The sequence below is a fragment of the Micromonospora sp. DSM 43699 genome (assembly GCF_055517075.1).
In genome coordinates this window covers 1-46,885 of sequence record NZ_JBTMMT010000052.1, presented here as the reverse complement: position 1 = coordinate 46,885, position 46,885 = coordinate 1, and the positions used below count along the sequence as shown (strand labels likewise).

The 46,885-nt window shown below is 72.7% G+C and carries 46 protein-coding genes; 22 read left to right on the top strand and 24 right to left on the bottom strand.

Going from position 1 to position 46,885, the window contains the following annotated elements; all coding sequences use genetic code 11:
• Nucleotides 1–9 precede the first annotated feature (9 nt).
• Complete coding sequence (gene dapE, locus AC0AIB_RS22580) at nucleotides 10–1,083, bottom strand: succinyl-diaminopimelate desuccinylase (RefSeq protein ID WP_328343158.1); 1,074 nt, start codon at nucleotides 1,081–1,083, stop codon at nucleotides 10–12.
• Between the two features lie 82 nt (nucleotides 1,084–1,165).
• Between dapE and dapD the strand changes: the two genes are divergently transcribed.
• Nucleotides 1,166–2,122 carry a 2,3,4,5-tetrahydropyridine-2,6-dicarboxylate N-succinyltransferase gene (dapD, locus tag AC0AIB_RS22575; protein ID WP_328343156.1) on the top strand — a complete coding sequence of 319 codons (957 nt, stop codon included), beginning with the start codon at nucleotides 1,166–1,168 and terminating at the stop codon, nucleotides 2,120–2,122.
• 52 nt (nucleotides 2,123–2,174) lie between these two features.
• Here dapD and AC0AIB_RS22570 read toward each other — a convergent pair whose 3' ends face one another.
• Nucleotides 2,175–5,591, bottom strand: a complete 3,417-nt coding sequence (locus AC0AIB_RS22570; protein ID WP_465097436.1) for a S8 family serine peptidase — start codon at nucleotides 5,589–5,591, stop codon at nucleotides 2,175–2,177.
• Between the two features lie 168 nt (nucleotides 5,592–5,759).
• Here AC0AIB_RS22570 and AC0AIB_RS22565 point away from each other — a divergent pair, with 168 nt between their 5' ends.
• Nucleotides 5,760–6,317 carry a sugar O-acetyltransferase gene (locus tag AC0AIB_RS22565; RefSeq protein WP_328343152.1) on the top strand — a complete coding sequence of 186 codons (558 nt, stop codon included), beginning with the start codon at nucleotides 5,760–5,762 and terminating at the stop codon, nucleotides 6,315–6,317.
• A gap of 92 nt (nucleotides 6,318–6,409) precedes the next feature.
• Nucleotides 6,410–8,974, top strand: coding sequence for a hypothetical protein (locus tag AC0AIB_RS22560; RefSeq protein WP_328343151.1), 2,565 nt, complete (start codon nucleotides 6,410–6,412; stop codon nucleotides 8,972–8,974).
• On the opposite strand, the gene AC0AIB_RS22555 is transcribed toward AC0AIB_RS22560, so the two are convergent.
• The 5 genes from AC0AIB_RS22555 to fdxA all read right to left on the bottom strand — a co-directional run bounded on the left by AC0AIB_RS22555 (nucleotide 8,957) and on the right by fdxA (nucleotide 12,805).
• Nucleotides 8,957–9,598: a nucleoside/nucleotide kinase family protein gene (locus AC0AIB_RS22555; RefSeq protein WP_328343149.1), complete on the bottom strand. Its 642-nt coding sequence runs from the start codon at nucleotides 9,596–9,598 to the stop codon at nucleotides 8,957–8,959. The genes AC0AIB_RS22560 and AC0AIB_RS22555 overlap by 18 nt on opposite strands.
• Nucleotides 9,598–10,236 (bottom strand): SIMPL domain-containing protein, encoded by a 639-nt coding sequence (locus AC0AIB_RS22550; RefSeq protein WP_465097435.1) that lies wholly within the window; start codon nucleotides 10,234–10,236, stop codon nucleotides 9,598–9,600. Before AC0AIB_RS22550 ends, AC0AIB_RS22555 begins: the two co-directional genes overlap by 1 nt.
• A gap of 47 nt (nucleotides 10,237–10,283) precedes the next feature.
• The gene (locus AC0AIB_RS22545; RefSeq protein ID WP_328343146.1) at nucleotides 10,284–11,300 is read right to left on the bottom strand and encodes a prephenate dehydrogenase; all 1,017 of its coding nucleotides are present in this window, start codon (nucleotides 11,298–11,300) and stop codon (nucleotides 10,284–10,286) included.
• A gap of 12 nt (nucleotides 11,301–11,312) precedes the next feature.
• Nucleotides 11,313–12,398, bottom strand: a complete 1,086-nt coding sequence (dapC, locus tag AC0AIB_RS22540; RefSeq protein WP_465097434.1) for a succinyldiaminopimelate transaminase — start codon at nucleotides 12,396–12,398, stop codon at nucleotides 11,313–11,315.
• A gap of 80 nt (nucleotides 12,399–12,478) precedes the next feature.
• Entirely contained in the window at nucleotides 12,479–12,805 is a 327-nt protein-coding gene (gene fdxA, locus AC0AIB_RS22535) for a ferredoxin (RefSeq protein ID WP_328343144.1), read from the bottom strand.
• A gap of 79 nt (nucleotides 12,806–12,884) precedes the next feature.
• Between fdxA and AC0AIB_RS22530 the strand changes: the two genes are divergently transcribed.
• Complete coding sequence (locus AC0AIB_RS22530; protein WP_465097433.1) at nucleotides 12,885–13,925, top strand: GNAT family N-acetyltransferase; 1,041 nt, start codon at nucleotides 12,885–12,887, stop codon at nucleotides 13,923–13,925.
• A 7-nt stretch (nucleotides 13,926–13,932) separates the two neighbouring features.
• On the opposite strand, the gene AC0AIB_RS22525 is transcribed toward AC0AIB_RS22530, so the two are convergent.
• From AC0AIB_RS22525 to mshB, 3 genes are all read right to left on the bottom strand, one after another.
• Entirely contained in the window at nucleotides 13,933–14,397 is a 465-nt protein-coding gene (locus AC0AIB_RS22525; protein ID WP_328343142.1) for a hypothetical protein, read from the bottom strand.
• A gap of 81 nt (nucleotides 14,398–14,478) precedes the next feature.
• Nucleotides 14,479–14,922 carry a hypothetical protein gene (locus AC0AIB_RS22520; RefSeq protein ID WP_328349044.1) on the bottom strand — a complete coding sequence of 148 codons (444 nt, stop codon included), beginning with the start codon at nucleotides 14,920–14,922 and terminating at the stop codon, nucleotides 14,479–14,481.
• Nucleotides 14,923–14,939: 17 nt separating this feature from the next.
• Nucleotides 14,940–15,863 carry an N-acetyl-1-D-myo-inositol-2-amino-2-deoxy-alpha-D-glucopyranoside deacetylase gene (mshB, locus tag AC0AIB_RS22515; protein ID WP_328343141.1) on the bottom strand — a complete coding sequence of 308 codons (924 nt, stop codon included), beginning with the start codon at nucleotides 15,861–15,863 and terminating at the stop codon, nucleotides 14,940–14,942.
• A gap of 86 nt (nucleotides 15,864–15,949) precedes the next feature.
• On the opposite strand from mshB, the gene AC0AIB_RS22510 reads away from it, so the two are divergent.
• Nucleotides 15,950–18,094 carry a S9 family peptidase gene (locus tag AC0AIB_RS22510; RefSeq protein WP_465097432.1) on the top strand — a complete coding sequence of 715 codons (2,145 nt, stop codon included), beginning with the start codon at nucleotides 15,950–15,952 and terminating at the stop codon, nucleotides 18,092–18,094.
• Between the two features lie 43 nt (nucleotides 18,095–18,137).
• Here AC0AIB_RS22510 and AC0AIB_RS22505 read toward each other — a convergent pair whose 3' ends face one another.
• The gene (locus tag AC0AIB_RS22505) at nucleotides 18,138–18,506 is read right to left on the bottom strand and encodes a hypothetical protein (protein ID WP_328343139.1); all 369 of its coding nucleotides are present in this window, start codon (nucleotides 18,504–18,506) and stop codon (nucleotides 18,138–18,140) included.
• Nucleotides 18,507–18,754: 248 nt separating this feature from the next.
• Here AC0AIB_RS22505 and AC0AIB_RS22500 point away from each other — a divergent pair, with 248 nt between their 5' ends.
• Nucleotides 18,755–19,228, top strand: a complete 474-nt coding sequence (locus AC0AIB_RS22500; RefSeq protein WP_465097431.1) for a hypothetical protein — start codon at nucleotides 18,755–18,757, stop codon at nucleotides 19,226–19,228.
• Between the two features lie 114 nt (nucleotides 19,229–19,342).
• Here AC0AIB_RS22500 and AC0AIB_RS22495 read toward each other — a convergent pair whose 3' ends face one another.
• Nucleotides 19,343–19,801: a hypothetical protein gene (locus AC0AIB_RS22495; protein WP_465097430.1), complete on the bottom strand. Its 459-nt coding sequence runs from the start codon at nucleotides 19,799–19,801 to the stop codon at nucleotides 19,343–19,345.
• A gap of 278 nt (nucleotides 19,802–20,079) precedes the next feature.
• On the opposite strand from AC0AIB_RS22495, the gene AC0AIB_RS22490 reads away from it, so the two are divergent.
• Nucleotides 20,080–20,823, top strand: coding sequence for a helix-turn-helix domain-containing protein (locus AC0AIB_RS22490; protein ID WP_465097429.1), 744 nt, complete (start codon nucleotides 20,080–20,082; stop codon nucleotides 20,821–20,823).
• 275 nt (nucleotides 20,824–21,098) lie between these two features.
• Here AC0AIB_RS22490 and AC0AIB_RS22485 read toward each other — a convergent pair whose 3' ends face one another.
• The 5 genes from AC0AIB_RS22485 to AC0AIB_RS22465 form a co-directional block, all read right to left on the bottom strand.
• Nucleotides 21,099–22,841 carry an ABC transporter substrate-binding protein gene (locus tag AC0AIB_RS22485; protein ID WP_465097428.1) on the bottom strand — a complete coding sequence of 581 codons (1,743 nt, stop codon included), beginning with the start codon at nucleotides 22,839–22,841 and terminating at the stop codon, nucleotides 21,099–21,101.
• Nucleotides 22,842–22,997: 156 nt separating this feature from the next.
• Complete coding sequence (locus AC0AIB_RS22480) at nucleotides 22,998–23,984, bottom strand: ABC transporter permease (protein ID WP_328343131.1); 987 nt, start codon at nucleotides 23,982–23,984, stop codon at nucleotides 22,998–23,000.
• Nucleotides 23,985–23,996: 12 nt separating this feature from the next.
• Entirely contained in the window at nucleotides 23,997–25,007 is a 1,011-nt protein-coding gene (locus AC0AIB_RS22475) for an ABC transporter permease (protein WP_465097427.1), read from the bottom strand.
• Nucleotides 25,004–26,041, bottom strand: coding sequence for an ABC transporter ATP-binding protein (locus AC0AIB_RS22470; protein WP_465097426.1), 1,038 nt, complete (start codon nucleotides 26,039–26,041; stop codon nucleotides 25,004–25,006). Before AC0AIB_RS22470 ends, AC0AIB_RS22475 begins: the two co-directional genes overlap by 4 nt.
• A 55-nt stretch (nucleotides 26,042–26,096) precedes the next feature.
• Nucleotides 26,097–27,224 (bottom strand): ABC transporter ATP-binding protein, encoded by a 1,128-nt coding sequence (locus AC0AIB_RS22465; RefSeq protein ID WP_465097425.1) that lies wholly within the window; start codon nucleotides 27,222–27,224, stop codon nucleotides 26,097–26,099.
• A gap of 267 nt (nucleotides 27,225–27,491) precedes the next feature.
• Between AC0AIB_RS22465 and AC0AIB_RS22460 the strand changes: the two genes are divergently transcribed.
• The 6 genes from AC0AIB_RS22460 (at nucleotide 27,492) to AC0AIB_RS22435 (ending at nucleotide 35,176) form a co-directional block, all read left to right on the top strand.
• Nucleotides 27,492–28,040 (top strand): Uma2 family endonuclease, encoded by a 549-nt coding sequence (locus AC0AIB_RS22460; protein ID WP_328343126.1) that lies wholly within the window; start codon nucleotides 27,492–27,494, stop codon nucleotides 28,038–28,040.
• A gap of 32 nt (nucleotides 28,041–28,072) precedes the next feature.
• Complete coding sequence (locus tag AC0AIB_RS22455; protein WP_465097424.1) at nucleotides 28,073–29,509, top strand: TldD/PmbA family protein; 1,437 nt, start codon at nucleotides 28,073–28,075, stop codon at nucleotides 29,507–29,509.
• Complete coding sequence (locus AC0AIB_RS22450; RefSeq protein ID WP_328343122.1) at nucleotides 29,506–30,960, top strand: TldD/PmbA family protein; 1,455 nt, start codon at nucleotides 29,506–29,508, stop codon at nucleotides 30,958–30,960. Before AC0AIB_RS22455 ends, AC0AIB_RS22450 begins: the two co-directional genes overlap by 4 nt.
• A 376-nt stretch (nucleotides 30,961–31,336) precedes the next feature.
• On the top strand, nucleotides 31,337–32,143 hold the full coding sequence (locus AC0AIB_RS22445; RefSeq protein WP_328343120.1) for a hypothetical protein: 807 nt from the start codon (nucleotides 31,337–31,339) through the stop codon (nucleotides 32,141–32,143).
• A 13-nt stretch (nucleotides 32,144–32,156) separates the two neighbouring features.
• A complete protein-coding gene (locus tag AC0AIB_RS22440; RefSeq protein ID WP_328343118.1) occupies nucleotides 32,157–34,088 on the top strand; it encodes a fumarate reductase/succinate dehydrogenase flavoprotein subunit in 1,932 nt (643 codons plus the stop codon).
• On the top strand, nucleotides 34,088–35,176 hold the full coding sequence (locus tag AC0AIB_RS22435) for a succinate dehydrogenase/fumarate reductase iron-sulfur subunit (protein WP_328343116.1): 1,089 nt from the start codon (nucleotides 34,088–34,090) through the stop codon (nucleotides 35,174–35,176). The genes AC0AIB_RS22440 and AC0AIB_RS22435 overlap by 1 nt, the downstream gene beginning before the upstream one ends.
• A gap of 114 nt (nucleotides 35,177–35,290) precedes the next feature.
• On the opposite strand, the gene AC0AIB_RS22430 is transcribed toward AC0AIB_RS22435, so the two are convergent.
• Nucleotides 35,291–35,731 carry a (deoxy)nucleoside triphosphate pyrophosphohydrolase gene (locus tag AC0AIB_RS22430; protein WP_328343114.1) on the bottom strand — a complete coding sequence of 147 codons (441 nt, stop codon included), beginning with the start codon at nucleotides 35,729–35,731 and terminating at the stop codon, nucleotides 35,291–35,293.
• A gap of 182 nt (nucleotides 35,732–35,913) precedes the next feature.
• Between AC0AIB_RS22430 and AC0AIB_RS22425 the strand changes: the two genes are divergently transcribed.
• Nucleotides 35,914–36,222 carry a 4a-hydroxytetrahydrobiopterin dehydratase gene (locus tag AC0AIB_RS22425; protein WP_328343112.1) on the top strand — a complete coding sequence of 103 codons (309 nt, stop codon included), beginning with the start codon at nucleotides 35,914–35,916 and terminating at the stop codon, nucleotides 36,220–36,222.
• 8 nt (nucleotides 36,223–36,230) lie between these two features.
• Here the strand turns inward: AC0AIB_RS22425 and AC0AIB_RS22420 are convergent, their stop codons facing one another.
• Complete coding sequence (locus AC0AIB_RS22420; protein WP_465097423.1) at nucleotides 36,231–37,409, bottom strand: DUF4190 domain-containing protein; 1,179 nt, start codon at nucleotides 37,407–37,409, stop codon at nucleotides 36,231–36,233.
• A gap of 111 nt (nucleotides 37,410–37,520) precedes the next feature.
• Between AC0AIB_RS22420 and AC0AIB_RS22415 the strand changes: the two genes are divergently transcribed.
• Nucleotides 37,521–37,883, top strand: a complete 363-nt coding sequence (locus AC0AIB_RS22415; protein ID WP_091241571.1) for a PH domain-containing protein — start codon at nucleotides 37,521–37,523, stop codon at nucleotides 37,881–37,883.
• Here the strand turns inward: AC0AIB_RS22415 and AC0AIB_RS22410 are convergent.
• The gene (locus tag AC0AIB_RS22410) at nucleotides 37,871–38,290 is read right to left on the bottom strand and encodes a MerR family transcriptional regulator (protein ID WP_328343108.1); all 420 of its coding nucleotides are present in this window, start codon (nucleotides 38,288–38,290) and stop codon (nucleotides 37,871–37,873) included. The genes AC0AIB_RS22415 and AC0AIB_RS22410 overlap by 13 nt on opposite strands.
• 59 nt (nucleotides 38,291–38,349) lie before the next feature.
• Between AC0AIB_RS22410 and AC0AIB_RS22405 the strand changes: the two genes are divergently transcribed.
• From AC0AIB_RS22405 to AC0AIB_RS22395, 3 genes are all read left to right on the top strand, one after another.
• Entirely contained in the window at nucleotides 38,350–39,243 is an 894-nt protein-coding gene (locus AC0AIB_RS22405; protein ID WP_328343106.1) for an NAD(P)-dependent oxidoreductase, read from the top strand.
• A gap of 79 nt (nucleotides 39,244–39,322) precedes the next feature.
• Nucleotides 39,323–39,844: a GNAT family N-acetyltransferase gene (locus AC0AIB_RS22400; RefSeq protein ID WP_465097422.1), complete on the top strand. Its 522-nt coding sequence runs from the start codon at nucleotides 39,323–39,325 to the stop codon at nucleotides 39,842–39,844.
• A 196-nt stretch (nucleotides 39,845–40,040) separates the two neighbouring features.
• A complete protein-coding gene (locus AC0AIB_RS22395; protein ID WP_465097421.1) occupies nucleotides 40,041–40,769 on the top strand; it encodes a class I SAM-dependent methyltransferase in 729 nt (242 codons plus the stop codon).
• Between the two features lie 87 nt (nucleotides 40,770–40,856).
• Here AC0AIB_RS22395 and AC0AIB_RS22390 read toward each other — a convergent pair whose 3' ends face one another.
• Nucleotides 40,857–41,327: a GNAT family N-acetyltransferase gene (locus AC0AIB_RS22390; protein WP_328343099.1), complete on the bottom strand. Its 471-nt coding sequence runs from the start codon at nucleotides 41,325–41,327 to the stop codon at nucleotides 40,857–40,859.
• A 122-nt stretch (nucleotides 41,328–41,449) separates the two neighbouring features.
• Between AC0AIB_RS22390 and AC0AIB_RS22385 the strand changes: the two genes are divergently transcribed.
• Nucleotides 41,450–42,061: a nucleotidyltransferase domain-containing protein gene (locus AC0AIB_RS22385; protein WP_328343097.1), complete on the top strand. Its 612-nt coding sequence runs from the start codon at nucleotides 41,450–41,452 to the stop codon at nucleotides 42,059–42,061.
• A gap of 63 nt (nucleotides 42,062–42,124) precedes the next feature.
• Here the strand turns inward: AC0AIB_RS22385 and ychF are convergent, their stop codons facing one another.
• The 3 genes from ychF to AC0AIB_RS22370 form a co-directional block, all read right to left on the bottom strand.
• Nucleotides 42,125–43,210, bottom strand: coding sequence for a redox-regulated ATPase YchF (ychF, locus tag AC0AIB_RS22380; protein ID WP_328343095.1), 1,086 nt, complete (start codon nucleotides 43,208–43,210; stop codon nucleotides 42,125–42,127).
• Nucleotides 43,211–43,278: 68 nt separating this feature from the next.
• The gene (locus AC0AIB_RS22375) at nucleotides 43,279–44,013 is read right to left on the bottom strand and encodes a Type 1 glutamine amidotransferase-like domain-containing protein (RefSeq protein ID WP_328343093.1); all 735 of its coding nucleotides are present in this window, start codon (nucleotides 44,011–44,013) and stop codon (nucleotides 43,279–43,281) included.
• A 62-nt stretch (nucleotides 44,014–44,075) separates the two neighbouring features.
• Nucleotides 44,076–44,537, bottom strand: a complete 462-nt coding sequence (locus tag AC0AIB_RS22370; RefSeq protein WP_328343091.1) for a hypothetical protein — start codon at nucleotides 44,535–44,537, stop codon at nucleotides 44,076–44,078.
• Between the two features lie 142 nt (nucleotides 44,538–44,679).
• Between AC0AIB_RS22370 and AC0AIB_RS22365 the strand changes: the two genes are divergently transcribed.
• From AC0AIB_RS22365 to AC0AIB_RS22355, 3 genes are all read left to right on the top strand, one after another.
• On the top strand, nucleotides 44,680–45,189 hold the full coding sequence (locus AC0AIB_RS22365) for a SigE family RNA polymerase sigma factor (protein ID WP_328343089.1): 510 nt from the start codon (nucleotides 44,680–44,682) through the stop codon (nucleotides 45,187–45,189).
• Entirely contained in the window at nucleotides 45,186–45,725 is a 540-nt protein-coding gene (locus AC0AIB_RS22360) for a hypothetical protein (protein WP_328343088.1), read from the top strand. The genes AC0AIB_RS22365 and AC0AIB_RS22360 overlap by 4 nt, the downstream gene beginning before the upstream one ends.
• Before the next feature lie 122 nt (nucleotides 45,726–45,847).
• On the top strand, nucleotides 45,848–46,885 hold a 1,038-nt coding region (locus AC0AIB_RS22355), incomplete at its 3' end, for a bifunctional transcriptional activator/DNA repair enzyme AdaA (RefSeq protein WP_465097437.1).

The following is a 46,885-nucleotide window of genomic DNA, read 5'->3' as shown; positions in this document are numbered from 1 at the left end:
GGTGGGGGGTCAGGCGGGGGTGAGCCAGCGGTGGAGGGTGGCGGCGCCGTCGCGGATCTTGGTGAGTTCGACGTGTTCGTCCTTGTGGTGGGCCAGGTTGGGGTCGCCCGGGCCGAAGTTCAGCGCCGGGATGCCCATCGCCGCGAACCGGGCCACGTCGGTCCAGCCCAGCTTGCCGATCGGGGCCGCACCCACCGCCGCCAGGAACTCCTGGGCCGCCGGCGAGTCGAGTCCGGGAGGCGCGCCAGCGGCCGCGTCGGTGACCGTCAGCTCGAATCCGTCGAGCACCTCCCGCAGGTGCGCCTCGGCCGCCGCCGGGTCACGATCGGGCGCGTACCGGTAGTTGATCTCGATCTCGCAGCGGTCGGGTACGACGTTGCCGGCCACCCCGCCGTGGATCCGTACCGCGTTCAGGCCCTCGCGGTAGTCGCAACCGTCGATGGTGACCCGCCGGGCCTGGTAGGTCGAGAGCCGGCGCAGCACCTCCCCCGCGCCGTGGATGGCGTTGACCCCGCGCCAGGACCGGGCCGCGTGGGCCCGCTCGCCGTGGGTGGTGACGACCGCCCGCATGGTGCCCTGGCAACCGGCCTCGACGATGCCGTACGTCGGTTCCAGCAGCACCGCGAAGTCGGCCTGGAGCCATTCCGGGTGGGCCTGGGAGACCAGGGTGAGCCCGTTGTACCGGGACTCGATCTCCTCGGCCTCGTAGAAGAAGTACGTCACGTCGTACCGGGGGTCGGGCAGGGTCACCGCCAGGTGCAGCGCGAACGCCACCCCGGACTTCATGTCGGAGGTGCCGCAGCCGTACATCAGGTCGCCGCGCATTGTCGACGGGAAGTTGTCGTTGAGCGGCACCGTGTCCAGGTGCCCGGCGAGCACCACCCGGGAGGCCCGGCCGAGGTCCGTCCGCGCCATCACCGTGTTGCCGTGCCGGAAGGTGCTCAGGTGCGGCACCCGGCGCAGGACCTCCTCGACGCAGTCGGCGATGGCCTTCTCGTCGAGGGAGACGGATTCGATGTCGACCAGGGCACGGGTCAGCGCCACCGGATCGGCCAGGACCTCGGGGGTAAGCGGGTTCTCCATGGTTCGCACGGTACCGTCCTGAACGGTGGGCGCGAGGGGTGAGCCCGCGCGGGCCCGCAGCCGCGAACGAGAGGGTAGAACAGTGACGTCCCAATCCGCCTGGGGTATCGGCCTGGCCACCGTGACCGCCGCCGAGCAGGTGCTCGACACCTGGTACCCGACCGGCAAGCTGGGGCTGGGCGAGTTGCCGCTGGTCCCCGGCGAGGACCAGGCCGACGTGCTCGACCTGCCGCCCGGCGCGATCGGCGAGCGGGCCCTGCCCGGCCTGCGTACGGTGCAGGTGGTCACCGTGATCGGCGCGCTGGACGAGCCGATCAAGGACGCCGCCGACGCGTACCTGCGGCTGCACCTGCTCTCCCACCGCCTGGTGCGGCCCAACGAGCTGAACCTCGACGGCATCTTCGCCCAACTGGCGAACGTCGCCTGGACGTCGGCCGGGCCGTGCCCGCCGGAGCGGGTGGACGAGTTGCGGGTGATCGAGCGGGCCGCCGGCCGCCACCTGGCCGTGTACGGGGTGGACAAGTTCCCCCGGATGACCGACTACGTGGTGCCTGGCGGGGTGCGGATCGCCGACGCGGACCGGGTCCGGCTCGGCGCCCACCTGGCCAGCGGCACCACCGTGATGCACGAGGGCTTCGTCAACTTCAACGCCGGCACGCTGGGCACCTCGATGGTCGAGGGCCGGATCGTGCAGGGCGTGGTGGTCGGCGACGGCTCCGACATCGGCGGCGGCGCGTCGATCATGGGCACCCTCTCCGGCGGCGGCACCGACCGGGTCCGGATCGGCGAGCGGAGTCTGGTCGGCGCGAACGCCGGGGTCGGCATCTCGCTGGGCGACGACTGCGTGGTGGAGGCCGGCTGCTATCTCACCGCCGCCTCGAAGATCACCCTGCCGGACGGCCGGGTGGTCAAGGCCCGCGAACTGTCCGGCGTCGACGGGCTGCTGTTCTGGCGCAACTCGGTCACCGGGGCGCTGGAGGCGAAGCCGCGCACCGGTCGGGGCATCGAGCTGAACGCCGCCCTGCACGCCAACGACTGACGACCGAGCGGTCCGGGCCCGCGACGAGACCGTCGTGGGCCCGGACCTCGGTTCACTTCAGGCGGTACGCCTGGATGATCCGGGTGCTCGCGGTGTTGCCGTCGGTGTCCCGGGCGGTCGCCCGCAGGGACACGTACCCGGCACCGGCCGGGTGGTTGACCAGCGCCACGGTGCCCTGGCCCGGCACCTTCACCACGGTCGCCCGTCGCCAGGTCTTCCCGCCGTCGTACGAGACGTCGACGCTCAGCTTGGCCACCTTGGCGGTGCCGGCACCCGCCTGCCGCCGCACCTGGACCGGAACGGCGAAGACCCGCCCGGCCGGTGCGGTGTTGTCGGCGCTCAACCGCGGGGTGAACCGGATCTCCGACAGCGGCAGCCGCTTGGGCGTGTCACCCGCCACGTGCCCGGACCGGAAGGTCCAGCTCGCCTCGACCTCGGTGCTGAGATCGGTCAGGCTCCGCTTGGCCCCGGCGGTCAGCTTGTAGTCGCCGGCCTCCTTCGGCACGGTGAACTCGCCGTACCCCGACTCGTCGTTCTCCGCCACCAGCTTGCCGTTGCGCCACAGCGCGGTACGGGAGCTGTCGTTCAGCGACACCCCGATGTGTCCGGCCGCGTCGCTGTGCAGTGGCACGCTCACCCAGATGGTGTCCCCGATCCGGGTGACGTCCTCCTCCGGCCAGCGCGGGGTGGGCAGGGTCGGCCCGAGGGGCGCGGACCCCCAGGTCTCGGTGACCTTCCGACCGGCCTGGTAGGCGGCGGACCGGCCCAGGAGGAGCGCCTTGAGGTCCAGCCAGCCTTCCTCGGTCCGGGTGCCGAAGTCCAGTTCGGAGTCCCAGCGCATGCCCTTGGTGTTGTAGTACTCGGTGCGCTGGCCGGGCACGGTGGTGGGGACGTTCACCGCCCAGCCGCCGGTGTTGTAACCGTTGTCCGGGAAGACCAACCGCTCGGCCTCGAGCTCCGGGTACGCGTCGTGGAACTTGTGCACCACGGTGGCCAGGTCACGCGGTCGGTAGTCGCGGGTGAACCCGGTGGGCAGCCTGCCCGGTACGACCTCGCTCAGCGCGTACAGGTAGGGGCTGTGCGCGACGTCGAGGTCGGCCCACTGGCTGCTGAAGGAGGAGATGAACCGCTTGTCCGTCACCGTGCCGCCAAGCTGCCCGGTGCGCACCCCGCCGAAGGTGTCGGAGCCCACGCCGAAGCTGTAGCTACCGCCGTCGTCGGTGAAGAAGTTGGCGGCGACATCGACCAGGACGACCTTCGCGTCGGCCTGCGGGACGGTCATCCGGACCGGCCCGGTCCGACGCGCGTCGATGGTGAGCGCCGTGTCGCCGTCGACCACCAACTCCGGCTGGCTGAGCAGGGCCAGCCCGCTGGACTCGCCCTCCGGTGCCTCCTCGAACAGGACGCTGCTCAGCCCGTACCGGCCCTTGGGGATCCGGACCTCGGCGACACCGTCGGCGCCGAAGACGTCCCGCACGTCGAAGTCGGCGAGGCCGACCAGGGTGGTCGCGTAGTCGGCGGCGGGCTTGCCGTTCCGGTCGAGGTGGGTGAGCGTGACGGTGTAGCTCTCCACCTCCCGGTGCACCGCCAGCGGGGTGACCGCCACGGTGCTGCCCGAGCGGGCCACCATCCGGCCGGTCCAGTAGCCGTCGACCCCGAGCCGGGTGTCCGCGGTGACGGTGGTCTCGGCCCGGCCGCCCGCCGGGACGGTGATCCGGTTGACGCCGAGGGCGAACATGCCGGCCGGCGCGGCTTTCCCGCCCGGGCCCTTCACCTCAAGGGTGAGGTCGAGGGTGACCGGGGCGGAGCCGCCGTTCTGCCAGGCGACGGTCCGGGTGATCGGGGCGTCGTCACCGTGCGGCCAGAGGGCCCGACCGAACGAGACGCTTACCGGGTCGGTGGTGACCTGCTCGGTGATCGCCCGGGTCAGGTCCACCCGGCCGGCGCCCTGCTCGTAGGCGGTCTGCGTGGGGTGCGGCTTGGCGGCGGCCATCAGGGTCGCCTTGAGCTGCCCGGCCTTCCAGCCCGGGTGCTGTTGGGCGAGCAGCGCCACCGAGCCGGCGACGTGCGGGGTGGCCATCGAGGTGCCGGAGAGCGCGACGTACTGCGTCCCCACCGGATCGCCGATCTGGCCGTTGGCGGAGCGGGCGGCCACGATGTCGACGCCCGGGGCGGTGATGTCGGGCTTGAGCGCGTCGTCGCCGACCCGGGGGCCCCGGCTGGAGAACTCGGCCAGCTCGTCGTCCCGGTCGACCGCGCCGACGGTGAGCGCGGCGTCGGCGGTGCCCGGTGAGCCGACCGAGCCGTCCGAGCCGTCGTTGCCGGCGGCGATGACGAAGAGGCTGCCGGTCTGGGCGGTGAGCGTCTGGACGGCCTCTTCCAGCGGGTCGAGCTCCGGGGTGTCCCGGCCGCCGAGGCTCAGGTTGACCACGGTGGCCTTCTTGTCGACGGTGGCCCACTGCATGCCGGCCAGGATCGACGACTCGGCGCAGCCGAAGTCCTCGCAGACCTTGCCGTCGAGCAGCTTCGCGTCCGGCGCGACACCCTTGTACTTGCCACCGGAGGCGGCACCGGTGCCGGCGATGGTGGACGCGACGTGGGTGCCGTGGCCGACGGTGTCCTTCTGGTCCGGCGTGTCGCTGAAGTTGCGTGCCTCGGTCACCTTGCCGGCCAGGTCCGGGTGGGTGGCGTCGATGCCGGTGTCCAGCACCGCGACGGTCACCCCCTTGCCGGTGTAGCCGGCCGCCCAGGCGGTGGGTGCGCCGATCTGGGGCACGCTGTGGTCGAGCGAGACCGCGCGGCGGCCGTCCAACCAGATCCGCTCGACGCCCCCTGCCGCGTCGAGCCGGGCACCGCCGGCCCCGCCGGCCCTGTCGGCACCGCCGGCCCCGCCGGCCCTGTCGGCACCGCCGGCCCCGCCGGCCCTGTCGGCACCGCCGGCCCCGCCGGTGAGCGTCGACCAGACCGCGCCGGCCGAGGACTTGCCCGCGGTCAGGGCAGCGCCCCGGATGGCCGGCAGGTCGCGGGTCACCCGGGTGCCGGGCAGTCCGGCCGCACCGCGCCGGGCCTGCCCCGAGCGGTACGACACCAGCAGCGGCAGGCTGTCGCGGTGGGCGTCGTCGTAGCGGGCGTCGATCAGCGCGGTGACGTCGAACAGTCGCCTGTCGACCTGCCCCGAGCGGAGCAGCGGCAGCGCGTCCCGGGGCACCACGGAGAGGTGACCGCGTTCGCGGCTCACCACGAACTGCTGGTGCTTGCGGCCGGCGCCGGGGCGCACGGCGGCGCCGCCGGTGCGGGTGACGGTGACCTGGTCCCCGGTGATCAGGGTGACCGTGATGGAGCCCACGGCTGGCGCGGCGGGTCGGGGCGTGGCCTGAGCTGCGGGCGCGGCGCCCGCACTCGTCGCCGGTAGACCGAGGGCCAGGGCGAGCACCAGCCCACCGGCCGCGGTTCTTCTGGTTCCGTGCAACGGATCCCTCCTTCTGGGGCGTCTTCCATGACGGGAGTCATATCGACGCCTCAGAATTACATACTCAGTATGTAAAAAGAAGTCCGGATGATGACCTTCCGGCCACATTGCCGAGACACGGCCCCTCGGTTACCGGCGTCCGGCCGGTCGATCAGCCACGATCACCTGGTGACGTCCATGAGGGAACGCATGCTCGCCGGCGAGCCGTACATCGCGAACGAACCTGAGATCATCGCCGACCTGGACCGCGCCGCGCGGCTCACCGAACGCTTCAACCGCAGCTCCGCCGACGACCCCGAGGGCCGGCTCGCCGCCCTGCGCGAGCTGCTCGGCACCGTCGGCGAGGACGCCTGGGTACGCCCACCGCTGTACTGCGACTACGGCTGGCAGACCCACCTCGGCGCACGCAGCTTCGTGAACTTCAACGCCGTCCTGCTCGACGTCGCGCGGATCACCATCGGCGCGGACGTCCAGATCGGACCGAACGTGCAGCTGCTCACCGCCACCCACCCGGTCGAGCCGGGACCACGCCGGGCCCGGTGGGAGGCCGCCCAACCGATCACCATCGGCGACAACGTCTGGCTCGGCGGCGGGGTGATCGTTCTCGCCGGGGTGACCGTCGGGGAGAACACGGTGGTCGGCGCCGGCGCGGTGGTCACCCGCGACCTACCACCCAACGTGGTTGCCGTGGGTAACCCCGCACGGGTGATACGTACCCTGGAATGACAGCCTGAGCTGCGAAAACCTTTGCCGGATCGGTGGGCGAATCGTGAATTCCGATGCACTCTGGGTAGTGACGACGTCACCAGGGAGCACCGATGGCCGAACGGGTACTCGAACTTCGGGTGCACGGCGTGTCCAACACCCCACCCGACCAGATCCTCGGACTGCCCACCGACCCGACCGGTGCCGGCCCGCAGCCCCGGCTCGTCTCCGGCGGTGACGTCACCGGCTTCTACCGCGCCAGCACGTCCGCCCCCGACGACCCCCTCGTCGTCGAGGCGTACAGCTGGGGGCAGTTGACCTCGGGGGCGCGGACCAGGCGGGACGTCGAACGGGCCCTGTGGACGTTGCTGCTGCCGTTCACCCTGGCCAACGTCGCCCTGTACGCCCGGCCCGGCATCCCGTCCGATCCGGACACCGAACGCTGGGGCAGCCGCTCCGGCATCACCGCCTGGTTGATCCGGCTGTTCTGCCTCAGCCTCACCGGCACCCTGGTGCTCGCCACCACCGGCATCGGGGTCGACCTGATCGCCTGGCAGTGCGTCGACCAGGAGTGCCTGCGGCAACTGCCTGGCCCGTGGGAGTTCCTCGGCCGGGGCTGGTGGCACGCCGACGCCCACGCGCTCGCCGTCGGCCTGCTGCTGCCGCTGGCCATGCTGCTGGTGCTCGGCATCGTCGCCTGGCGCACCTACCAGTACGAGGCCGAGATGCCCGCCGAACCCCGCCCGCACCCGCCGGCAGCGGACGACGGGGAGGTGAAACCCCTGGCCAACCCGTTGCAGGACCCCACCTTCTGGTGCGGGGAGGGCCAGCTACGCCGCGCCGCCGTCCTGCACCTGTGCGTCGGCGCGGTGCTCGCCGCCGCGGTGCCCGTCGGCGCGGTGCTGGTGATGGACCCGCCCCGGGGTGTCCGGGCCCTGGTCGCCACCCCGACCGTCGTCGCCCAGGTCGCGGTCGTGGCGATCGCGGTCGTGGCGGTGGGCCGCCCCTGGCTGACCCGCCGCAGTGGGGCCACCCCGCTCGGTCGGTGGAGTCTCGCCGTCGGGGTGCTCACCGGCCTCGCGCTGGCCGGCGCCTTCGCCCTCCTGCTGTTGCCGGACGGCCCCGCCGGCACCCCGCTGGCACAGTTCCGCCCGCCGGCTGGCTGCACAGGGGACCCGGGCCTCGCCGGTTGCCTCACCGACCACTCCCTGCCCGGGTACGACGGCACCATCGCCTGGTTCGCCACCTACCAGGTGCTGCTGCTGATCGCCATCGGCACGGTCGCCCGGTCGGGACGACGCGCCCTGCTCGCCCCCGCCGCGGCCGGCGTGCTGCTCCCCCTCGGGATGGCCTGGCTCGACGGCCGGCTGCCCGGCCTCCCCGCCACCCCCGACGGGCTGCGGATCTGGATGCTCACCGCGCCGGCCATCGCGGTCGCCGCGATCGGGCTGCTGCTGCCCCGCACCGACAGCGCTGCCGACCAGCAGCCGCTCGGCGCGCACGCCGCCGTGGCCTGGGGCGGCCGGGGGGCCGCGGTGATCGCCGGCTTCGGCTGGATGATGGCCATCGCCTACTGCGCCGGCCTGCACTACTGGGTCACCGACCGGCTCAACGGCCCGGCCTCACCCAGCGGCTTCTCGCCTGTCGTGCCGCCGCTGCCGGCGATCTGGGCCGGGCTGGCCTTCACCGTCGCCACGGCCGCCCTGATCGGCACGCTGATCCGCGCCGGGGTGCTCTTCCAGCGGCTGCGCCGCGTCGAGTACGCCCAGCTCACCAGCGGCGGACAGGCCGTCTCCGCGCACGACCTGCGGCGCTGCCGGGACGTCGGCACGTACCGCGCGCTGCACCGGCTGGTCGGCGAGCACGCGGTACGGCTGATCGGCTGCTACGCCACAGTCGCGGCGGTGCTGGTGGCCCTCTCCTGCGTGGCCACGCTCACCCGGACCCGGCCTGCACCGGCGGGGGCGTCGGGCTGGGCGGGCCTGGTGCACACCGCCGCCAACCTCGGCGACACCATGCTGGGCTGGCTCCCCCTGGTGGTCGCCGGCCTGGGCATGCTCGTCTACCGCAACGACACCGTCCGGCGCAGCGTCGGGGTGCTCTGGGACGTCGGCACCTTCTGGCCCCGCGCCGCGCATCCGCTCGCCCCGCCGAGCTATGCGGAACGGGCCGTCCCCGAGTTGCAGACCCGGGTCGCCGGGATACTGGCGCTGACCGAGCACGACCCGCGCCGGGTGGACGGGGTGATCCTCTCCGGGCACAGCCAGGGCACGGTGATCTGCGCGGCGATGCTGCTCCAGCTGCCCGCCCGGTGGCGGCGACGGATCTGGTTCCTGTCGTACGGCTGCCAGCTCACCCGGCTCTACGGACGGGTCTTCCCCGCCTATTTCGGACCGGACCGGCTCCGGGTGCTCGCCGACAGCCTGACCTGGCCCTCCGGCTACGTCGCGTGGACCAATTTCTGGCGCGGGACCGACCCGCTCGGCTGGCAGGTCGACGCCGGGGAACGGAACGTGCCGGTGACCGACCCGGAGGCGCTGCACCCCAGCGGGGGCGAGGTCGCCGACCCGCCGATCCGCAACCACAGCGGCTACCCGGAGGCGCTGGAGTTCCACCGGGAACGTGCCCTGGTGGCCCGGCTCCTGCGGCGGACCGTCCCGTCACCCCGGGTCGGTTGACCGGATCACCAGGTCGGCCCGGCCGGCGGTGCCCACCACCACCGCGGTGTTCACCTCGTCGCTGCCGTACGCCCAGGCCGTCGCCGTCTCCGGGGACCGCCCGTACGCCAGGTGCCGCGCCACCAACCGGCGCAACCGCAGCTCGGCGTCCAGGTCGAGGAACCACGCCTCGTGCAACAGCGAGCGCACCTCGTCCCAGGGTGGCTCGTCGAGCAGCAGATAGTTGCCCTCGGTCACCACCAGCCGGACCGAGGGCGGCACCTCCACCGCCCCGGCCACCGGCTCCTCCAGATCGCGGCGGAACACCGGCGCGTACACGGCGGTCGGCTCCAACCGGCGCAACCGACGCAGCAACGAGACGTAACCGTTGGCGTCGAAGGTGTCCACCGCGCCCTTGCGGTCGGCCCGGCCCAGCCGGACCAGCTCCGCCTGGGCGAGGTGGAAGCCGTCCATCGGCACCAGCCGGGCGGTCGGGCCGACCGCCGCGACGAGCCGTTCGGCCAGGGTGGACTTGCCCGCGCCGGGTGCCCCGGCGATGCCCAGCAGCTGGCGGGGGCCGGCGTCGGCAAGCGACCGGGCCCGGGCCACCAGGTCGTCGAGGGAGAACGCACGGGCCCCGGGCATCAGGTCAGGACCGGCTCGCTGATGGTGAACCGGGCCCGCACCACCGCGTGCACCGACTGCGGGCGGGGGTCGAGCTCCAGCTCCGGCGGACCGCCCTGCCGGGCCTGCCGGGCGTACATCGCCCCGCCCCCGCCGAACCCCTCGTCGGTGTCGGCCAGCTCCAGCAGGGCGGTCACCCGGGCACCGAGCGCCTCGGCGTACTCCCGGGCCCGGCGCAACGCGTCGGCGATCGCCGCGTGCCGGGCCTCCCGGTGGACCGGGCTGTCCGGGCGCAGCGACCACCAGGGGCCGGCCACCTCGACGTGGTCCAGCTCGGCCAGCCGCAGCATCAACTCGGCGAGGGAGCCGAAGTCGGTGACGGTGACGGTGGTCGAGACGCTGCCCAGATAGCCGACGACCCGCTCACCGGACCGGTTCGTCTCGGGACGTACCCGCAGCTCCCCGGCCTCCCGCCGGTCCACCGCCGGCTCGTGCTCGTCGAGCAGCACCCGGACGGCGGCGGCCCGCTCGGCGAGCCGGGTCAGGGCGGCCTGGCGGTCGCGTTCCCGGGCCGTCGCGGTCACCTCGAAGCGGGCCAGCTCGGGAGCCACCTCCCGGTACGCCTCACCGCGTACCGCCACCACCGGTCCGTCCGCCACGCACCCACCCTAACGGCGCAGCCGGCGCACCGCCGGTTTCCGCGCGGTCAGGCCGGGGCGTCGGCGGGCCGCAGCCCGGTGTACGTCACCGTCCCCCCCGCCACCGTGCAGCCGGTGAGATGCCCACCGGCCTCGCCGACCGACCGGACGAACGCCAACTCCTCGGCGGGGTCGCCGTCGAGGTCGAACTTCCGGCGGACGGGTCGCGCGCGGTCCGGCCCGGCCAGGCGTACCGTCCGGGCCCGCTCGTACCGGGCCACCAGCGTGGGCAGGTCGTCGGCGCGGACCGCCTCGGCCAGCCCGTCGAGCGCGGCCCGCACCTCGGCCAACTGCCGGAGCACCTGCTCCCGGTTGGCCAGCAGCATGTCGGCGGTGCGCCGCGCCGGGGTCGTCGCGACCCGGGTCCCGTCGCGGAAGCTGCCCGCCGCGAGCCTGACCACCGCGTCACGCACCACCGAGTCGGCGGCGGCCCCGGCCAGACTGCCGGCCAACAGGTGCGGTACGTGCGAGGAGAGCGCGACGACCGAGTCGTGCACCCCCGGCGACATCGGTACGACGTGCGCGTGGAAGACGTCGACGACGAGCCCGACCAGTGACCGGAACGGGCCCAACCCGTCGACGCTCGGGCAGAGCACCCAGGCGGCGTCGACGAAGAGCCCGGCCAGCGCGGCGGTGAGACCGGCCCGCTCGGTGCCGGCCATCGGGTGCCCGGGGACGAACCGGCCGGTCAACCCGTGCGCCCCGGCGAACTCGGCGACGGCAGCCTTGGTGCTGCCCACGTCGGTGACGACACACCTGTCGTCGGTCAGCCCCGCCACGGTGAGCAGGGTCGCCGGCAGGCTGGTCAGCGGTCCACCGAGGAAGACCACGTCCCGGTCCCGCACCGCGTCGGCCAACTCGTCGGGGAAGGTCAGACCCCGACGGCGGCCCTCGGCCCGGGTCGCCGGGTCCGGGTCCCAACCGACCACCCGCGTGCCGGCCTCGTGCAGCCGCAGCAGGATCGAACCGCCGATCAGGCCGGTGCCCACCACGGCGATCCGGGGCCGGCCGACGTCGTCACCCACCCGACCCGCCCCCTACGGCTGGGCGAGCCGCTGCGCGACCGCCCCGACGTGCGCGTCGGAACCGGTCAGCGCCACCCGGACGTGTCGCTGCCCGGCCGGACCGTAGAAGGCCCCGGCGGCCACCAGGATGCCCCGCCGGGCCAACCAGTCGACGGTGTCCCAGCAGTCCTCGTCGCGGGTGAGCCAGAGGTAGAGGCCCGCCTCGGAGTGCTCGACCGTGAACCCCGCGCCGGTGAACGCGGCGAGCAGCGCCCCCCGCCGGGCCCGGTAGCGTTCCCGCTGCTCGTCGGCGTGCGCCTGGTCGCCGAGCGCGGCCACCATCGCCGCCTGCACCGGGGCCGGGACGATCATGCCGGCGTGCTTGCGGATCTTCAGCAGCTCGGCCACCAGCGCCGGGTCGCCGGCGACGAACCCGGCCCGGTAGCCGGCCAGGTTGGACCGCTTGGACAGCGAGTGCACCGCCAACACCGAGTCGTACGACCCGCCGCAGACCTCCGGCGCGAGCACCGACACCGGCGCGGCGTCGGCCGTCCAGCCCAGCGGCAGGTAGCACTCGTCGCTGGCCACCACGGTGCCGCGCTCCCGGGCCCAGTCGACCACCTTGCGCAGGTGGGTGGCGGGCAGCACCCGACCGGTCGGGTTCCCGGGCGAGTTGACCCAGACCAGGCGTACCCGGGAGGTGGGGCCGACCGCGGTCAGCGAGTCGGCGCGGACGACCGTGGCACCGGCCAGCCGGGCCCCGTCCTCATATGTCGGATAGGCGACCGACGGCACCACGACCACGTCGCCGGGGCCGATCCCGAGCAGGGTGGGCAGCCAGGCGACCAGTTCCTTGGAACCGATCGTCGGCAGCACCCCGAGCCCGTCGACGCCGGCACCGCAGGCGCGGGCGACCCAACCGGCGATGGCCTCCCGCAACGCCGGGGTACCCGCGGTCAGCGGATATCCCGGCGCGTCGGACGCGTCAGCCAGTGCCTGCCGGATCACCGGGGGCACCGGGTCGACAGGCGTACCCATGGAGAGGTTGATCAGGCCGTCCGGGTGCGCCGCGGCCAGCGTGGCCGCGGCGTCCAGGGCGTCCCAGGTGAACTCGGGCAACCGGGCCGACACCGCAACGGGCCGGGCCGGGACCGGCGCAGGCCCGGCCGGCGACCCCGGTGCCACGGCGGCGGGCCGGTTCAGCTGCCCTCGCCGCGCGGCGGCTGGCCGACGACGAACGTGGCGTCCTTCTCCACCTTGCCGATCTTCGACGCGCCACCCGGAGAGCCCAGGTCCTCGAAGAACTCGTAGTTGGCCCCGGTGTAGTCCTTCCACTGCTCCGGGACGTCGTCCTCGTAGAAGATCGCCTCGACCGGGCAGACCGGCTCACAGGCACCACAGTCGACGCACTCGTCGGGGTGGATGTAGAGCATCCGATTGCCCTCGTAGATGCAGTCGACCGGGCATTCCTCGATGCATGCCTTGTCGAGCACATCCACGCACGGCTCGGCGATGATGTAGGTCACCGGTCTTCTCCTCCGCAAGACTCGCCGCGATCACCCGCGACGCTAAGAGCCTAGTATCTCGCCGGGGAGGAGGTCGATCGTGCTCCGACAGCAGGATGTGGGACACCGGATCGTGGTTCGCCGCATTGTGGGGATTCGTGAGGGCCGGCCCCTCTTCTCGGACGCCCTCGGCGAGCTCGTCGAGCTGAACGAGACCCATCTCACCATCGCCACCGCCCAGGGCCGGCTCCGGGTGCCGGTGGCCGAGGTGCACCGGGCCAAGCGGGTGCCGCCCACCCGGCGACCCACCGCCACCGCCGTGGTGGAGCTGGAACTCGCCGCGGACGAGGCCTGGCCCGCCCCGGTACGCGGGCGGCTCGGCGACTGGCTGCTGCGCTCCGCCGACGGCTGGACCGGCCGGGCCAACTCGGCGCTACCGGTCGGCGACCCGGACCGGCCCCTGCCGGCCGCCGTGGACGCGATCGAACGCTGGTACGCCGCGCACGGTCAGCCCGCGATGGTCAACACGCCGCTGCCGCTCGCCGTGCCGGTCGGCGCCGAACTGGACGCCCGGGGGTGGTCCGCCCGGCCATTGACCCTGGTCCAGACCGTCCCGCTGGCCACCCTGCGACCGCCCGCCCCCGCCGTCAGCCCGGCCGACGACCCGCCGGTCGTCCACGCCGACGCGCCGCCGGCCACCCTCGCCACCGCGCCGCCGGTCGTCCTCGCCGCCGCGCCGCCGGTCGTCCTCGCCGCCGCGCCGTCCGAGGAGTGGCTTGCGGTCGCCGCCGGCCGCAAGGGCGGCCTGCCGGCCTCCGCCCGACACATCCTCACCGCCGTGGACCGGGTCCGCTTCGCCCAGGTGTACGCCGACGGCGTCCTGGTGGCGACGGGTCGGGGCACGGTCACCGGGCAGGGCCGCTGGCTGGGGCTCAGCCTGATCGAGGTGGCCCCGCAGGCACGCCGGCAGGGGCTGGCCGCCCGGGTGATCCGGGCGCTGGCCGACTGGGGCGCGGCTGAGGGCGCGACGCTCGCCTTCCTCCAGGTGGAGCAGCGCAACACCGAGGCGGTGGCGCTCTACCGCAAGCTCGGCTTCACCACCCACCACACCTACCTGACCCGCGTCGCCCCTCCCACCTGACCGGTGGTCAGCGACGGACCACCCGGCGGGGCTTGGTCGCGTTGCGCTCCGCGTACCGCTGGAGCTGCTGGGAGCGGTGGTCGCGGCCGAGCGCGATGAGCACCAGGTAGCCGAGCGCCACACCGGCCGCGGCGGCGGCGAGATAGAGCCAGATCTGGGCGAAGAAGAGCCCGGCGCCTCCGCCGAACGGGTTGTTGCCGACCAGCAGCGGCCCGACGAGCACGGTCAGCAGCAGCGCCACGACCACCGCGGCGGTCACGTCGGTGCCCCACCGCGCGGCCGGGACGACCCGGCCCCAGGCGGAGACCACCCCGGCCAGGACCAGCCCGACCACGACGAACATGCCCAGCGAGACCCGGTCGGCGGCGGTGTCGTTGCCGTCGAAGCCGAGCTTGATGATCACCCTGGCCAGCACGTTCACCGCGAACAGGGCCGCCGCGAGTACGCCGACCGCCCGCCACCGATCTCTCATCACACGCCTCCCGCCGTACCGCCCGCCGCGTCGGCGGGTCTCCTGGCAGGAATATCTACCACCGCCGGCTGTGTGTCGTCATCACCCGTCGTGCCGGCGCGGCTGCGGGCTGAGCATCTGCCGGAACGCCATCACCGCGAAGGTCATCGCCCCGCTGGTGATCATCGCCAAGCCGACCCAGTTGTCCCCGGCGACCAGCAGGTCACCCTCGGCGGTACGGACCGCCGCCACCGCCATCAGCACGAACCACGGCAGCGCCGGCAACGCCACCGCCCACTTCCGGCCGACCGTTGCGTACGCGAACCAGCTCACCGCGATCGCGCCCAGGATGGTGACCGCCACCGACACCCCGATCAACTGCCCGCCGACCCGGACGGTGGACAGCAGCAGGCCGATCAGGGCGGTGAGCACCCCACCGGCCACGGCCACCAGCCCGCCGACCACGCGCAGCACGACGTCGAGCAGCCGTACCGTCCGGCCTGGTGGCGGCGGGACGGCGGCGGTCTCCTCCTCGACGACCGGCATCGGCGTGGCGGGCAGGGTCACCGGAGTCCGGCCGTCGCCGCGGCGGCCCGGGTCGGTGCGGTGGTGTCGATGCCGGCGAAGAGGTCGTTCTCCCAGCCGTTGGGGCCGCCGGCCGGCCCCTGCTCCCCCACCGCCAGGGTGAAGTACTCCACGCCCATGAACTCGGCGCCGAAGTTGCCGGCGATCGCGTACAGCCAGGAGTTGGCCGGGATCTGGCTGGCGTGCGCCCGCATCGCCGCCTCCTTGGCGGCATGCTGGTCGGTGGCGTCGATCCGGGCGGCGATCTGGTCGTCCGGAGTGCCGAAGGGGAGGTCGTCGGGGCTGTCGATGCCGGCGAAGGGGTTGTCCGACAGCTCGGTGAAGTGGCTCATACCGGCCTCCAGGACGCTGCGCGGCAGCGCCGTCCAGTAGACCTTGGCCGGGGCGATGCCCTCCGCGCCGGCCAGCTCGTGCGCCCGCATCGCCACCCGGTGCGCCTGGATGTGGTCCGGGTGCCCGTAGAAGCCGTCCGGGTCGTACGTGACGAGTACCTGCGGACGGACCTCGCGGATGACGTCCAGCAGCTGACCGGCGGCCTCGTCGAGGTCGGCCCGCCAGAACGCCCGGGGGTGCTCGTTGGTGGCCATCCCCATCATGCCCGAGTCCCGGTAGCGGCCCGCGCCGCCGAGGAAGCGGTGGTCGGTGACGCCGAGCGCGGCACAGGCGGCGGTCAGTTCGCCGATCCGGAAGCCGCCGAGCTGGTCGGCCTCGGCGGCGGCGAGCTGCGCCAGCTCCGGCACGTGGATCTCACCCTCCTCGCCGAGGGTGCAGGTCACCAACGTGACGTGGGCACCCTCGGCGGCGTAGTGCGCCATCGTCGACCCGGTGCCGATGGACTCGTCGTCGGGATGCGCGTGGACCAGCAGCAGGCGTCGGTCGGGCAGCGTCGTCACGACGGTCACTCTAACCGGCGGTCCGGGGGCATCGAGGCGTACGCGTCCAGGCAGGTCGGCCACATCACGCCCGACACCGCTCTACGATCCGGGTTGTGGACTTTCCCGAGCTGGCCGCCCGTACCCGTCGGTTCAGCCACGGGGCACCGCGCGCCGTTTCCGTGGCCGACGACGGTTCCCGGGTGGTCTTCCTCCGCTCGGGCGGGCCGGAGGACCCGGCCGACGCGCTCTGGGCGCTGGAGGCCGCCTCCGGCGAGGAACGGCTGATCGCCGACCCGGCCGTGCTGCTCGGCGGGGACGCCGACCCGGTGGCGCTGGCCCCGGGCGAGCGGGCGCTGCGCGAGCGCCGCCGGCTCAGCGCCGCGGGCATCGGCTCGTACGCCCTGGACGGGGCGGGCCGGGTGGCCGTGTTCGCGCTGGCCGGCCGACTGTTCCGGGCCGATCTGGTGCACGGCGACGTGATCGAGGTGGCCACCGTCGGCCCGGTGATCGACCCGCGCCCCGACCCCACCGGGCAACGGGTGGCGTACGTGACCGACACCGCCGACGGGGTACGCCGGGGCGAGCTGCGGGTGGTCGACCCGGACGGCACCGACAGCCTGCTGGCCGGCGAGGACGGCGGGGTGACCTGGGGTCTCGCCGAGCACGTCGCGGCGGAGGAGTTCCACAGGTTCCGGGGTTACTGGTGGGCTCCGGACGGGCGGATGGTGCTCGCCGCCCGGGTCGACGAGTCCCGGCTGCCCCGCTGGCACCTGCACGACCCGGCCGAGCCGGCGACCCCGCCGACCACCGTCGCGTACCCCCGGGCGGGTGGCCCGAACGCGGAGGTCAGCCTGCACCTGCTCGACCTGGACGACGGCTGGGTGGACGCGCACTGGGACCGGGAGACCTACCCGTACCTGGCGTCGGTCGACTGGGCCGACGGCAACCCGCTGATCACGGTGCTGCGCCGGTCGCAGCAGCACGGCCTGGTGCTGGCGGTGGACCCGCGTACCGGGGAGACCCAGGTGCACGCCGAGCTGGCCGACCCGCGCTGGGTGGAGCCGATCCCGGGCACCCCGGCACACCTGCCCGACGGCCGGGTGCTGGTCGGCGGCGAGCTTGCCCACGACGGGTACGACGCCCGTTGCCTGTTCGCCGACGGCACCCTGCTCACCCCGCCCTCGCTGTACGTACGGCGGGTGGTGGGCCGGCTGCCCACCGGTCCCGGCCCGGCCGACCTGCTGGTGGAGGCGAGCGAGGGCGAACCGAGCCAGCGGCACCTCTACCGGGTCCGTACCGTGATCGGCGGCGGGGTGGACACCCGCCGGATGAGCAGCGCCCCGGGCTGGCACACGGCGGCGGTCGGCGGAGACACCCTGGTGGTCGGCACCGCCTCGCTGGACGACGCGGGGACGAGCTGGTCGGTGTGGCGCGGTGACCGGGAGGTGGCCCGACTGCGGTCGCTGGCGGCCACCCCGTCGTCCGCCCCCCGGCCGATGCTGGTCCGGGTGACCGACAGGCGGTTACCGTCGGCGGTGCTGTACCCGACCGAGCACGTCAAGGGCACCCGGCTGCCGGTGCTGCTGGACGTCTACGGTGGCCCCGGCCACCAGGAGGTGGTGGCCGCCCGGTCGGCCTGGCTGGAACGGCAGTGGTGGGCCGACTCCGGGTTCGCCGTGGTCACCATCGACAACCGGGGTACGCCGGGCGTCGCGCCGTCGTTCGAGAAGGCGATCCACCGGCGGGTGGCCGACGTGATCCTGACCGACCAGGTGGACGCGCTGACCGCGCTCGCCGGCAAGCATCCCGACCTGGACCTGGACCGGGTGGCGATCCGGGGTTGGTCGTTCGGCGGCTGGCTGGCCGGGCTGGCGGTGCTGCGGCACCCGGAGCTGTTCCGGTGCGGCATCGCCGGCGCCCCGGTCACCGACTGGGCGCTGTACGACACCGCGTACAGCGAGCGTTACCTTGGCCTGCCCGACGACGGCCTCGACGTGTACGGGCACCACTCGCTGGTGGAGCTGGCGGCGGAGCCGCTCTACCCCGGCGAGCCGGCCCGACCGCTGCTGCTGATGCACGGGATGGTCGACGACAACGTGGTGGCCGCGCACACCCTGCGGTTGTCGGCGGCGCTGCTGTCGACCGGCCGACCGCACGCGGTGTTGCCGTTGACCGGGGCCACCCACATGGCGGCCGGTGGGCTGTCCGAACGCCTGCTCCGCCTGGAACTCGACTTCCTCCGTACCCACCTGGGCTGAGCCGTGGTCTGGGCGGGCCGGGCCGGTCTGTGGTCGGGGCGGGTCACCGCCCGGTGGGCGGCAGGGCGAACGCGTTCGGCAGGCGACCACGGAAGGCCGCCGCGTCGACGTCGCCCATCCGCCAGAACGGCTCCGCGTACTCTTCGAGCTGCCGGACCTCAAGGCCGGCACTGTCGACGCCGATCACCGTCCGGGCACCGGCATCGACCAGTGCGACGTCGTCCTGACCGTTGCCGCTCTGCGGGTGCACCACCAGGGGCCGGGCCGCCAGGATGTCCCGGAGCAGCGCGTGTTCGCTGGCGACGAGCGTGACCCCGGCAGCCGCCTCGGTCAACATCTCCCCGTTCGCCCAGACCCGCTCCTGGTGCGCCTGCTCCCAGGCGATCCGGTTGGCACGCGACGCGGGGTCCATGCCCTGCACTCTCCCGACCGCCCACCCAACGGCAATCGATGTGCGCCTCTCCCCCGCCCCGCCCCGGCCCGCCCCGCCCCGGTGATCAAGAAGTTTGCGTCATCCTGCAGCCCGGAATCTGACGCAAACTTCTTGATCACCGGGGTCGGGTGGCGGACGAAGCGACTGAAGGTCGGACGGGGCTGCGGGAGAGGACGGTTTCGATCACACTTTCGGTGATCCCGCCCGCCCCGCGCCCTGGAGACGACATGCAGCCCTTGTACGCGGAGCGGACCGCGCGGCGTCATCCCGGGTGGATGTGGGCCGGTGCTGCTGCGGGGCTGCTGCTTGCAGGGGGCATGTTCGTGGGCAACAGCACCAGGGCCCGCACCCCGGTTGCGGCGAACCGGCTGCCGAGGGAGACGTTCGTGTCCTCCGGCACGGTGCTGCTCGGCGACAGGCGGTCCTTCGTCGCCGACGGTCATGGGGGCTGCGCTGGGACGGGCGGCCACGCCGACGTCAAAGAGGGTGCCCACGTGGTCATCTTCGCCGGCCTCGGATTCGCCGGCGGGCGGTTGACCGACGCCCGTGCGCTCGCCGACGGCAGCTGCCAGTTCCGGTTCTCGGTGTCGGGGGTGCCGGCCCGACAGGACAGCTACCGACTCATGGTCGCCGACCAGGATTCCCGCCAGTACGTCGAACAGGAGCTGAAGAGCGCCCTGCTGGCCCTGCGGGTCGACTGACCGTCGGCTCCTGCCCGGCCTGCCGAGAAGCGCCTCGTGCAGCTGGCGGGCCGCAATGATCGCCGGGTCACTCGGTCGGGCGGTCTTTCATCCGCCGGGCAGGGACGGTCATCGTCAGAGCAGCCCGACGCTGACGGCGAGCGGGGTGATCGTCGTCGGGGCGTACGGAGCGTGAGCAAGCTGGGCCACCACCTCCCGTACCGCCGGGCGGTGCCGGACCTCGGCGGGCGCGATGCTGTCGGTGCGGATCAGCACCCGGGCCGCGCTGACCGGATCTCCGGTCAGCAGGTACGCGTGCGCCGCGTCGACCAGGTGCGCGGCCCGGTGCTCGACCGGCAGCCAGCGCCACCCCTCCCAGCCGATCACCTCCTCGTGCCGGGCGACCGCCTGCGGGCCGTCGCCCAACTCCACGGCGGCGGTGACCCGCCCCACCTCGACGACCGCCGGCCCGAACCCCGTCCGGTGGTGGTCGTGACCGTCGCCCACCCGGGCGGCCATCTCGGCGGCCTCGTCCAACAGGTCATCGGCCGTCCGGTCGTCTCCGGCCCGCGCCGCGATCAATGCGGCCTGCACCAGCAGCGACCCACACAGCGACCACTCCTGCGGCGTACCACCGTCAGGTGCCGCGCCGCCTCCCGCTCGGCGGCGTCGATCTGCTCGCCCCGGCCCGTCGTCGACCCGTCGCCACGACGCTTCATCGTCACCCCCATCAACATCGCGGCGGCAAGTTCTCAGCCGACGCGTGCTTCATAGATTGACGCTGGAGTGTCGCCACGCGCGGCGGCATAAGGAGTGACAATAGGGTTACTTAGGGGACGACATTAGGGCGACATAACGGTACGGTGACCGGCATGGCTGTCCCCAACATCACGCTGCGTACGGTCCGGACCAGGATGCGGATGAGCCAGGACGACTTCGCCCGTGCGCTCCAAGCCGCCGGCCACCGCGTCGGCGAGCCCAATGACGCCAACAAGCGACTCGTCCAACGCTGGGAGGCCGGGGTGATCGCCACCCCTCGGCCTTTCTACGCCCGCGCGTTGGAGGTCGTCACCGGCCTGCCCATCACACTGCTCGGTTTCGCCGCGATGTCGGATGGCGGCGCGGTGGATGATCCCCACGGCGGCAACGGCCTCGCCTCGCCCATGGGCGACCTGGCCACCCCGACGCCCAGATCAGCCGCTGTGCACGGGTCCCACGAGGGGGTGTGGCTGAGCCGCTATCAATACCACTCCAGCAGCCGGGGCGAGTCCTTCGCCGGGCAGCACTTCGTGGTCGTGCTCCAGCACGGTGACCGGTTGACCGTGCGCAGCCTGCCCGGCTCGGCGGCATCGTCGCTGTCGCTGGATCTCACCGTGGACGGTGCCGTCGTCACCGGCACCTGGGTGGAGCAGACCGACCCCGCCGGCCACTACCGGGGAGCCCGCTACCACGGTGCGATCCAACTGCTGGTGGAGCCGACCGGTCGACGGATGGCGGGGAAGTGGGTCGGGTTCGGCAAGGACATGGACGTCAACACCGGCCCCTGGGAGCTGACCTTCCAGGACGCTTCGACGTCCAAGGCGACGCTCGATCGCTATAACACCCCGCCCGAGTAGTCTCTCGACGCCGTGAGTCTCTCGAACCCGTGTGCCTCCGTTCGAGATCCCACTACTCACCGATCAGGGTGCGCAGGGCAGTCCGAGGCTGACGGCGAGTGGGTGATCACGGGGGCACGCGGAGGTGATCAAGAAGTTTGCGTCATCCTGCAGCCCGGAATCTGACGCAAACTCCTTGATCACCCGGGTCGGGTGGCGGACGCAGCGCGCCCACGAGAGCCGACGGGCTCCCTCCCGACGCTGGCCGGGAGGGAGCCCGTTGGCTCAGTACGGGGTCACTGCCTGACGTGGGCGTTGACGAAGGACGGGTAGCCGAAGACGCTGGAGATGAAGACCCCGCCGACCTTGGACCCGTGCACCGTGTAGGCCACGTCCACGAAGAGCGGCACCACCGGGGCGTACTCCGTCATGATCCGCCTGTCGAGCTTGCCCCACTCGGGCCCCTGGTCGGCCGGGGACAGGGCCTGGATCCGGTCGATCTCGGCGTTGACCGCCGGGTCGTTGAAGTACGCCTGGTTGCTGTTGCCCTCGGCCTTGATGGTGCGGCCGTCGTAGAGCACCGGCAGGATCGACGCGCCGCTGGGCCAGTCGGCGGCCCAGTTGCCGATGTAGAGGTCCCACGGGTTGTTCTTCTTCTTGATCTCGTCGAGCTTCGCGTCGTCCGGGATGTTCCGCAGGGTGATCTTGAAACCGGCCCGTTCCAGGTTGCCCTTGAGCTGGGTGCCCATCTGCTGTTCGTTGGTGTTGTCGGCGACACCGAGGACCAGCTCCGGGGTCTTCCCGCCGAGCAGTTCCTTGGCCTTGTCGATGTCGCCGTTGGCACCCGCCGGATAGGCGTCGTACGCCTGGTAGCCGATGGTGGACGGCGGCATCAGCGTGGTCATCGGCTGGGCGACGGTCTGCCCGCCGAGCGCCTTGACCAGGCCGTCCCGGTCGATGGCGTAGTTGAGTGCCTGGCGGACCTTGAGGTCGGTGACCCGCTGGTTGTTGATGACCAGTTGGTTTGCGCTCGGCGTCGGCGACAGGATGCTGCGCGCCTTGAGCGCCTGGTCCTGGGCGACCCGGGCGACAAGCGAGGCTGGTACGTAGTCCCAGGCCAGCGCGCTCTGGTCGGTGCCGTTGTCGGCGATCACCCGGTTGACGGCCGCGTCGCGCGTCGGCCCGAAGGTCCAGACGAACTGCTCCGGGTACTGGTGGCGGACCGGGTCGGTCGTGGCGTCCCAGTGCGGGTTGCGGTCCAGGGTGAGCTGCACGCCTGCCTGGTTCTTGGCGATCTTGTACGGCCCGGAGGAGAACGGCCGCTGGTCCAGGTTGACGCCGGTGTCCTGGTCGGGCCGCAACGGCGCGGTGGTCGGCAGCGAGACCGCGAACGGCAGGTCACAGCGGGGCTTGGCGAACTCGAACCGCAGCGTCTTCGCGTCCGGGGTGGTCAGCCCCGGCGGCAGCGACGTCCTGTTCTTCTTGAAGTCCCACTTCGTGTCGTACTGCGGGCTGTCGGCCAGCCACTCCTGGAGGTAGGTGGGGCCGCCGGTCAGGTCGGGGTCGAAGGAGCGGGCGATGCCGTACGCGATCTCCTTCGCGGTGATCGGGCTGCCGTCCTCGAACCTCACCCCGTCCTTGATGGTGAACTCCCAGACCCGGCAGTCGCTGTTCACGTTGTTACCGGGGGTCTGCGCCAGGTCGCCGACCAGGACCAGACCACCCTTGCCGTCGTCCTTCCAGGTGGTCAGGTAGCGGGCGAAGAGCGGGTTGGCCATCAGCCCGGCGAAGGAGTACGTCCGCTGGGGGTCCAGGTGGGAGATGGGCGTTTCCCGGATGACGGTGAAGGTGCCACCCTTGGCCGCCCCGGCCACCTCCGCCGCCGGGCCCTGCGAGTCCTTCGGGTCGGTGGCGATCACCCCGGTCTGCTGCCGTTCGGTGTCCACGGTGGTGCCCTCGCCGGTGTTCTCCGAGCAGGCCCCCAACGCCACCACCAGGGCGATCGCCCCGCCTGCGGCGGCTGCTGCGCGTGGTCGCATCCCTACCTCCTCCACCCCGTCACCGTCGGGCGGTGAACGCCGACGTCGCGAGGATCGTCAAGAAGAAAAACTTCGGACTGTCTAACAGATCTCGACAACTCTTGTCGCCCGACGGGCCGGCGTCCGCTGCACCGGACCGACCGGCAGACCGGCGGCTCAGCGCAGCCGTACCCGGGGGTCGATCGCCGCGTACAGCAGGTCCACCAGCACGTTCGCCAGCACCACGAAGACCGCGGCGATCAGCACGGTCGCCATGATGGTGGGCAGGTCACCGGCGCGGACCGCGTCGACCGCCGTCCGCCCCATGCCGTTGAGACCGAAGGTGGTCTCGGTGATCACCGTGCCGCCCAGCGCGCCGCCGACGTCCAGCCCGGCGATGGTCACCACCGGGGTGATCGCCGCGCGCAGCGCGTGCCGGCCGTACACAGTGGGTTTGGCCAGGCCCTTGGCCCGCGCGGTGCGGACGAAGTCCTCCGACAGCGTCTCCAGCATCTGCGCCCGGGACAGCCGGGCGTAGATCGCCGAGTAGAGGAACGCCAGCGCCAGCCAGGCCAGCACCAGCCCGCCGGCCCAGCGCACCGGGTCGTCCCGCAGCGGCGTGTAGCTCGGCACCGGCAGCCAGCGCAGCGTGTAGACGAAGACCAGCAGCAGCACCGCCCCCACGAAGTAGAGCTGCAACGACGCCCCGGCCAGCGAGAAGCCGATCGCTGCCCGGTCCAGCCAGGTGCCCCGGCGCAGCGCCGAGACCATCCCCAGGCCGACCCCGAGCAGCAGCCAGAGCACCGCCGCCGGGACGACGATGCTCAGGGTCACCGGCAGCACCCGGGCGATGGTGTCCGAGACCGCCTCGTTGGACACGTACGACCAGCCCAGGCAGGGCGCGTCGCACCGGCCGCCCTGGGCGCTGCCGAGATCCCGGCCGGTCACGATGCCCTTCATGTAGCCGGCGTACTGGCTGATCAGCGGGTCGCGTAGCCCCAGCTCCTGGCGGACCCGCTCCAGCCGTTCCGGGTTGCAGTTCTTCGGGCACATGCCGGTGACCGGATCCCGGGGCAGGGCGAAGAACATCAGGAAGCTGAGCACGCTGACCGCGAAGAGCGTCAACGTCGCCGAGAAGAGCCGCTTGACCAGAAACCGCACCATCGCCGCGCCCTCCTACCGGGACGACTTCGGGTCGAGCGCGTCGCGCAGCGCGTCACCGAAGAGGTTGAAGGCGAACACGAGCGCGAAGATCGTGATGCCGGGGAAGAAGACGTACGCCGGATCGGTCTGGAGGTAGTCCAGGCTGCGGTAGATCATCCGGCCGAAGCTCGGGGTGGCGTCGGTCAGCCCGACCCCGATGAACGACAGCGCCGCCTCGCTGGTGATGTACGCCGGCACCGCCAGCGAGAACGACACCAGGATCGGCGCCCAGAGGTTGGGCAGCAGTTGCCGGAACAGCATGTGTCCCAACCCCGCGCCGCTGGCCCGCGCCGCGTCCACGAACTCCCGCTCGCGCAACGCGATCACCTGCCCCCGGACCAGCCGGGCGGTGCTCGTCCAGCCGAACAGCGCGAAGATGGCGATCAGCACCCCGATCTGGAACGCCGCCGGCACCTCGTCCCGCTGGCCGTAGAAGCGCAGCGCGATGGTCGGGGTCAACGCCAGCGCGATGATCAGGAACGGCATCGCCAGGGTCAGGTCGGTGATCCAGTTGACCACCGCGTCCAGCCAGCCGCCCAGGTAGCCGGCGACGGTGCCCAGCACGATGCCGATCGCCGCCGTGAGCACCGCCGCCGCGACGGCGATGAAGAGCGAGGTACGCAGCCCGTGCACCAGCCGGACGAAGATGTCCCGGCCCAGCCCCGGCTCCAGCCCGAACCAGTGCTCCCCGGTCACCCCGCCGGCATAACCGAGCGGCATCCCGAATCCGTCCAGCCCGGACTGGAACTGCTCCCGGGGGCCGATCCCGTACACCCGCTCGATCAGCGGGACGGCGAGCGCCACCAGCACGAAGAAGACAAGCATGCCGCCGCTGACCAGGCCGGTCCGGTCGCGCCGCAGCCGGGCCCGGGCGAGCTGGCCGGGCGAGCGCCCGACGAACCCGCCACCCGCCTCCGAACGGTCACCACCGGTCTCCGTTCCGGCCTCGGCCAGCGTGGCCGGATCCACCGGGGACACACTCATCCCGCCACCTCCCCTGCGCTCGCGTCCGGGCCCGGGACGACCACCGGGTCGCCAAGCGGCCCGGTCTCCGGGAAGTGGCAGGCGGTGGCCTGCCGGCCGCCGTCGCGGGCCACCAGCGCCGGTTCCTCGGTGGCGCAGACCTCCCGGGCCTTCGGGCACCGGGTGCGGAACCGGCAGCCCGACGGCGGGTCCAGGGGCGTCGGCACGTCCCCGGTCAGCCGGATCCGCCCGGCCTGGCCGGGCGCGGTCACCTCCGGAACCGCCGACAGCAGTGCCCGGGTGTACGGGTGCCGGGGCCGCTGGTAGATGTCGTCCCGGTCGCCGATCTCCACGATCCGGCCGAGGTACATCACCGCGACCCGCTGGCAGAAGTGCCGCACCACGGCCAGGTCGTGGGCGATGAACACGAACGCCAGCCCGAGGTCGCGTTGCAGGTCCCGCAGCAGGTTCACCACCTGCGCCTGGATCGAGACGTCCAGTGCGGAGACCGGCTCGTCGGCGACGATCAGCTTCGGCCGCAGGGCCAGCGCGCGGGCGATCCCGATCCGCTGCCGCTGCCCGCCGGAGAACTCGTGCGGGTAGCGGTTGTAGTGCTCCGGGTTGAGCCCGACCAGCTCCAGCAGCTCCCGGACCCGCTGCTTCACCCCGCCGGGCGGGTCGATCCCGTTGACCTGCAACGGCATGGCCACGATCCGCCCGACGGTGTGCCGGGGGTTCAGCGAGGCGTACGGGTCCTGGAAGATGATCTGGAGGTCCTGCCGCAGCGGGCGCAGCGCACGACGGCGGGCGTGGGTGATGTCCCGCCCGGCGAACTCGATCGTCCCGGCGGTCGGCTCCAGCAGCCGTACCAGCATCCGTCCGGTGGTGGACTTGCCGCAGCCGGACTCCCCCACCAGGCCCAGCGTCTCGCCGGGCCGCACCTCGAAGTCGAGCCCGTCGACCGCACGTACCAGCCCCGTGGACCGCAGGCCGGTGCGCACCGGAAAGTGCTTGGTCAACCCCCGTACCCGCAACAACGGCTCGGCCGCGCTCATGGCAGCCGCCTCTCGCCCGCGACTGCGGGACTCCGCTGCGCTACGTTCCTCGCGCTCATGGCAGCCGCCTCTCGCTCAGGGACACGGCCGCCAGGCGGGTGCGTTCGCCGGGGGGCAGGTGACAGGCGACCAGGTGGCCGTCCGCGCCGGCCGGGCCGAGCTGCGGGACCTCGGTGCGGGAGCGGTCGCCGGCGTACCGGCAGCGTGGGTGGAACGCGCAGCCGGGCGGCCGGTCGATCAGCGAGGGCGGGTTGCCCGGGATGGGCACCAGGTCCGCGTCCGCGTCGCCGTGCAGCGACGGCACGCTGGAGAGCAACCCCCAGGTGTACGGGTGCTGCGGCCGGCGGAGCACCTGCGCGGCGCTACCGTGCTCGACCACCCGCCCGGCGTACATCACCAGCACGTCGTCGGCGACCTGGGCGACCACCCCCAGATCGTGGGTGATCAGCACGATCGCGGTGTGGAACTCGGCCTGGACGTCGGCGAGCAGGTCGAGGATCTGCGCCTGCACCGTCACGTCCAGCGCGGTGGTCGGCTCGTCGGCGATGACCAGCGCCGGATCGTTGACCAACGCCATCGCGATCATCGCCCGCTGCCGCATGCCGCCGGAGAACTCGTGCGGGTACTGGTCGTAGCGGCGGGCCGGCTGCGGGATGCCCACCCGGTCCAGCAGCTCCACCGCCCGGGCGCGCGCCGCCCGCTTCCCCGCACCCCGATGGTGGACCCGGTACGCCTCGGCGATCTGCCGCCCCACCGTGTAGTAGGGGTGCAGGGCGGAGAGCGGGTCCTGGAAGATCATCGCCAGGTCCCGGCCGCGCAGCCGGCGTACCTGCTCCTCGGGGAGGCCGACGAGTTGCCGGCCGCCGACGGTGATCCGACCGCTGACGGTGCTGCGCCGGGGGTCGTGCAGTCCGAGTACGGCCAGCGAGGTGACGCTCTTGCCCGAACCCGACTCACCGACGATGCCCAGGGTCCGGCCGCGCGGCACCGCGAAGGACACCCCGTCGACCGCGCGCACCACGCCGTCGGCGGTGTCGAACCGTACCCGCAGGTCGTCCACCCGCAGGTACGGCTCGTCGCCGACGCCCGGCTGCGGCACGGCCGGGCGACTGTCGACGCGCTGCCGCGGCACGGCCGGGCCGGTGTCCGGCGGGCCGGACGGGGCTGCTTGCGGACTGTCCACGACCGCCTCCCTCGGGTTGTAGGGAACCTACAACAAAGAGCGGAGGCTGAAAATAAGCTACGGACCGTGAGCTGACAGCGGACCACAGCGTAACGACCCGGTGACCCCGCCGCGCGCCCCCGGCCGCCCGGCCCGAACCGGCGCGACCGTCGTCGCGACCCCGCGTCGTCATGCGGTGTCGTCACCCGCCTGCCGCACCCGGGGTGCGACCATGACCATGGTGCCCGGTGGAGGATGCCCGGCGACACGAGGTGGAGGTGACCGACCATGACCGCAGCGGTGTTCGGCCACGACGGACCGTGGACCGAAGAGGAGTACCTCACCCTCGGCAAGACGTCCCAACGCGTCGAACTCTTCGACGGGAGCCTCCACGTGACCCCAGCCCCCACCCCCCGCCACCAGAACATCTCGGGAGAACTGCGGGCCGCGCTGCGGCAGCCGGCCCGCAGTGCGCACCTGCGGGTCCTGGAGGCGGTCAACGTCCGCCTCAAGCCGGGCCGGATCACCATTCCCGATCTCGTCGTCACCGGCGAGATCGACTTCGACGAGGTCTACATCGAGGCGCACGACGTCCGTCTGGTCTGCGAGATCATCTCGCCCGGCAACGCGGCGACCGACAAGGTCCTCAAGATGCACTACTACGCCGCCGCCGGGATCGAGTGGTACCTGCTGATCGAGCAGCAGAACGGCAACCTGCACCTCTACCGGCGACACGGTCGGCACTACCTGGAGCAGACGGTCGCCAAGGTCGGGGAGACGCTCGACCTCACCGAGCCGGTCCGGGTGAGCATCCGTCCCGAGGAGCTACTGCCCTGACGGATGTCGGTGGGCTCGCCTACTGTCGGTCCATGACCGAGTTCGACGCCGCAGCCGCCGCCGTGCAGGCCGCCCTCGACGCGGGCGCCCGGTATGCCGACGCCCGGGTGATGCACCTGCGCTACGAGTCGATGTCCGCCCGCAACGGCGACATCGAGGAGCTGACCCAGCACGAGAGCATCGGCCTGGGCGTACGCGCGCTGGTGGGGTCGGGGTGGGGCTTCCACGCCGTACCCGAGCTGTCCGACGCGGCGGCGCGCGAAGCCGGGCGGCGGGCGGCGGCGGTGGCTGCCGCGAGCGCCCGGGTGCCCGGCCCCCCGATCACGCTGACCCCGGCCGAGCCGGTGGTGGCGAGCTGGGCCTCCGGGTGCGCGGTCGACCCGCTCGGCGTGGCGCTGTCCGACAAGGGCGACCTGCTGGTCCGGGCCACCGGGACGGCCCGCGACCAGGGGGCCGACCTGGCCGAGGGGCTCTACCAGATCTGGGACACCCGCAAGTGGTTCGTCTCCAGCGAGGGGCACCGCATCGACCAGCACATCCGCGAGTGCGGCGGCGGCATCTCGGCCACCTCGATCGGCGAGCACGAGACCCAGCGCCGCTCCTGGCCGAGCTACCGGGGTCAGTACGGCACCACCGGGTGGGAGCTTGTCGAGTCGCTGGACCTGGCCGGGCACGCCGCCCGGATCGCCGACGAGTCGCGGGCGCTGCTCACCGCGCCCGAGTGCCCGGCCGGCGAGACCGACCTGATCCTCGGCGGCGAGCAGCTCGCCCTGCAGATCCACGAGTCGGTCGGGCACGCCATCGAGCTGGACCGGATCCTCGGCTGGGAGGCCGCCTTCGCCGGCACCTCCTGGCTCGACCTGGCCCAGCTCGGCTCGCTGCGCTACGGCTCCGAGCTGATGAACGTCACCATCGACCCGACGATCCCCGGCGCTCTGGGCAGCTTCGGCTTCGACGACGAGGGCTCCCCGGCGGTCAGACGCGACGCGGTACGCGAGGGCCGCTGGGTAGGCGTGCTCGCCGGCCGGGACTCAGCCGCCGTCGCCGGCCTGGACCACGGCGGCAGCGTACGGGCCGACGGGTGGGCCCGGCTGCCGATGGTGCGGATGACCAACGTGGGCCTGGAACCCGGCCCGCACACCCTCGACGAGATCATCGCGGCCACCGACGACGGGGTGCTGATGGACATCAACCGATCCTGGTCGATCGACGACCGGCGGCTCAACTTCCAGTTCGGCTGCGAGATCGGCTGGGAGGTGCGCAACGGCCGACGCGGCCGGATGCTGCGCAACCCCACCTACACCGGCATCGGGCCGCTGTTCTGGCGGTCGATGGACATGCTCTCCTCCGAGACCGTGCCGTGGGGCACCCCGAACTGCGGCAAGGGCCAGCCCGGCCAGATCGGGCACACAGGTCATCCGGCGGCACCGGCCCGGTTCCGCAACGTCCGGGTGGGGGTGCGCGCATGACCGGCCTGCGGGACGCCGGGGCGACCGAGCTGGACGTCGCCGCCCGGGTGGTGGAGCTGGTCCGCGAGGTGGCCGGACCGGCCGCCGAGGCCGAGGTCACCGTCGTCCGGCACGACCTGGCGCTGACCCGGTTCGCCAACTCCTTCATCCACCAGAACGTCGCCGAGTCGGGGGTGAGCGTCCGGCTGCGGGTGCACCTCGACGGCCGGACGGCCGCCGGTGGCGGCAGCCTGGTCGACCCGGACGGGTTGCGGGCCCTGGTCGGGCGCACCCTCACCGCAGCCCGGCTCTGCCCGCCCGACCCGGCCTGGCCGGGGCTGACCCCACCCTCGTCGGTGCACTCCAACGGCCTGCTCGACGAGGCCACCGCCTATGCCGAGCCGGCGGCCCGCGCCGACCGGGTCCGCGCCTTCGTCGACGCGGTGGGCGGGTTGGAGGCGGCCGGTTACTGCCGCACCTCCTACCGGTCGGGGGCGTTCGTCAACTCGGCCGGCCAGTCGGCGCAGGGGCGGACCACCGAGGCGGCGATGGACGGCATCGCCCGGTCCGGTGGCGCGGACGGGGTGGCCCGGCTCTGCGCCGGTCGCCTCGACGGGCTGGACGGCGCGGCCCTCGGCGCGCGGGCGGCGGCCAAGGCACGGGCCGCCGCCGACCCGGTCGAGCTGCCCCCGGGCCGGTACGAGGTGGTCCTCGAACCGGCCGCCGTGGCCGACCTGCTGCAGAATCTCGCCTGGTACGGCTTCAACGGCAAGCGGCACACCGAACGCCAGTCGTTCGCCAGCCCCGGCGCCGCCCAGTTCGACCCGGCGGTGACCCTGGTCGACGACCCGACGTACGGCGGCGAGATGCCGTTCGACCTGGAGGGCACCCCGCGCCGGGCGCTCACCCTGGTCGAGGCGGGCACCACCCGCGGGGTGGCCCACGACCGGCGCAGCGCCGCCGGGGCGGGCACCACGTCGACCGGTCACGGGACGCCCGGCGGGTCCACCTTCGGCCCGGTCCCGCGCAACCTGCGCCTGCTCGGCCACACCGGGGCGGACGACGCGGCGACCGGTCCGGTCCCGACCGTCGGCCCGGTGGCGGGTGGCCCGGCGGCCGACGGCCCGGTGGCGGGGGCGGTGGTGGATGCGGACACCGCCGCACTTGTCGCACCGATGGCCCGGGGGCTGCTGGTCAGCGACTTCTGGTACACCCGGGTACTCGACCCGAAGAGCCTGGTGATCACCGGGTTGACCCGCAACGGGGTGTGGCTGGTGGAGGACGGCGTGCCGGTGCGGGCGGTACGGAACCTCCGCTTCACCGAGGCGTACCCCCGGGCGTTGGGGCCCGGTGCGGTGCTCGGCCTCGGCCGGCGGCCGGTCCGTCAGCCGGACCGGATCGACGGCGGCTGGTGGGAGGGGCCGCCGCTGCGGCTGGCCTCGTGGAACTTCACAGGCGGCGCGTCCGGCTGACCGGTCGCCGCCCACGCGTCTGCGCCGAAGCAGGCCCAGCAGCGCACCGCCACACACCGCACCGCCACACACCGCACGCCGACCTGCCGCGCAGCCCGCCGGCAACGCCACGACGGCCGACGGCCGACGGCCGACGGCCGACGGTAAAACGATCATGGCTCGGGTCTTTCCAAGGTGCGGGACACACGGGACACTGCGTTGCGCGGCCCGACCGTGATGATCGGCGTAACGTGTGTCACTTAGCTGCGCCGATGTCCCGGCGCGGTCGCCTGCGTGCCGCAAGACGTGGCAGTGGACACGGTCCGGCCGGTCCGCTGACCGCACGGAACGTGAACCGCCGCCCGCGAGGGCCCGTCCCGTCAGGAAGACGACTCGAATGACATCAACGGCAACGAAGCCGCGGGGTGCGCGGGCGCGCGCCGCCATCGCGGCGAAGACGTTGCGAACCGACCGCTGGTGGTTCGCCCCCCTGATCACCGTCGTCGGGCTCAGCGCCTGGGTGGCGTACGCGACCGTCCGGGTGTTCATGCACAAGTGGTACTGGGTGGACCAGTACCACTACCTGACCCCGTTCTACTCCCCCTGTGTGACCGACAGATGTGTCGAGGGCTCCTCGCACTTCGGCAGCTTCCTGCCCGGCTGGTGGATCATCCCGGACGCGGCGCTGACCCTGCCGTTCCTGCTGCTGTTCCGGCTCACCTGCTACTACTACCGCAAGGCGTACTACCGGTCGTTCTGGTTGTCGCCGCCGGCCTGTGCGGTGCCGGACGGGCACAAGTCCTACTCCGGGGAGACCCGGTTCCCGCTGCTCGGGCAGAACCTGCACCGCTACTTCTTCTACGCCGCCGCGATCATCTCGCTGATCAACACCTGGGACGCGGTCCTGGCCTTCCACTCCCCGGAGGGTTTCGGCTTCGGGCTGGGCAACATCATCCTGCTGGTCAACGTGGTGATGCTCTGGGCGTACACGATCTCCTGCCACTCCTGCCGGCACATCATCGGCGGCCGGCTGAAGCACTTCTCCGCGCACCCGGTGCGGTACCGGGCCTGGACGTTCGTGTCCAAGCTGAACACCCGGCACATGCAGCTCGCCTGGATCACCCTCGGCACGCTGGCCTTCACCGACTTCTACGTGATGGCCATCGCCGCCGGCTGGTTCACCGACCTGCGGTTCATCAACTAGAGGGCGCGCCGACATGACCACTACCACTCGCATCGAACGACACCACTACGACGTCGTCGTGATCGGAGCCGGCGGCGCCGGCCTGCGCGCGGCGATCGAGGCCCGGCTCGCCGGCAAGAAGACCGCGATCATCTCCAAGTCGCTCTTCGGCAAGGCGCACACCGTGATGGCCGAGGGCGGCGCGGCAGCCGCGATGGGGAACGTGAACAGCCGGGACAACTGGCAGGTGCACTTCCGCGACACCATGCGCGGCGGCAAGTTCCTCAACAACTTCCGGATGGCCGAGCTGCACGCGAAGGAGTCGCCGCAGCGGATCTGGGAGCTGGAGACGTACGGGGCGCTCTTCGACCGGACCAAGGACGGGAAGATCTCCCAGCGCAACTTCGGCGGGCACGAGTACCCGCGGTTGGCGCACGTCGGCGACCGGACCGGCCTGGAGCTGATCCGCACCCTCCAGCAGAAGATCGTCTCCCTGCAGCAGGAGGACAAGCGCGACCTCGGCGACTACGAGGCCCGGATCAAGGTCTTCTCCGAGACCACCATCACCGAGCTGCTGCTCGACGGCGCCGGGACGGACGGCCACAGGATCGCCGGCGCGTTCGGCTACTACCGGGAGTCCGGGGAGTTCATCCTCTTCGAGGCCCCGGCGGTGGTGCTGGCCACCGGCGGCGTCGGCCGGTCCTACAAGGTCACCTCGAACTCGTGGGAGTACACCGGGGACGGGCACGCGCTGGCCCTGCGGGCCGGGGCCACGCTGATCAACATGGAGTTCCTCCAGTTCCACCCGACCGGCATGGTCTGGCCGCCCTCGGTGAAGGGCATCCTGGTCACCGAGTCGGTACGCGGCGACGGCGGCGTGCTGAAGAACTCCGACGGCAAGCGGTTCATGTTCGACTACGTCCCCGACGTCTTCCGCAAGCAGTACGCGGAGACCGAGGAGGAGGCGGACCGCTGGTACACCGACCCGGACAACAACCGACGCCCGCCGGAGCTGCTCCCCCGCGACGAGGTCGCCCGCGCGATCAACAGCGAGGTCAAGGCCGGTCGGGGTACGCCTGCCGGTGGCGTCTTCCTGGACATCGCCTCCCGACGTTCGGCCGAGGAGATCCGGCGCCGGCTGCCGTCGATGTACCACCAGTTCAAGGAGCTGGCCGACGTCGACATCACGGCCGAGCCGATGGAGGTCGGGCCGACCTGTCACTACGTGATGGGCGGCGTCGAGGTGGACCCGGACTCCGGGGCCGCGCACGGCACGGTGCACGGGCTGTTCGCTGCCGGTGAGGTCTCCGGTGGCATGCACGGCTCCAACCGGTTGGGCGGCAACTCCCTGTCCGACCTGCTGGTCTTCGGCAAGCGGGCGGGCGGGCACGCGGCGTCGTACACCGATCAGTTGGCCTCGCGGCCGAAGGTGCCGGTGGGCGCGGTGGAGACCGCCGTGGAGACGGCGCTGGCGCCGTTGCAGCGGGACACCGGGGAGAACCCGTACACCCTCCAGCAGGACCTCCAGGCGGTGATGGGGGATCTGGTCGGGATCATCCGGCGGGAGGGCGAGCTGGTCGACGCCCTGCGCCGGTTGACCGAGCTGCGGGAGCGGGTGGCGAAGGTGAGCGCGGTCGGCGGCAGACGCTACAACCCGGGCTGGCACCTGGCGCTTGACCTGCGCAACATGCTCGTCGTCTCGGAGTGCACCGCGAAGGCGGCGCTGGAGCGGCAGGAGTCGCGCGGCGGGCACACCCGGGAGGACTTCCCGACGATGGACCCCAGGTGGCGTCGGGTCAACCTGGTCTGTGCGCTGGACGGCGACACCGTACGCCTGGAGCACAAGCCGCTACCGAAGATGCGGGCCGAGCTGATCGGCCTCTTCGACCGTACCGAGCTGGGCAAGTACCTGACCGACGAGGAGCTGGCCGACTTCGACGCCCTCACCGAGGAGGCGAGCAACTGATGGGAAGCAAGAGGGAGTTCCGCATCTGGCGGGGCGACGAGACCGGTGGTGACCTCCAGGACTACTCGGTCGAGGTGAACGAGGGCGAGGTCGTCCTCGACGTCATCCACCGGCTCCAGGCCACCGACGCGCCTGATCTGGCCTGCCGGTGGAACTGCAAGGCGGGCAAGTGCGGCTCCTGCTCGATGGAGATCAACGGTAAGCCGCGGCTGAGCTGCATGACCCGGATGTCGACGTTCGAGGAGACCGAGACCGTCACGGTCACCCCGCTGCGGACCTTTCCGGTGATCCGGGACCTGGTCACGGACGTCTCGTTCAACTACGAGAAGGCCCGGGAGACGCCGGCCTTCGCCCCGCCGGCCGACCTGGCCCCGGGCGAGTACCGGATGCAGCAGGTCGACGTGGAGCGCTCGCAGGAGTTCCGCAAGTGCATCGAGTGTTTCCTGTGCCAGAACGTCTGTCACGTGATCCGCGACCACGAGGAGAACAAGCCGGCCTTCTCCGGGCCCCGGTTCTTCATCCGGGCCGCCGAGCTGGACATGCACCCGCTGGACGCGAAGACCGACCGCAAGCAGTACGCGCAGCAGGAGCAGGGGCTCGGCTTCTGCAACATCACCAAGTGCTGCACCGAGGTCTGCCCCGAGCACATCAAGATCACCGACAACGGGATCATCCCCATGAAGGAACGGGTCGTCGACCGCAGGTACGATCCCCTGGTATGGCTCGGTAGCAAGATCTTCCGTCGGGGCGAGACGCCCCAGAGCACCGCGAACAGCGCGGGAAAGGGGTCCGCGGTGCACAGCGGCGCTCGTCAGACCGGGGTCCACTCGCACGCCGGCGGCTCCGGCGACCCGGGCGCGGAGGCCCAGGCGCAGCAGGGCGTGAACTGGCACCGCGAGGTCCCGCACCCGACCATGCCGGCGGTCGACGACCGGGGCCGGCTCCCGCTGACGGAGTTGACCTTCGACCGGGCGGCGGCCCCGTCGCCGTTCGGCGACGACCTCACCTTCCCGCTGCCGCCGGAGCACCTCAACTTCGCCCACCCGAAGCAGGACGAGAAGCCCTCGGGCGAGGGTGACAGGCACTGACGCCACGCGACAGGCGGTAAGCGGCACGACAGGCGGTAAGCGGCACGACAGGCGGCGGGGGCCACGGCGGAAGCCGTCGGCCCCCGTCCCGTTCCGGCCGGGTGTCCGGCCCGGTCAGTCGGAGTCCAGCAGCGGGCGGAGGGCGGCGACGATGGGGGCATCGGCGGGGAGCCAGGTGACGCTGTGCAGCTCACCGGCGGCGAGCCAGCGCATCGCGGAGTGCTCCAGCGCGCGCGGCTGGTCGCCGTGCAGCAGGCGGGCCGCGTACACCTTGAGCACCGACCGGCCGTGGGCCATCCGGACGTCCCGGCCGACCCGGTCGCCGATCTCCACCCGGACGGCCAACTCCTCGGCGCACTCGCGGATCAGCGCCGCCGTCTCGCTCTCGCCCGGCTCGACCTTGCCGCCGGGGAACTCGAACATGCCGGCCACCTCGGGCGGCGCGGTACGCGCGCAGGCGAGCACCCGCCCGGCGGAGATGATCGCCGCGCCCACGACCACCTTCGGCTCGCGCCGGTCGGCCTGTCCGTTACCGCTACACCGTTCGGTCTGCACGGGCGTCCAGCGTGCCAGATCAATAGTCGTTTTGGGTACCGTCGCCGACCGGTAGGCCAATAAGAGACGGAAGTGTGGGCGTGGACACACCGCCGTCAGGTCGACAGACTGGTGACACCACGAGGACACGGGACGGCGACGATTTGGCCACAAGCCGGCAACGGCGCCTGGGAGGTGCGGTGATGCGCGCGCTGTTCACCAGTCGAACCAAGCACGACTATCTCAGTGACGCCCTCACGCTCCTGCACGGGTGGACCCGCGACGGTGAGCAGATCCGGCGCACCCTGGTGATGGACGACGCCCAGCACGCGGCGCTCACCGAACGGGTCAAGGTCGTCGCGGACGCGCTGCGGTTGCGGCCGGACATCAGCCGGCGGGACACCGAGACGCGGATCCGGGTGGGGCACGGGGACGGGGAACCACTCACCGAGGGTGAGGTGCTGCTCGCCGCCCGGATCGAGGACGCGTACCGCGCGGTGACGGAGCACTGAGGTGCGGGTCACCGCATCGGCTCCCCCTGCGCGGTGGGCAACCCCAGGGCCTGGCGTACGGCCAGCTCGGTGGCCGGGTCCGGGTGCTGCCCGGCCTGCGCGACGACCTGGAGCAGTCGGCCCTGGTCCGGCTCACCGTCGGCGTCCCGCCAGGCCGGTTCGTCCTGCTCCATCTCGGTGAGCAACCGCTCCATCGCCGGCCGGACCGCCTCCGGCCAGGGCTCCCTGCGCAGTCGGAACCACATGTCGGTGTGGATGGTCTCGGCCCGCCGGACCGCGTCCCGGAGGGTGGCCGGTGGGCTGGTCTGTGCGCCGGCCACCAGCGCTGCCCGCGTCTCGGTCCACTCCCGGCTGGCCAGCAGGTAGCCGAGCTGTGCCGGGTCGAGCACTGTGGTGTCCATCCGCAGCGGCCGGGACAGGGCGGTCGGGGCGGTCAGGTAGCAGGTGATCGTGGGGTCGGTGGACCAGTCGACCCGGGTCGGCAGGTACCAGCTCAACCGCACCTCGGCGGGCAACCCCAGCGGGTCCACCACGTAGCTGCGCTGCCGCTGCCGGCAGAGCGCCTCCGCCCGCTGGGAGAGCACCGCCGCGCCGGGATACCGCTCGTCGGCGGAGCGTTCGTACGCCGGGAAGTCGTCGACGTACTCGGCCTGGTGTGGGGTGTCGCACGCCACCCGGGTGACCTGCTCGGGTGCGGTCCGGCTGGCGGTGGCGCCGGTGGGGACCCGGAAGCAGTCCCCCACCCGCAGCCCGCGCAGACCGGTGCCGGGGTCGGAGCCGGTGAACACGATGCCCAGGGCCACCAGACCGGCCAGCACCCATCCGCCGAACAGCACCAGCCCGGCGACCACCAGGCCCTTCCCCCGCTCGCCGTCCCGCCTGATCCGACGCAACGCGAACCCGGCGGTGACGGCGGCGAGTACGCCACCGAGCAGGCCGAAGACCAGGGTGACGACGGCCAGCCGGTTCAGCCGGCCCCGGACGGCCGGCGGCTGCGGCCAGGGTTCCCAGTCGGGCACGGCTGTGGAACCCGGTTGGCGGGCCGGGGCCGCGTCCTCACCACCGGTCGGCACCGGGGTGGCGGACGCCCGGCGGGCCAGGGCCGCACTCTCGTCACCTGTCGGTGCCGGCACCGGCTCCGGCCGCGCCTCGCCGGTGGATGGCGTCTCGGAACGTTCGCTGGTCACGCCGCTTCCCTCCCCCGTCGCCCGCGTCTGGCCAGGCATGGCGAGACTAGTCGACCGGACCAACCAGCGGGGAAGGGCCGATGCTGGCGGGCGTCTCCTACCGTGGGATCCATGGCAAATGCGACGTACGACCGCAAGGAGCAGTTCCAGCAGATCCAGAGTGGACTGCTCGACGGGGAACAGATCATCGCCGTCTACGATGCCGTCGGCACCGGCACCGGGTTCATCGGCCTGACCGACCGGCGGGTGATCATCCAGGACCGCTCGTTCGTGGGGAAGAAGTACGCGATCACCAGCATCCCGTACTCGAAGATCACCAGTGTGAGCGTGGTGAGCAACAAGTCCTGGGGCGGGGAGTTCTTCTCCACCGGCTCGATCGCGGTTCACGTCGGCACCCACACCTACGAGGTGGAGTTCCGCGGCGCGCAGAAGAGCCACCACGTGCACAACGTGATCCTGCACTACATCTCCTGACCCCCGCCCCGCCCGCCGCCACCACGGGCCGCGACGACCGCCTCCCGGCCGGCGGGAGGCGTCCCGGTGGCGATGAGGGCGTCGAGGATGTCCCGGGCCGCGGCCAGCCGCTGCATGGACGCGGTGATCCGCGCCCGCTCCTCGGCGAGGCCGTCCAGCAGCTCGGGGCAGGTGGGGGCGAGCACCGTGGTGTCGTCCGGCACGCAGGGCAGGATCTCGGCGATCACCGCCGTTCCGAGCCCGGCCGACAGGAGCAGCCGGATGTGCCGCACCGTGGTCAGCGCCTGCTCGCCGTAGTCTCGGTAGCCGCTCGACCGCCGCTCGGGCCGCAGCAGGCCCTGCTCCTCGTAGTAGCGCAGGGCCCGGGTGCTCACCCCGGCCCGCCGGGCCAGTTCGCCGATCCGCATGCGTACAGGAGATCGCGGACTTGACCTTCACGTCAACGTCAAGGTCTACCGTCGCCGGCATGAGCGATCGACAACTCACGTACCGCGACCCGGTGGCGGTGCTCGGCCTGGGCCCGATGGGCCAGGCGCTCGCCGCCACCCTGATCTCCGCCGGCATTCCGACGACCGTCTGGAACCGTACGCCGGAACGGGCCGCACCTCTCGTCGCGCGGGGCGCGACGGCCGCACCGACAGTCACCGGGGCGGTCCGGACCGCCACCCTCGTGATCACCTGCCTGCGGGACCCGGCGGCGGTCGACGCCGTGCTGGCCGCCCATGACGACTGGGGCGACCGGACGGTCGTCGACGTCACCACCGGCCGACCGGACGAGGCGCGCAAGCTGGCCGACTGGGCCGACAATCACGGCGTCGACCTGGTCAAGGGGGCCATCCTGACCCCGACCCCGACGATCGGCACCCCGGCCGCCACGGCACTGTGGTGCGGCAGCCGGTCCGCCTTCGACGCCGCCCGGCCCGTCCTGGCGACCTTCGGCGGCACCCCTGCCTTCCTCGGGCCGGACCCGGGCGCGGCGGCGGCGTACGACATGGCGCTGCTCGACCTGTTCGGCACCGCGGTCAGCGGCCTGACCCACGCCTTCGCGCTGGCCTCGGCCGAGGGCATCGCCCCCGGCTCGTTCGCCAGGTACGCCGCCGGGATCGCCCCGATGCTCGGGGAGATGACGGCCCGCTTCGCCGACCAACTCGCCGAGGAGCGGTTCCCCGGCGACCGATCAACCATCGCCTCGGCCCACTCGGGCATCACCCACGTCATCGAGACCGCCGACACCCACGGGATCGACTCCGGGGTGCTGCGCGCCGCCCGGTCCGTCATCGGACGGGCCGTCACCGCCGGTCACGGTGAGGACGGTCTCGCCCGGCTGGCCCGGTTCCTCGCCCCGGCCCGCTCCGCCTGACACCCGGGCCGGGGTGGTCCCTGGAATACTCGGGCCATGCGGACGACTCTCCACTGTGGCCGGGGCGGGCAGGTGCGGCATGTTCCTACGTGACGTGCTGGCCACCGACGTCGAGGCGTACCTGCGGATGCGCTGCGACCCGGTGATGATGGCCGAACTCGGCGGGCCGCTGCCGGCCGCCCACGTGGCCCGGCAGGTCCGCCGGGACGCCCAGTTGGCCGCCGACGGCACCGCCCTGATCAAGATGATCGTGGTGGACGACGCCGTCGCCGGGACCGTCACCCTCTGGCAGCCCGCACCCGACGACGAGACGGCCGCCGAGGTCGGCTGGATGGTGCTGCCCGAGTTCCAGGGCCGGGGCCTGGCCAAGCGGGCCGTCCGGGCGCTGCTCGACCAGGCCCGCACCGAGGGGCGGTGGGACACCGCGCACGCGTTCCCGGCCGTCACCAACGACCCGTCCAACGGGATCTGCCGGGCGCTCGGGTTCACCCTGCGTGGCGAGGAGGACGTCGAGTTCAACGACCAGGTCATCCGTACCCGGCACTGGACGCTCGATCTGGCCGGCCCGCCCCCGCCGCCGGAAACCCGGTTGCCCGGCTGACCGGCCACTGCTTGGCTGGGGACGAAGCCGACCGGAGGGAGCAGACGACATGTCGTACGCGACGGGGTCCACCCAGGAACCGACCACCCTCCAGCAGCGGGAATCGAGGCTTCGTGACCACCAGCGACACGGCAGTGACGGCGCGGTCCAGCGCCGGTAGCACCACACCGGTCAGCACCCCGGAAGGGGGCCGATGATGTCGGTGTTCGACGATCCGGGGCACTTCGGCCGGATGTGGGCCGACAGCTACGACGGCACGGGCAACCCGGACCCGGCACCGGCGGTGGACTTCCTCGCCGGGCGGGCCGCTGGCGGCCCGGTGCTCGAACTCGCCATCGGGACGGGTCGGGTGGCGCTGCCGCTCGCCGTCCGGGGCGTACCCGTCGAAGGGGTCGAGGCGTCACCGGAGATGGTGGCGAAGCTGCGCGCCAAGCCCGGCGGCGGCGGCATCCCGGTCACCATCGGCGACATGGCCGACGTGCCTGTGACGGGCCCGTACCGGCTGGCGTACCTGGTGTTCAACACGCTGTTCAACCTGGTCCGCGCGGAACGGCAGCAGGACTGCTTCCGCAACGTCGCCCGGGTGCTGGCCCCCGGTGGCGAGTTCGTCGTCGAGACGTTCGTGCCCGACCCGGCCGGCTTCGACCGGGACGAGCAGGTACGGATGCGGTCGGTGACCGAGGACTCGGCCACCATCCGGCTGCACCAGTACGACCGGACCGCACAGACCTTCGTCCGGCAGACGATCACCTTCGACCGCGAGGGCGTGCACCTGGCGCCATTCGCGATGCGGTACTGCTGGCCGGAGCAGATCGACGAGCTGGCGGACCGGGCCGGTCTACGGCTCGTCGAACGGTACGCCGACTGGCACCGGCAGCCGTTCGACGCCACAAGCACGTCGCACATCTCGGTCTACCGGCGCTGAGCCGCCGGACCGGCCGGGGTCGGGGCATCCTCCGACCCCGGCCGGGCATCCGGACCCTCCCGGGTGGCACCGGCAGGCCGGGCGGACCTACAGCCGCTTGATCATCCGGACGGCGGTGACCTCGAAGCCCATCTGCTCGTAGAGCGCCCGCGCGCCGGAGTTGAACCCGAAGACGCTCAGCCCGATCGCGACCACGCCCAACTCCCGGCACACCTGCTCGGCGGCCTCGATCATCGCCCGGCCGTAGCCCCGGCGGCGCAACTCCTCGCGTACCTCGAAGTCGTAGCCGAAGGCGTGCAGGCCGTCGGACTTCTGCTCCAGGTGCAGCCAGAGCATGCCGACCTCGTCGGCGTCGTCGTACGCCGTCCACAGCCGGTGCCCCTCGGTGGCCAACCCGTCGGGCAACAGGCCCTGGTAGTCCTGCCGGGCCTTCTCCTGCGCCTCCGGCAGCGGCATCGCCCCGGAGGCGGCGATGTTCTGCGCGTAGTCCTCCTCGGCGCGCTCCCGGTAGCGGAGGTACTGCTCGTCGGTCATCGGTTCCAGCCGCAAGGTCACCACACCACCACCGTAGGGTCAGCACCACCCCGCCCGCTGCCTCGTGGTCGCAGGGTCGACCGGCGACCCGCGAGAGCGCCGGTTTCCGACTGGCGCCCGGCGGGGCCGGCTGTCAGCCTGGATCCGTGCGGTACGACCCTCAACGGCACCTCTGGTCCGCGCTCTCGGTCACCGAGGTGCACGCGTTGTTCGCCGGCTGCCCGGCGCGCTGGTGGCTCTCCGGGGGATGGGCCATCGACCACTGGCACGGCAGCCCGAGCCGACCGCACGGTGACATCGACGTCAGCACCCTGCGGCCGGCGCTGCCCGCCCTGCTGCACGCACTACCGGCGGACCTGCGGCCGTTCGCGGCCCGGCGGGGGCACCTGTTCCCGCTGGCGGACGGGCACGACGACCCCGAGGTGCACAACATCTGGGTGTACGACGCCGGTCGGGACCGCTTCGTCCTCCAGATCAACCTGGAGGAGGGCGCCGAGACGGGCTGGCGCTACCGACGCGATCCACGGATCACGCTCCCGTGGGACTCGGCGGTGGCGTCCATCCGCGCCGTACCGACCGGGACGCCCGTCACCCAACTGCTGTGGAAGTCACCCGACCCGCGCCCCCGCGACGAGCGCGACCTGGACGTCGCCCGGCACCTGCTGACCCCGGCGCAGCTCCGATGGTTGCGCGAGGCGGTCCGGCTGGCACACCCGAACTCACCGTGGTCGGACGACCCCCGACTGGGACACCCCTGACCCGTCTCCCTCAGCGGCTGCGAGACACCCTCGACCCCACGGCCGGGCGGGCGGCGGGCGGAATCAGACGTTGAAGCGGAACTCCACCACGTCGCCGTCCTGCATGACGTACTCCTTGCCCTCGATCCGGACCTTGCCGGCGGCCTTCGCCGCCGCCATCGATCCGGCCGCGACCAGGTCGCCGTAGGAGACCACCTCGGCCTTGATGAAACCCCGCTGGAAGTCGCTGTGGATCACCCCGGCGGCCTCCGGGGCGGTCGCGCCGACCGGCACGGTCCAGGCCCGCGCCTCCTTCGGCCCCGCCGTGAGGTACGTCTGGAGCCCGAGCGTGCGGAAGCCGACCCGGACGAGCTGGTTCAGCCCCGGCTCGTGCTGCCCGATCGATTCCAGCAGCTCACGGGCCTCCTCCTCGGGCAGGTCCACCAGCTCAGATTCGATCTTGGCGTCCATGAAGACCGCCTCGGCGGGGGCCACGAGCGCCCGCAGCTCGTCGAGGAAACCGGCGTTGGCCAGCTCGGCCTCGTCGACGTTGAAGACGTAGAGGAACGGCTTGGTGGTGAGCAGGTGCAGCTCCCGCAGGTGCTCCAGCTCGATCTTGGCGGCGGCGGCCCCGGCGTAGAGAGTGGTGCCGCCGTCGAGCACCTCGACGGCCTGCTTGGCGGCGGTGACGGCGGCGGCCCGGTCCTTGCGGAGCTTGGCCTCCTTCTCCAGCCGGGGCAGCGCCTTCTCCAGGGTCTGCAGGTCGGCCAGGATCAGCTCGGTGTTGATCGTCTCGATGTCGTCGGCCGGCGAGACCTTGCCGTCGACGTGCACCACGTTCGGATCGGAGAAGGCGCGCACCACCTGGCAGATGGCCGAGGCGTCCCGGATGTTCGCCAGGAAGGCGTTGCCCCGGCCCTGCCCCTTGGACGCGCCCCGGACCAGGCCGGCGATGTCGACGAACGACACCGGCGCGGGCAGCACCTTCTGCGACGAGAAGATCTCGGCGAGCTTGCCGAGCCGGTCGTCCGGCAGCCCCACCACCCCGACGTTGGGCTCGATGGTGGCGAACGGATAGTTCGCCGCGAGCACGTCGTTCTTGGTCAGCGCGTTGAACAGGGTGCTCTTGCCGACGTTGGGCAGGCCGACGATGCCGATGGTGAGACTCACGACGGGCCAGCTTACGCCGTCGACCACCGACACCCGGCAGGCAGCCCCGTCGGCAGCGCCGGAAAGGCTCAGGCGGTGAGCAGCCGGGGCTCGATCCGGGTCTCCCGGACCCCACCCGCACCATCCGGCACCACCTCGTACGCGGCCACCCCCGCCCGGTCGGCGACCGCCTCGGCCAGCCGGGTGCCCCGGTAGACCAGCCCCACCCCGTCGTCGGTGCAGTGGCTGGCCGGCAGGGTGCCGTCGGCGACCAGCCGGTGCAGCAGCGGCCGACGCTCGGCCTCGCTGTCGTAGTGCACCCCGTTGCCGTAGGGCAGCCAGCCCAGACCATCGGTGTAGGCGCGCAGCTTGCGGCCGAAGCTGTCGGTGGTGCCGCCGACGTGCCAGCAGATCGAGCCGGCGGAGACCCCGCCGAGCACCACCCCCGCCTCCCAGCACTCGCGCAGGATCTCCGGCAGGCCGTGCACCCGCCACACCGCGCAGAGGTTGGCCACGCTGCCGCCACCGACCCAGACGATGTCCTGGCCGAGCAGGTGCGCCCGGACGTCCTCGACGTTGGGCATCGGGAACAGCGCCAGGTGCGACGGGCGGTAGCGGGTGCCGGCGAACGCGCCGTGGAAGACCGCCAGCGAGGTGGGCTGGTCGCCGACGGCCTGGTTGAGGTAGCAGATCCTCGGCTCGTCGGCCTGCGCCAACTCGGCCATCAGGTCGAAGACCGGCCCGGGGTCGGCGTCCCACGGGCCCCGGTGGCGGCTGGTGAAACCCATGCTGGTGGCGACGATCGTCGGTGCGCTGGCGGGCATGCTGGTCCTTTCGTCGGCTGGCTCCGTCCCCATCCTGCGTCACCGCCACACCCTGGCCGGGTTCAGCCGGCGAGACGCCAGCCCGTCCCGCCGTCCGCCGTCCCGGGCAGCTCGCCGGCCGCCGCGAGCGGCAGCGTGAACCTGTCCCCGGCGGCCGGCCCGGCCCGCTCGGACTCGCCGAGCATCCAGCGGACCTCGTCGGCCGTCCAGCCCAGCCCCCGCCGGCCGGCGATCTCCCGGACCAGTCGCCGGCCGACCCGGGTGTCGTCGTCGTAGAACCGCATGCACCAGTGGTGCGCCCACATGCCCAACGCCCGGAGGCCGGCCGCGTCGAGGGACCCGGCGAGCCGACCACAGGCGGTGTCGGCGAACGGCCGCGCCGGGTCGTCGGCCCGGTCCCGCTCGATCGCACCGAAGGCGGCCGGCGCGACCACCCGCATCCGGTCGTAGAGGCCCTGGGCGGCGGCATCGTCCAACCGCACCCGCCCTGACCGAGGATCCCCCCACCCGGTCACGCTCGCCATCGCCACACCCTTCTGGAGTTGGTGCCGGGACGCTACCGACCACTACCGACACTTTTCCGGCGGGAAACTGCGACAGGCGGAGCGGATAGCTACGCCGAGCTGGGGCGTCTGTATCTGTGACAGACAACATCGGGGAGGGCGGGTGGACGAGGACGACCGGGCCCGGCTGGCCGAGTTCGTGGCCAGCCGGACGCCGGCCCTGATGCGGGTCGCGTACCTGCTCACCGGGGACCGGCACACCGCCGAGGACCTGTTCCAGTCGGCGCTGGCGCGGACCATTCCGAGGTGGCGCGAGCTGCGCCACGCCGACCCGGAGGGCTACCTGCGCACGGTCATGTACCGCGAACAGGTGAGCTGGTGGCGGCGACTACGCCGGCACCGGGAGACGTTGCTCACCGGCGCCGACGAACGGGCCGGGCCCGACCCGAACGGCGGCACCGACGTACGGCTGGCGATGCGGGCCGCGCTGCGGGCGCTGCCGGCGGCCCAGCGCACGGTCGTGGTCCTGCGGTACTACGAGGACCTGACCGAGACCCAGGTGGCCGCCGCGCTCGGCTGCTCGGTCGGCACCGTACGCAGCCGCACCCACCGGGCCGTGGCCCGGTTGCGGCAACTCCTGCCGGACATCGAACTGCTGGAGGTACGGCGGTGACCACGCCCTTCGAGCACCTCATCCGCGCCACTCTCTCCGACCTCGCCGAGGAGGCACCGACAGTGCACGACCAGTTGACCCGTGCGGAACACCGGGCCCGGACCCGACGCCGCGCCACGATGACGGTGAGCGCGGTGGGCGCCCTCGCCGCCGTGCTGATCGCCGCACCGCTCGCGATGGCTGCCAGCGGCGGCGGGGACGCCCCGCCCGCCGTACCGGCCTCCCCGCAGAGCGGGCCACCTGCCGCACCGGCTCCCGCGCTGCCCGACGGCCCGGCCCCGATGACCGGCCGGACCGCCGTACCGGCGGCACCCGGCGCACCCGTCACGGGCCGGACCGCCGTACCGGCGGCACCCGTACCGGCCCGGCCCGACGGATCGGACCCCACGACCGGTCGGACCGCCGTGCCGGCGGCGCCCGCCGCACCCGTACCGGCGCAGACCGCACCGCCCGGCGACCGGTTCCCGAAGACCGGCCGGACGGCCGTACCGGCACCGGCGCAGACCGCCCCGCCGGTCGGGCTGCCGGGGCGCTGACGACGCCGGACGCCCGGTGACCCGCCCCGGCTGGCCCGAGCCCAGGGGGTCACCGGGCGTCCGCACGCCCAGGTCCGATTTCCGCGAGCCACCGCCGCTGGCCTGCGGGCATGATCGGTGGCGTGGAGTGGGACTTCGAACGGTGCTACCGGGCCGTGGACAGCCGTGACCAGCGGTTCGACGGCTGGTTCTACACAGGCGTCACGTCGACCGGGATCTACTGCCGGCCGTCGTGTCCGGCGATGACGCCGAAACGACGTAACGTCCGGTTCTTCCCGTCGGCAGCCGCCGCGCAGGGGGCCGGGCTGCGGGCCTGCCGCCGGTGCCGGCCGGACGCCGCCCCGGGCTCACCGCAGTGGGACGTCCGGGCCGACGTGGTGGGCCGGGCCATGCGGCTGATCGCCGACGGGGTGGTCGACCGGGACGGCGTGCCGGGGCTGGCCGCCCGGCTGGGCTACACCGAACGGCACCTGCACCGGATGCTCCGGGCGGAACTGGGCGCCGGTCCGCTGGCACTGGCCCGGGCGCAACGGGCACAGACCGCCCGGACGCTGATCGAGACCACCGGGCTGGGGCTGGCGGAGGTGGCGTTCGCGGCCGGGTTCGGCAGCGTACGGCAGTTCAACGACACCGTCCGCGAGGTGTACGGAACGGTGCCGTCACGGTTGCGCACCGGGCGGGGCGGCCGACCGGCAGCGGGCGGGGCGGGCACGATCACGCTCCGGCTGGCGTACCGGCCGCCGCTGCACGCCGCCGCGCTGCTGGACTTCCTGGCCGACCGGGCGCTGCCCGGGGTGGAGGAGGTGCGCGACGGGACGTACCGCCGGGGGTTGCGGTTGCCGCACGGCCCGGCGGAGGTCGCGCTGACCCCGGCGGTCGGGTACGTCGGCGCGACGCTCAGGCTGACGGACCTGCGCGACCTGGCCCCGGCGGTGGCCCGCTGCCGCCGCCTGTTCGACCTGGACGCCGACCCGGAGGCGGTCGACCAGACGCTGGCCGCCGACCCTGCCCTGACCGGGGTCGTCGCCGCCGAGCCCGGCGTCCGCCTCCCCCGCGCGGTCGACGGCTTCGAGCTGGCCCTCCGCGCCATCATCGGCCAACAGATCTCCCTCCGCGCCGCCATCACCACCCTCACCCGCCTCCTCCACCACCCCCACACC

What these genes read in the sequence shown, in the direction of transcription:
- AC0AIB_RS22490 (WP_465097429.1), top strand. Translation starts at nt 20,080, where the DNA reads ATGGCTGTCCCCAACATCACGCTGCGTACGGTCCGGACCAGGATGCGG.
- AC0AIB_RS22505 (WP_328343139.1), bottom strand. Translation starts at nt 18,506, where the DNA reads ATGGACCCCGCGTCGCGTGCCAACCGGATCGCCTGGGAGCAGGCGCAC.
- AC0AIB_RS22435 (WP_328343116.1), top strand. Translation starts at nt 34,088, where the DNA reads ATGGGAAGCAAGAGGGAGTTCCGCATCTGGCGGGGCGACGAGACCGGT.
- AC0AIB_RS22555 (WP_328343149.1), bottom strand. Translation starts at nt 9,598, where the DNA reads ATGCCCGGGGCCCGTGCGTTCTCCCTCGACGACCTGGTGGCCCGGGCC.
- AC0AIB_RS22445 (WP_328343120.1), top strand. Translation starts at nt 31,337, where the DNA reads ATGACATCAACGGCAACGAAGCCGCGGGGTGCGCGGGCGCGCGCCGCC.
- AC0AIB_RS22460 (WP_328343126.1), top strand. Translation starts at nt 27,492, where the DNA reads ATGACCGCAGCGGTGTTCGGCCACGACGGACCGTGGACCGAAGAGGAG.
- AC0AIB_RS22455 (WP_465097424.1), top strand. Translation starts at nt 28,073, where the DNA reads ATGACCGAGTTCGACGCCGCAGCCGCCGCCGTGCAGGCCGCCCTCGAC.
- AC0AIB_RS22425 (WP_328343112.1), top strand. Translation starts at nt 35,914, where the DNA reads ATGCGCGCGCTGTTCACCAGTCGAACCAAGCACGACTATCTCAGTGAC.
- AC0AIB_RS22400 (WP_465097422.1), top strand. Translation starts at nt 39,323, where the DNA reads ATGTTCCTACGTGACGTGCTGGCCACCGACGTCGAGGCGTACCTGCGG.
- AC0AIB_RS22560 (WP_328343151.1), top strand. Translation starts at nt 6,410, where the DNA reads ATGGCCGAACGGGTACTCGAACTTCGGGTGCACGGCGTGTCCAACACC.
- AC0AIB_RS22525 (WP_328343142.1), bottom strand. Translation starts at nt 14,397, where the DNA reads ATGAGAGATCGGTGGCGGGCGGTCGGCGTACTCGCGGCGGCCCTGTTC.
- AC0AIB_RS22450 (WP_328343122.1), top strand. Translation starts at nt 29,506, where the DNA reads ATGACCGGCCTGCGGGACGCCGGGGCGACCGAGCTGGACGTCGCCGCC.
- AC0AIB_RS22415 (WP_091241571.1), top strand. Translation starts at nt 37,521, where the DNA reads ATGGCAAATGCGACGTACGACCGCAAGGAGCAGTTCCAGCAGATCCAG.
- AC0AIB_RS22520 (WP_328349044.1), bottom strand. Translation starts at nt 14,922, where the DNA reads ATGCCGGTCGTCGAGGAGGAGACCGCCGCCGTCCCGCCGCCACCAGGC.
- AC0AIB_RS22480 (WP_328343131.1), bottom strand. Translation starts at nt 23,984, where the DNA reads ATGGTGCGGTTTCTGGTCAAGCGGCTCTTCTCGGCGACGTTGACGCTC.
- AC0AIB_RS22395 (WP_465097421.1), top strand. Translation starts at nt 40,041, where the DNA reads ATGTCGGTGTTCGACGATCCGGGGCACTTCGGCCGGATGTGGGCCGAC.
- AC0AIB_RS22500 (WP_465097431.1), top strand. Translation starts at nt 18,755, where the DNA reads ATGCAGCCCTTGTACGCGGAGCGGACCGCGCGGCGTCATCCCGGGTGG.
- AC0AIB_RS22485 (WP_465097428.1), bottom strand. Translation starts at nt 22,841, where the DNA reads ATGCGACCACGCGCAGCAGCCGCCGCAGGCGGGGCGATCGCCCTGGTG.
- AC0AIB_RS22405 (WP_328343106.1), top strand. Translation starts at nt 38,350, where the DNA reads ATGAGCGATCGACAACTCACGTACCGCGACCCGGTGGCGGTGCTCGGC.
- AC0AIB_RS22370 (WP_328343091.1), bottom strand. Translation starts at nt 44,537, where the DNA reads ATGGCGAGCGTGACCGGGTGGGGGGATCCTCGGTCAGGGCGGGTGCGG.
- dapE (WP_328343158.1), bottom strand. Translation starts at nt 1,083, where the DNA reads ATGGAGAACCCGCTTACCCCCGAGGTCCTGGCCGATCCGGTGGCGCTG.
- AC0AIB_RS22475 (WP_465097427.1), bottom strand. Translation starts at nt 25,007, where the DNA reads ATGAGTGTGTCCCCGGTGGATCCGGCCACGCTGGCCGAGGCCGGAACG.
- AC0AIB_RS22375 (WP_328343093.1), bottom strand. Translation starts at nt 44,013, where the DNA reads ATGCCCGCCAGCGCACCGACGATCGTCGCCACCAGCATGGGTTTCACC.
- AC0AIB_RS22410 (WP_328343108.1), bottom strand. Translation starts at nt 38,290, where the DNA reads ATGCGGATCGGCGAACTGGCCCGGCGGGCCGGGGTGAGCACCCGGGCC.
- AC0AIB_RS22440 (WP_328343118.1), top strand. Translation starts at nt 32,157, where the DNA reads ATGACCACTACCACTCGCATCGAACGACACCACTACGACGTCGTCGTG.
- AC0AIB_RS22470 (WP_465097426.1), bottom strand. Translation starts at nt 26,041, where the DNA reads ATGAGCGCGGCCGAGCCGTTGTTGCGGGTACGGGGGTTGACCAAGCAC.